Source organism: Nocardioides panacisoli, from assembly GCF_039537325.1.
GTDB lineage: Bacteria > Actinomycetota > Actinomycetes > Propionibacteriales > Nocardioidaceae > Nocardioides > Nocardioides panacisoli.
In genome coordinates, this window is record NZ_BAABAH010000004.1 from 166794 (window position 1) to 222809 (window position 56016).

The window sequence follows — 56016 nt, forward strand, 5'->3', positions numbered from 1 at the left end:
CAGCAGCAGGAGTGTGAGCAGCATCAGACGTTCACCACGACCAGGGTCAGGACGAGCAGCAGCGCGCCGCCGAGCAGGGACAGGGCGTAGGAACGGACGTACCCGGTCTGCAGCCGGCGCAGGCCCTGCGCGGCTCCGCTCACCACGAGGCCGCCGCCGTTGAACCCGCCGTCGACGACGGTGGAGTCCGCGGCGACCAGCCCCGACGTGAGCCGCAGGCTCGGGTTCACCACCAGGTAGTCGTTGATCTCGTTGCCGTAGAGCTCCGCACGGGCGGCCCGGGTGACGAACGAGACGTCGCGCGGCGCCTCCCGCGGGACCTCCTTGCTGCCGACGAAGACCCAGGCCAGGCCCGCGCCGATCGCCACGACCACCACCGCGATCAACGAGATCACGAACGCGGGCAGCGGCGGGTCCTCCTCCGGCACCTGGCCGATGACCGGGGTGAGCCAGTCGACGATCCAGTCGCCCATCAGCATCACGCCGCCGAGCACCGACAGCGCCGCGAGGACGATCAGCGGGATCGTCATCACCGCGGGCGACTCGTGCGGGTGCACGCCCTCGGACCAGCGCTTGCCGGTGAAGAAGGTCATGAACATCATCCGGGTCATGTAGAAGCCGGTGATGCCGGCGCCGAGCAGCGCGCAGATGCCGATGATCGGCCGCTCGGTCAGGGCGACCTCGATGATCTTGTCCTTGGACCAGAACCCGGAGAACAGCGGGAACCCGATGATCGCGAGGTAGCCCATCGCGAACGTCAGGAAGGTGACGGGCAGCAGCTTCTGCAGCGCGCCGTAGTGCCGCATGTCGACGTCGTCGTCCATCGCGTGCATCACCGAGCCGGCGCCGAGGAACATGTTGGCCTTGAAGAACCCGTGGGTCAGCAGGTGGAAGATCGCAAACGCGTAGCCCGGCAGGCCGAGGCCGGCGCCGAGCATCATGTAGCCGATCTGGCTCATCGTGGAGCCGGCGAGGCCCTTCTTGATGTCGTCCTTGGCGCAACCGATGATCGCGCCCCACAGCAGCGTCACCGTCGCGACGATCACCACCACGGTGCGCGCCGTCGGCGCGAGGTCGAAGATGAAGTTGGACCGGACGACGAGGTAGACGCCCGCGGTGACCATGGTCGCGGCGTGGATCAGCGCCGAGACGGGCGTCGGGCCCTCCATCGCGTCCAGGAGCCACGACTGCAGCGGCACCTGCGCGGACTTGGCGCAGGCGCCGACGAGCAGCAGCACGCCCAACCAGTTGAGGGTCGTCTCCGACGCCTGCGGTGCCGCGGCGCTGATCGCGGTGAAGCTCACCGACCCGAACGTGGTGATGAACAGGAAGATCGCCAGCGACATGCCCACGTCGCCGACCCGGTTGACGACGAACGCCTTCTTCGCGGCCGCTGCCGCGCTCGGCTTGTGCTGCCAGAAGCCGATGAGGAGGTAGGACGCCAGGCCGACACCCTCCCAGCCGAGGAACATCGCAACGTAGTTCTCCGCGAGCACCAGCATCAGCATCGCCGCGACGAACAGGTTGAGGTAGGCGAAGAACCGCGGCCGACGGTCGTCGTGCTCCATGTAGCCCACCGAGTAGAGGTGGATGAGCGCGCCCACGCCGGTGATCAGCAGCAGGAACAGCGCGGACAGCGGGTCGTAGAGCAGGTCCATCCCGATGTGCAGGCTGCCCGCGTCGATCCAGTCCCAGAGGTGCTGGGCGACCTGGCGGTCGGCCTCGTCGCGACCCCAGGCGGTCACGAACATGATCACGCTGAGCACGAAGGACCCGGTGATCGTCGCGACGCCGAGCCAGTGCGCGAACGGCTTGGTCAGCCGGTCGCCGAGCAGCAGGAGCAGCGCGGCACCGGCGGCCGGCAGGGCGATCACCAGCCAGAGCAGGTTGAACACGCCGTCGGCGGCGCCGGGTGCGAGCACCGGAGCAGCGAGGGAGAAGGGTTCGGTCATCAGGAGGCCCTCAGAACTTCAGGAGGCTGGCGTCGTCGACCGAGGCCGAGCGGCGGGTCCGGAAGATGGTCATGATGATGGCGAGCCCGACCACGACCTCGGCGGCGGCGACGACCATCACGAAGAAGGCCGCGACCTGACCGTCGAGGTTGCCGTTCTGCTTGGCGAACGCCACGAACGCGAGGTTGCAGGCGTTGAGCATCAGCTCGACACACATGAACACGACGATCGCGTTGCGGCGCGTGAGTACGCCGACCGAGCCGATCGTGAACAGGATCGAGCTGAGGACGATGTAGGGCTCCATCAGTGCACGTCCTCCTCGCTCGTGGCGGTGGCCGCGTCCTTGCCACCCGTCTCCGGCATCTCGCTCACGCGCTGGCCGGTCAGCTCCTCCACGTCGTCGGCGAGCGCCGCCGAGGACCGGATGTCGCCGCGGGCGGCGAGCACCCGCGAGACCGACGCCGAGGCGGGGCTGCCGTCCGGCAGCAGGGCCGGGGTGTCCACGGCGTTGTGCCGCGCGTAGACGCCGGGTGGCGGGAGGGGGCCGAGGTGGGCGCCCTTCTCCCCGAAGTCGCGGACCCGGCGGGCGGCGATGTCGGCCTGGGTCTCCTTGGGCGTGAGCCGCTCGCGGTGGGCGAGCACCATCGCGCCGACGGCGGCGGTGATCAGCAGGGCGCTCGTGGTCTCGAACGCGAACACGTAGCGCGAGAACAGCAGGTCGGCCAGCGCCTGGACGTTGCCGCCCTCGTTCGCCGCGTCGAGACCGGCGGCGCTGCCGAGGGTGAGCTGGGTCAGCCCGACCAACAGGACGACCGCGAAGACGATGCCGGCGCTCCAGGCGAGCAGCCGCTGGCCGCGGATGGTCTCGACGAGCGAGTCGGAGGCGTCGACGCCGACGAGCATCAGCACGAAGAGGAACAGCATCAGGATCGCGCCGGTGTAGACGATGATCTGCACGGCGAACAGGAACGGTGCGTCCAGCACGGCGTACAGCACAGCGAGGCTGATCATCACGACCGCCAGCAGCAGCGCCGCGTGCACCGCCTTCCGGACGAACAGGATGCCGAGCGCGGCGACGACCATGATCGGCGCCAGGACCCAGAACGCGATCATGCCCGGCCCTCCTCGGAGGGCTCCTGCGCCGCGCGCGACGCCGCGGGCCGGTCGCTCGCGTCGACCGACGAGGTCGCGAGGTCGCCGCGGTAGTAGGCCTGCTCGTCACCGAGCAGCTGCGGGTGCGGCGGCTGCTCCATGCCGGGCAGCAGCGGCGCGATCAGGTCGGACTTCTCGTAGATGAGGTCGCGGCGGTTGTCGTCCGCGAGCTCGTACTCGTTGGTCATCGTCAGCGCCCGGGTCGGGCACGCCTCGATGCAGAGCCCGCAGAGGATGCAGCGCAGGTAGTTGATCTGGTAGACGCGGCCGTACCGCTCCCCCGCGCTGTAGCGCTGGGACTGGCCGTTCTCGTCGAGGTCGTCGATGTTCTCCGCGCCCTCGACATAGATCGCATCGGCCGGACACGCCCAGGCGCACAGCTCGCAGCCGACGCACTTCTCCAGGCCGTCGGGCCACCGGTTGAGCTGGTGGCGGCCGTGGAACCGGGGCGCGGTGGGGAACTTCTCCTTCGGGTACTGCTCGGTCACCACCTTGCGGAACATGGTCCGGAACGTGACGCCGAAGCCGGCGACCGGGTCCCAGAACTGCTCCTTGAGCGAGGGTGTGGACTTCTCAGCCATGCGAACTCTCCTGAGCCCCTTGTGAGGTAGCGGTGGTTGAGGAGGTCGCGCTGGCGACCGTCTCGAAACCTGACTCGAAGACCAGCGGCGCCGCGGCGCCGCGGACCGGCCCGCCCGCCGGCATCGGCGGGACGGGGAAACCGCCCGTGCGCGGCGCGGGCTCGGCGTCCGCGTCGGCTTCCTTGCGCTCGGGGATCAGGAACGTCGCGGCGAGCACCACCACGAAGATCCCGACCAGGATCGCCAGCGTCCGCGGCTGCTGGAGGTGGTCCTGGTCGAGCCAGCCGTCGTTGCGGGCGAGGCGCATGAACGCGACCGCGACCGTCCAGACGAGAGCGAGCGGGATCAGCCGCTTCCAGCCGAACGCCATGAACTGGTCGTAGCGCAGCCGGGGCAGCGTCCCGCGCAGCCAGATGAAGCCGAAGATGAAGAACAGGACCTTGCCGAAGAACCAGAGCACCGGCCAGTAGCCGCTGTTGGCGCCCTCCCAGAACTGGTCGATCCAGAACGGCGCGTGCCAGCCACCCAGGAAGAGCGTGGTGGCGAGGGCGGAGACCGTGGCCATGTTGATGTACTCGGCGAGGAAGAACAGGGCGAACTTCAGCGAGGAGTACTCGGTGTGGAAGCCGCCCACGAGCTCGCCCTCGGCCTCGGGCAGGTCGAACGGCGCGCGGTTGGTCTCACCCACCATCGCGATCGTGTAGATGACGAAGGACGGCAGCAGGATCAGGCCGTACCAGAGCTTGTCCTGGGCCGCGACGATCTCGCTGGTCGACAGCGAGCCCGCGTAGAGGAACACCGAGACCAGCGCGAGGCCCATCGCGACCTCGTAGGAGATCATCTGGGCGCTCGAGCGCAGCCCGCCGAGCAGGGAGTACGTCGACCCGCTCGACCAGCCGGCCAGCACGATGCCGTAGATGCCGATCGAGGCGATCGCCATCACGAACAGCACCGCCACCGGCATGTCGGTCAGCTGCAGCGGCGTCCGGTGCCCGAAGAAGCCGACCTCGGGGCCGAACGGGATCACGCTGAACGTCACGAAGGCCGGCACCGCGGCGATGACCGGCGCGAGGATGAAGACCACCTTGTCGGCTCCGGTCGGGAGCAGGTCCTCCTTGAGGGCCAGCTTCACCCCGTCGGCCAGCGACTGGAGGAGACCGAACGGGCCGTGCACGTTGGGGCCGATCCGGTGCTGCATCCGGGCCACGACCCGGCGCTCCCACCAGATGTTGAACAGCGTCAGCAGCACCAGGACAAGGAAGATCAGCAGCGTCTTGATGCCGACGATCCACCACGGGTCGTGGCCGAACGCACTGAGACCGGTGTTCATGCCTCACCTCCGGTGATCGTCACGGTCGAGCCCGGCGAGGCCAGGTCGACGAGGACGCCGTTGCCGAACGAGTTGCCCGGGACCCACACCACGCCGTCGACCATGTCCTCGACGACGGCTGCCGGCAGGGTCACCGAGCCGCGGTCGCCCGTGAGCGTCACGGTCGGACCGTGCTGGTCGTACGTCGCCCGGCCCACCAGCGCGACCGGCGGCCGCGCCGTGGACCGGAAGTACTTGTCCCCGTCCTGCATCCGGCCGTTGTCGACCGACTGCTTCCAGGTGGAGAGCCGGATCTCGTGACGGTCGCTAGCGCGACCTCCTCGATCACCGGCCTCCGTTGGTCGAGGAGGTTGCGCAGCAACCGTCACGAGACCGGCGCGCTGACCGTCCCAGGGGCCGAGGCTCTCCATCTCCGCGCGGGCCTCGGCGACGGTGCGGAACCCGAGTGGGGTGCCCATCTCCTCGGCGATGCCGGCGAGCGAGCGGAGGTCGGGCAGCGAGGCGGGGTTGGCGAGCGCCTGCGGGAACGGCCGGGGGCGGCCCTCCCAGGTCACGAACATGCCGGCCTTGTCGGTGACGGGGGCGACCGGGAACACGACGTCGGCCGCGCGGGTCACCTCGGTCTCGCGCAGGTCGAGCGCGACCACGAAGCCCGCGGCCGCGATCGCCGCGCGGGTGGCGGCGGGGTCGGCCGTGTCGGCCGGGTCGACGCCCGCGACGAGCAGGCCGCCGAGCTCGCCGGCCGCGAGTGCGGCGACGATCGCGTCGCCGTCGCGGCCCTCGGCCTCGGGCAGGTGGCCGACGCCCCACGCCGTGGCGACGTCGACGCGCGCGCCCGCGTCGGCGACCGGCCGGCCGCCGGGCAGCAGGTTGGGCAGACAGCCGGTCTCGACCGCACCGCGGTCGCCCGCCCGGCGCGGCACCCACGCGAGCCGGGCCCCGGACTTCGCGGCGAGCTCCGCAGCCGCGCTCAGCGCGCCGGGCACGGTCGCCAGCCGCTCGCCGACGAGGACGACGGTGGTGCTGTCGACGCCGTAGTCGGCGTGGCCGAGCAGCGACCGGATCGCGTCCGGCTCGTCGCCGGGAGCGGTCGGGACCAGACGACCGCCGAGCTTGCGCAGCCCTCGGGTCGTGAAGGGTGCGATCGCGACGACCTGGGTCCCGCCGGCCCGGACCGACTTGTGCAGCCGCAGCCACAGGGCACCGGCCTCGTCCTCGGGCTCGAGCCCGACGAGCACGACCTTGGCGGCGGTCTCGAGGTCGGCGTAGGTCACGCCGCCGTTGCCCGGAGCGGTGAGGACGACGGTGCTCGCGAGGAACGCGGCCTCCTCGGCCGAGTGCGGGCGGGCGCGGAAGTCGACGTCGTTGGTACCGAGGGCGACCCGCGCGAACTTCGCGTATGCGTAGGCGTCCTCGGCGATCAGCCGGCCGCCAGCCAGCACGCCGACGCCGCCGGCCTGCTTGGCCGCGGCGAGGCCGCGGGCGGCGACGGCGAACGCCTCCGGCCAGGACGCGGGACGCAGGCTGCCGTCCTCGTCGCGGACGCGGGGGTACTCGAGGCGGTCGTCACCGTGGGCGTAGGCGAAGCCGTAGCGGTCCTTGTCGGTGATCCACTCCTCGTTGACCTCGGGGTCGTTGCCGGCGAGCCGGCGCATGACCTTGCCGCGCCGGTGGTCGACCCGGATCGCCGAGCCGCACGCGTCGTGCTCGGCGACGCCCGGAGCGGAGACGAGATCGAAGGGGCGGGACCGGAAGCGGTACTCCTCCGAGGTCAGCGCGCCGACCGGGCAGATCTGGATGACGTTGCCCGAGAAGTAGGACAGGAACGGAGCGTCCTCGGCGATGCCGATCTGCTGGTCCGCGCCGCGCTCCACGAGCGCGATGAACGGGTCACCGGCGATCTCCTCGGCGAACCGGGTGCAGCGCTGGCAGACGATGCACCGCTCGCGGTCGAGCAGCACGTTGGGCGAGAGGTTGATCGGCTTCGGGAAGGTCCGCTTCACGCCCATCGCACCGGGCGTCGGGTTGTCGTCCCCGGAGAACCGCGACTCGCCGCGACCGTTGGACATCGCCTGGTTCTGCAGCGGGCACTCGCCGCCCTTGTCGCAGATCGGACAGTCCAGGGGGTGGTTGACGAGCAGGAACTCCATGATGCCCTGCTGCGCCTTGTCGGCGACGGGGCTGGTGACCTGGGTGTTGACGACCATGCCCTCGGCGACCGGGAGCGTGCAGGAGGCCTGCGGCTTGGGGAAGCCGCGGCCGTTGCCGGCGTCGGGTACGTCGACCAGGCACTGCCGGCACGCGCCGACCGGCGCGAGCAGCGGGTGGTCGCAGAAGCGCGGGATCTGCACGCCGACCTGCTCGGCCGCGCGGATCACCAGGGTGTCCTTGGGCACCGCGACCTGGATGCCGTCGATGGTGACGTTGACCAGGTCCTCCTGGACGGCGGCCTTCTCCGGGGTGGTGGTCACACCGTCACCTCCGATCCGGCCCAGGCCGTCGACCGCGCGGGATCGAACGGGCACCCGCCCTGGGTCAGGTGCGCGAGGTACTCGTCGCGGAAGTAGTTGATCGAGCTGGAGATCGGGCTCGTCGCACCGTCGCCGAGCGCGCAGAACGAGCGGCCGAGGATGTTGTCGCACTGGTCCAGCAGCAGGTCGAGGTCACCCTCGCTGCCCTGGCCCTGCTCGAGCCGGGTCAGCGTCTGCACCAGCCACCAGGTGCCCTCGCGGCACGGGGTGCACTTGCCGCAGGACTCGTGCTTGTAGAACTCGGTCCACCGCAGCACCGCGCGCACCACGCACACGGTCTCGTCGAAGATCTGCAGGGCCCGGGTGCCCAGCATCGACCCCGCAGCTCCGACCGACTCGAAGTCGAGCGGCACGTCGAGGTGCTCGGCGGTGAGCAGCGGGGTGCTCGAGCCGCCCGGCGTCCAGAACTTGAGGTCGTGGCCCGCGCGGACGCCGCCGGCGAGGTCGAGCAGCTCCCGCAGCGTGATGCCGAGCGGCGCCTCGTACTGGCCCGGCTTCTCCACGTGGCCGGACAGCGAGAAGATCCCGAAGCCCTTGGACTTCTCGGTGCCCATCGACGCGAACCACTCCGCGCCGTTGGCGACGAGGCTCGGGACGCTGGCGATCGACTCGACGTTGTTGATCACGGTCGGGCTGGCGTAGAGGCCCGCGACGGCCGGGAACGGCGGGCGCAGCCGCGGCTGCCCGCGCCGGCCCTCGAGCCCCTCGAGCAGAGCGGTCTCCTCACCGCAGATGTAGGCGCCGGCACCGGCGTGGACGACCACGTCGAGGTCGAAGCCCGAGCCGTGGATGTCCTTGCCGAGGTGGCCGGCCGCGTATGCCTCCTCGACGGCCGCCTGGACCCGGCGGACGACGTGCAGCACCTCGCCGCGGATGTAGATGAACGCCTTGTTGGCGCGGATCGCGTAGGAGCTGATGATCACGCCCTCGACGAGCACGTGCGGGTTGCCCATCATCAGCGGGATGTCCTTGCAGGTCCCGGGCTCGGACTCGTCGGCGTTGACCACGAGGTACTTCGGCTTGGGGTTGTCCTGCGGGATGAAGGACCACTTCATGCCGGTCGGGAAGCCCGCACCGCCGCGACCGCGCAGGCCGGAGTCCTTCACCGCGGCGATCACGTCGTCGGGGCTCATCGAGAAGGCCTTGTCGAGCGCGGCGTACCCGCCCTTGCCCTCGTACGCCGAGCGCGTCCACGACCGGTCCACGTCCCACATGTCGGTGAGGACCGGGGTCAATGTGCCTGTCACTGGGCCTCCTTCTTCTCGGCGCCGGACTCGCCGGACCCGGAGGTCTCCTCGACGGTCTCGGACCCGGCCTGCTGGGTGTCGGCGGTGGCGACCGCCTCCCCCTTGCTGGTGCCGGCGGTGACGGCGGCCGGCGACCCCGCTCCCTCGGGAGCGGTCCAGCCGCGCTCGCGCGCGATCTCCAGGCCGACGAGCGACGCCGAGCCCGCCCCGGGGCCCTCGTCGACGCGGCCGTCGGGGTAGCCGGCGAGCACCCGCTCGGCCTCCCGCCAGGTGCAGAGCCGCGGACCGCGGGTGGAGCTGACCTCCTGGCCGGTGCGGAGCGCCTCGACCATCTGGACCGCACCGTCGGGGGTCTGGTTGTCCATGAACTCCCAGTTGACCATCACGACCGGCGCGTAGTCGCAGGCCGCGTTGCACTCGACGTGCTCGAGGCTGACGGAGTGCTGGTCGCCCTCGCGCTTCTCGGCGACCTCGTCGTTGCCGACGCCGAGGTGGTCCTTGAGCTTCGCGAAGATCGCGTCGCCCCCCATCACCGCGCACAGCGTGTTGGTGCAGACGCCGACGTGGAAGTCGCCGACCGCATGCCGCTTGTACATCGTGTAGAACGTCGCGACGCCGTTCACGTCCGCCGGGCTGAGCTCGAGGATCTCGGCGCAGGCCTCGATGCCCTCCGGTGTCACCCGGCCCTCGACGGACTGCACCAGGTGCAGCATCGGCAGCAGGCCGGAGCGCTTCTCGGGGTAGCGGCCCGCGATGTCGCGGAGCTCGCCGAGGGTCTTGTCGTCGAGAGTCACCTGTCGACGCCTCCCATCACCGGGTCGATGCTGGCGATCGCGACGATCACGTCGGCGATCATGCTGCCCTCGCTCATCACGCCCATGGCCTGCAGGTTGTTGAACGACGGGTCGCGGAAGTGCGCGCGGAACGGACGGGTGCCACCGTCGGAGACGACGTGCGCGCCGAGCTCGCCGCGGGGCGACTCGATGGGCACGTAGGCCTGGCCGGCGGGGACGCGGAAGCCCTCGGTCACCAGCTTGAAGTGGTGGATCAGGGCCTCCATCGACTCGCCCATGATGTGGCGGATGTGGTCGAGGCTGTTGCCCATGCCGTCGCTGCCGATGGAGAGCTGGCTGGGCCACGCGACCTTCTTGTCGGCGACCATCACCGGCTCGCCCTCGAGCCGCGCGAGGCGGTCGGCGGCCTGCTCGACGATCTTGAGCGACTCCCACATCTCGTTGAGGCGGACGCGGAACCGGCCGTAGGAGTCCGCGGTGTCCCAGGTCTGCACGTCGAAGTCGTAGGTCTCGTAGCCGCAGTAGGGCTGGGTCTTGCGCAGGTCCCACGGGTAGCCGGTGCTGCGCAGGACCGGGCCGGTGAGGCCGAGCGCCAGGCAGCCCTCGAGGTCGAGCACGCCGACGTCCTCGAGCCGGGCCTTGAAGATCGGGTTGGCGTTGCACAGGGCGGCGTACTCGGGCAGCCGCTTCTTCATCAGCGCGACGAAGCCGCGGATCTCGTCGAGCGCGCCGGGCGGGAGGTCCTGGGCGACGCCGCCGGGCCGGATGAACGCGTGGTTCATGCGCAGGCCGGTGATCAGCTCGAACAGGTCGAGCACCAGCTCCCGCTCGCGGAAGCCGATCGTCATCACGGTCAGCGCGCCGATCTCCATGCCGCCGGTGGCGATGCAGACCAGGTGGGAGGAGATCCGGTTGAGCTCGGAGAGCAGGACCCGCATCACGCTGGCCTTCTCCGGGATCTGGTCCTCGATGTCGAGCAGCCGCTCGACGCCGAGGCAGTAGGTGAGCTCGTTGTGGAACGGCGAGAGGTAGTCCATGCGGGTGCAGAACGTCACGCCCTGGACCCAGGAGCGGTACTCCATGTTCTTCTCGATGCCGGTGTGCAGGTAGCCGATCCCGCACCGGGCCTCGGTGACCGTCTCGCCCTCGAGCTCGAGGATCAGCCGGAGCACGCCGTGCGTCGATGGGTGCTGCGGGCCCATGTTGACGACGATCCGCTCGTGCGCGTCGGCGCCGCCGAGCCCCTGGGCGACCTCGTCCCAGTCCTGGCCGGTCACGGTGAAGACCCGGCCGTCGCCGGTCTCGGAGGTGCCGGCGAAGACGTCCTCGGTGGTGCTCATGAGTAGCTCCTCCGCTGGTCGGGCGGCGGGATGGTGCCGCCCTTGTACTCGACGGGGATCCCGCCGAGCGGGTAGTCCTTGCGCTGCGGGTGGCCCGGCCAGTCGTCCGGCATCAGGATGCGGGTCAGCGCGGGGTGGCCCTCGAAGACCAGGCCGAACATGTCGAAGGTCTCCCGCTCGTGCCAGTCGTTGGCCGGGTAGACGGGGACGATCGAGGGCAGCCGCGGGTCGGCGTCGGGCACGCTGACCTCGACCCGGATCCGGCGGTTGTAGGTCATCGAGGCGAAGTGGTAGACCGCGTGCAGCTCGCGGCCGCTGTCGTCGGGGTAGTGGACGCCGCTCACGCCGGAGCACAGCTCGAACCGGAGCTTCGGGTCGTCGCGCAGCAGCTTCGCCACCTGGACCAGGTTGTCCCGGCTGACGTGGAAGGTGATCTCCCCGCGGTGGACGACGACCTGCTCGATCAGGGGGTCGAGGCTGTCGGCGACCTCGTCGAACCAGCCGCCGTAGGGCCGCTGGGTGGCCACGGGGAACACGACCGGGGCGACCAGGCCGCCGTACCCGCTGGTGTCGCCGGTGCCCGTGACGCCGAACATGCCGTGGCGCTCCCCGACCTGGCGGACCTCGTGGAGGTCGGCCGGCGGGTGCGAGATGTTCTCGGGCGACTGGTCGACCGCGGGCTGCTGGACGGCGGCGGCCGGGCCCTCGGCCTTCTCGTCGGCCTTCTCGTCGGTCATCGCATGAGACCCTTCGCGTCGCTGGTGGGCAGCGCCACCAGGCCCTCCGCCTCGAGCTCGCGGATCTGCGCCTCCCGGTTGGCGCCGAGCGGGGTGTGCTGGACCTTGTCGTGCAGCTTGAGGATCGCGTCGATGAGCATCTCCGGGCGCGGCGGGCAGCCGGGGAGGTACATGTCGACGGGGACGACGTGGTCGACGCCCTGCACGATCGCGTAGTTGTTGAACATGCCGCCGCTGCTGGCGCACACTCCCATGGCGAGCACCCACTTGGGCTCGGCCATCTGGTCGTAGATCTGGCGCAGCACCGGCGCCATCTTCTGGCTGACCCGGCCGGCGACGATCATCAGGTCGGCCTGCCGCGGGCTGGCGCGGAAGACCTCCATCCCGTAGCGGGCGAGGTCGTACTTCGGTCCGCCGCTGGTCATCATCTCGATGGCGCAGCACGCGAGGCCGAAGGTGGCGGGCCAGAAGCTCGCCTTGCGCATGTAGCCGGCGACCCCCTCGACCGTGGTGAGGAGTACGCCGCTCGGCAGCTTCTCTTCCAGACCCATTCTCGTTGTCCCTCCGGGTCAGTCCCAGTCGAGCCCGCCGCGGCGCCACACGTAGACGTAGGCGACGAACACGGTGGCGATGAAGAGCACCATCTCGACCAGCCCGAAGGCGCCCATGGAGTCGAAGTAGACCGCCCAGGGGTAGAGGAAGATGATCTCGATGTCGAAGACGATGAAGAGCATCGCGGTGATGTAGTACTTCACCGGGAAGCGGCCGCCGATCGCGTGCGGCGTCGGCTCGATGCCGCACTCGTAGGAGTCGAGCTTCGCGCGGTTGTAGCGCTTCGGCCCGACCAGGGAGCTCATCGCGACCGAGCCGACCGCGAACAGCGTGGCCAGCGCGACGAGGACGAGCACCGGCGTGTAGAGCTCCATCGCAGTCCTCCCTGAGGCGTCCCGGGCGCCCCGATCGTGCCTTTGTGAACAGAATCACTAGTGGCGCCGCACACATACTGCCACCGGAGCAGGGACCCCCGGCAAGGGGGTGGGCAACTTCGGCAGCGACGGGAGGGGTGCGGCGGGCTCAGCGGAGCGCGTCGAGCACCGGCACGAACTTCGCCCGCGCCTCGGCGAGCTCGTCGGCCGGGTCCGAGCCGGCGACGATGCCGCACCCGGCGAACAGCCGCACGGTGGCACCGTCGACCTCGGCCGAGCGGAGCGCGATGCCCCACTCGCCGTCGCCGGTCGCGTCCATCCAGCCGACCGGGCCGGCGTAGCGGCCGCGGTCCATGCCCTCGATCTCCGCGATGAGCACCACGGCCTCGGCGGTCGGGGTGCCGCCGACCGCGGCGGAGGGGTGCAGCGCGGCGGCGAGCTCGAGGGAGGAGACGGCCGCGGCGTCGTGCACGACGCCCGCGACGTCGGTCGCCAGGTGCATCACGTTGGGGAGGTGGAGGACGAACGGCGACTCGGGCACGTTCATCGACGAGCAGTGCGGGGCGAGCGCGTCCGCCACCGACCGCACGGCGTACTCGTGCTCCTCGAGGTCCTTCGACGACCGCGCGAGCGTCGCGGCGAGCGCGAGGTCGTGCTGGTCGTCGCCGGTGCGGCGGATGGTTCCGGCGAGCACCCGGGACGTGACCAGGCCGCGCTCGCGGCGTACGAGCATCTCCGGCGTGGCGCCGAACAGGCCGTCCACGTGGAAGGTCCAGCAGGAGGGGTAGGACGACGCGAGCCGGCGCAGCGGCCAGCGCACGTCGAGCGGCTCGCCCGTGGTGGCGACCAGGTCGCGGGCCAGGACGACCTTCTCGAGGTCGCCCGCGGAGATCCGGGCCACCGCGTCGCCGACGACGGCGGCCCACTCGTCGGGGCTCAGCGCGCCCTCGGCGACGACCAGGTCGACGGGCTCGGGCGGCGGGTCGGCCGCGAGCAGGCGGTGCTCGGTGTGGTCGAGCCCGCCGGAGGTGATGGTGGTGACCCAGGCGCGGTCCTCGCGGCGGCCCACGACGACCTCGGGGACGACCAGGACCGAGTCGCCCGGGTCGTCGGCGAACGCGAAGCTGCCGAAGCAGACCAGGCCGGTGCCGGGGAGCCGGACCTTGTCGCGCACGACGGCGTGGCCGACCATCTCGGTCCACCGCGCGTCGGCCTCGGCGAACCGGCCGGCGCCGGCCGTGCGGACCTCGGCGGCGCGGCCCCACCCGACGATGCCGTCGCCGTGCCGGAGCCAGGCGACCGGGTCGGCAGCGGGCAGCAGGTCGACGAGCGCTTCGACGGTGGAGGCGGCGACCTCGGTCGTCCGGGCCACGAGGGGTGCCGCTGCGCCCGCGGGATCGCTGGAGGGCGCACCGGTGGTCACCCGAACGAGCCTACCCACCGCCGTCTGGCACTCGGACCCGGCCTCCGCGCCGCCCGGGACCCCCGGCATCATGGCGCAATGCCCATCAAGCGCTCGTCCGTCGTCGGGACCATCAGCGGCGTCGTCGTCCTCGGCGGCGTCGTCGCGTTCACGGTCGGCCTCCCGCACCTGACCGGCGACGAGGCGGCCGCGACGTCGACCAGCGCGGACCGGCCGGCCGTCGCCGACGTGCTGCCGGAGTCGCTGCTGGGCAACCGGCTGGTGCGCATCGCCAAGGTGAACCAGTCCGTCGGCGACGAGATCGAGAAGTACGGCGCGAGCACGCTCAGCCACGTGTTCGGGGCCGACACGGCCGTCGCGCGGTACGTCAGCCCGGACGGCCAGGTGCAGTTCAGCATCACCGTCTCCGACGCGGGTGGCGGCCTCTTCCTGCAGAACGGCCCGCCGAGCCCCCGGCAGATCACCGAGTCGCAGGGCTTCGTGGTCCGGACCCGGCAGGTGGACGGGGTGCCGTGCTCGGAGCTGTTCGCGGCGCAGCCGGCCGCCGACGGCGGCAAGGCCCCCGACCCGACCAAGGGCGCGCCGGTGCAGGTCCAGTGCCAGACCGAGGTCGACGGCCGGGCGTTCAACGGCTACGGCGTCGGCGGGATCTCCGCCGAGCAGACCGTGCAGGCGCTCGACGAGTCGATCGCGCTCGACAGGTCCTGAGCCCTAGGACCAGTAGACGACGACCGCGTCGCCGACGCGGACCTGCCCGTAGAGCCACCTGACCGCAGCGAGGTCGCGGACGTTCACGCACCCGTGCGACGCGCCGTTGTAGCCGACGGTCGCGAAGTCGGAGGAGTAGTGCACGGCCTGGCCGCCGGAGAAGAACATCGCATAGGGCATCGAGCTGCCGTAGAGGTGCGAGACGTGGTCGGCGTCCTTGAAGTAGACGTGGAACTCGCCCTCGCGGGTCGGGGTGTACGTCGCGCCGAACCGCACGTCGACCGTCTTCAGCACCTTGCCGTCGACGACCCAGCGCAGCGTCCGGCTGGTCTTGTCGACGCAGAGCACCCGGCCGGTCCGGCAGCGCGGGTCGAGCGCGCCGGGCGTGTTGGTCGAGACCGTGCCGGCGAGCTCCTCCGCGGTCGGCTGCGTGGTCATCTGGTGCAGCCGGTCGAGGGTGCGCTGGTCGACCTCGCCGGTGACCGGGAAGCCGCGCTTGCCCTGGAAGCCGCGCACGGCCGCCTCGGTCACGTCGCCGTAGTAGCCGGTCACCCCCGCGTCGAACCAGTCGATCTGCGCGAGCCGGGCCTGCAGGTCGCGCACCTCGTCGCCCTGGTCGCCCGGTGAGAGCAGGGCCGGACCGGGCTCCAGCGCGTGGTCGGCACCGTGGTCGGCCCGGTGGTCGGCACGGTGGTCGGCCCGGTGCTCGGCCGTCGAGCCGGACCGGTCCCCGGCCGACTGGGTCGAGTCGGGCTCGACGGGACGTGCGCCCGCCGGAGCGGGGTGGACGAGGCCGAGGCCGAGCGCCGCGGTGGCGGCGACGACCGCGAGGCGCGACAGCTTCATGGCGGGCTCCCTTCGGTACTCATGGTGACGCTCGCCGCCGCGGTTTGGTTGCAGCCGGGGCCGGTCGGGCGGCGGGTGTCGCGCGGCATAGGGTGCGGGTCGTGGCCCGCGCAGCGCTCGACAAGAAGCCGGCCGACGTACGTCGCATGTTCGACGCCGTCGCCCGGCGCTACGACGTGACCAACGACGTGCTGTCCTTCGGGCAGGACCGGCGCTGGCGCAAGGTCGTGCTCGACGCGGTCGACCCGTCGTACGGCGACACGGTGCTCGACCTCGCCGCCGGCACCGGCACCTCGAGCCAGCCGTTCGCGGACGCGGGCGCGACCGTCGTGCCCTGCGACTTCTCGCTCGGGATGCTCCAGGTCGGGAAGCAGCAGCTGCCGGACCTGCCGTTCACCGCCGGCGACGGCACCCGGCTGCCGTTCCGGGACGGGACGTTCGACGCGGTGACGATCTCCTTCGGCCTGCGCAACATCGTCGACCCGCTGCCCGGTCTCGCGGAGATGCGCCGGGTGACCAAGCCCGGCGGCCGGCTCGTCGTCTGCGAGTTCAGCCATCCCACGTGGTCGCCGTGGCGGACCGTCTACGTCGAGTACCTCATGCGCGCCCTGCCGGCCGTCGCCCGCGCGGTGTCGTCCTCACCGGACGCCTACGTCTACCTCGCCGAGTCGATCCGTGCCTGGCCGGACCAGGCCGGGCTGGCCGCGATGATCGCCGACGCCGGCTGGCGGCAGCCGGAGTGGCTGAACCTGTCCGGCGGCATCGTCGCGCTGCACCGCGCGACCGCCTGACCTCCTGCGCCTGCCGCGCGGGTCAGAGGTCGGCGCCGTCGGGGAGCCGGGTGTAGTCCAGGCCGGCCTCGCCGAGGAAGCGGCCGAAGTGGGCGTCGACGACGCCGAGCCCGGCGTCGCTGTAGATCCGGTCGTGGATCGCGAGGGTGCGCGGCGCACCGACCTCGCGGGCGAAGTCGATGCCCTCGGAGGCCTTCATCCACGGCGCGCACACCGGCGCGAGGAGGATGTCGACGGGCACCTCGGGCCCGGTGAGCGCGTCGCCGGGGTGGAAGACCGCGGTCGCGGCGTCGCCGTCGCGGAACGCCAGCAGGTAGCCGCTGTTGGTGATCCGCGGCAGCTCCGGGTGGATGACCGCGTGCAGCTCGCCGACCGCGCGGACGTCGATCGAGCCGCCGATCGTCCAGGACTCCTCCGGGCTGACCACGGTCACCCGCTCGGCGACGTCGGGGGCCTCCTCGCGGAGCCGGGCCGCGACGCCCTCGATGGTGAAGACCGGTGCGTCCGTACGGCGCAGCCGCTCGGGGTCGACGTGGTCCGGGTGCTCGTGCGTGACGAGGACGGCGTCGGCGCCGTCGGCGGCGTCCTCCTGGGTGAACACGCCGGGATCGAGGACGAGGGTCGTGCCGGCGTGCTCGATGCGAACGCAGGAGTGTCCGAGCTTCGTGAGTCGCATGGTGCCCACGGTAGCCACGAACCACGCGGCGGAATCCCCGCGTCCGCCCCGTCGTTGTGGTCATCGTGCTCGCCATCACCGGAGCGACCGGCGCCATCGGCGGCCGGGTCGCACGCCAGCTCGCCCACCTCGACCCGGTGCTCGTGGTCCGCGACGCGTCCCGCGCCCCGGACCTCGGCTGCGAGGTACGGGCGGCCTCGTACGGCGACCGCGCGGCCGCGGACGCCGCGCTGGCCGGGGCGAAGACCCTGCTGCTGGTCTCGGCGGCCGAGTCGGCCACCCGCCGCGAGGAGCACCGCACGATGATCGAGGCCGCCGCCGACGCGGGCGTGCGGCACCTCGTCTACACCTCGTTCGCAGGCGCGGCCCCGGACGCGACCTTCACCCTCGGCCGCGACCACTGGGACGCCGAGCAGGCGATCCGCGCGGCCGCCGAGCGGACCGGCCTGGGCTACACGCTGCTGCGGGACAGCTTCTACGCCGACGTGCTGCCGGAGTTCGCCGACCCGATGGGCGTGATCCGTGGCCCGGCAGGGACCGGCAGGGTCGCGGCCGTCGCCCGGGCCGACGTCGCCGACGCGGCGGTCGCCGTACTCACTGCGCCGGAGGCGCACGCCGCTGCGACCTACCTGCTCACCGGGCCGGAGGCGCTGACGCTCGAGGAGGCCGCGGCCCGGGCCGGCGCGGTCCTGGGGCGGTCCCTGCGCTACGAGGAGGAGACAGTGGAGGAGGCCTACGCGTCGCGGCGCGCGGCCTACCCGGGCGCCGCCGACTGGCAGCTCGACGCCTGGGTGAGCACCTACACGGCCATCGCCGAGGGCTCGGTCGCCGACGTCACGACCGACGTCGAGCGCCTCACCGGCCACCCCGCCCGCACCCTCGAGCAGGCTCTCGGCGCCCTCAGCCGGTGACGTGGTGCACGAAGCACCAGCGCCAGTCCTCGCCCGGCTCGACCGAGCGCATCACGACGTGACCGCTCTCCCGGAAGTGGGCGGTGGCGTGCCGCAGGGGTGAGGAGTCGCAGCAGCCGACGTGCCCGCAGGACAGGCACATCCGCAGCGCCACCCAGCGGACGTCGGCCTCGACGCAGGCCGGGCAGACGAGCTCCTCGGGCGGGTCGATGAGCGGGGTCGACGCGAGGTGCTCGCAGCCCGCGGCGACCCGTCGCGCGACAGCCGGCCGCAGCTCCGCGACCCGCGACTCGGCGGCCTCGAGCATCGACTCCTCGACGTCCAGCCGGGCGAGCACCTCGCGGACGACCTCCGACGGGACATGCCCTGCCGACCGGATCTCCAGCACCCGCCGGCGCTCGGCGTCGATCATCTCGCCGCGCAGCCGCGAGTAGAGGTCGCTCGGCGCCTCGTCGTCGGAGGTCGTGCCGAGGCGCTCCCACGCGGCGAAGGTCCGCTGCTCGACGCGCTGCATGATCATCGACTTCACGTCGTAGGGATCGTCGTACTCGAGCTGGTCCAGCCGCTTGAAGCCCGCCTTCGCGGCCTGCTGGAGCACGGTCGCGCGGGCGAGGGCGTCGTCGACCGGGTCGGGTGCGGGCACGCCGAGCCGGCGCGCGACCCAGCCCAGCGTGAGGCCCTGGCCGAGCAGCGTGCCGGCGACCACGGTGAACGCGACCATCAGCAGCACCTCGCGGTGCGTGACGCCTTCGGGGATCACGAACGCGGCCGCCAGCGTGACCACGCCGCGCATGCCCGCCCAGGCCAGGAGGAACGAGTAGCGCCAGTCCGGGAGCATGCCGGTGTCGGGGTCGGGCGTGGGGCGGATGAGGAGGTAGCGGGCGAGGAAGACCCACACGATCCGCAGCAGGATCACCGTCACGAGGGTCGCGAGGCAGACCGCGACGATCGTCCCGCCGCCGAGGGTGCTGCCGCGCACGTCGTCGATCAACCACTGCGCCTGCAGGCCGATCAGCAGGAACACGGTGTTCTCGAGGACGAACGCGATCGTCCGCCAGTTCATCTGCTCGGCGATCCGGGCCTGCGCGGTCTGCAGGATCGGCGCCTTGTGGCCGAGCAGGACACCGCAGACGACGACGGCGATCACGCCCGAGGCGTTGATCTCCTCCGCCGCGATGTAGGCCACGAACGGGATCGCCAGGGAGACGCCGGTGTCGAGCAGCGGGTCGGTCAGGTGCCGGCGGATCTTCGCGATCACGAAGAAGACGACGAAGCCGACCGCGACGCCGCCGCCTGCGGCGACGACGAAGTCGCGGCCCACGTCGACGGCCTGGATGCCGACGGCCGCGGCGCCGATCGCCGTACGCAGTGCGACCAGGGCGGTCGCGTCGTTCAGCAGCGACTCGCCCTCGAGGATCGTCACGACACGGCGCGGCATCCCGACCCGGCGGCCGATCGCCGTCGCGGCGATCGCGTCGGGCGGCGCGACCACGGCACCGATCGCGAACGCCGCCGGCCAGCCGACCGACGGGACCAACCAGTGCACGACGACGGCGACGCCGACGGTCGTGACGACGACGAGCCAGACCGAGAGCAGCAGGATCGGGCGCCGGTTGGCGTTGAAGTCGATCAGCGAGGTCTGCAGGGACGCGGCGTAGAGCAGCGGCGGCAGGAAGCCGAGCAGCACGATCTCCGGCTCGAGGTGCACGTCCGGCACCCAGGCGACGTACGACGCGGCCCACCCGACGACGATCAGCAGGATCGGCGCCGGGAACCCGACCCGGCCGGCCAGCGCCGTGACGGTGAGGACCGTGACCGCGATGGCGACGAGCAGCATCGCGATGTCCATGCCGGGATTCTCCCCGAGCGCACCGAATCAGACGAGCGCGCGCATCCGAGCGTCGAGATCGCGGCGGTCCGTGCGGGACACGACCGCCTCCACGACCTCGATGCCCCCGTTCGGGTTGGCGAGCGCCTGCTCGAGCTCCGGCCGGGAGGTGACGCGCAGGTGCGGGGTCCGGGTCGCCGCGCAGAGCGCGGCGAGGTCGACCCCGTGCGGGGTGCCGAAGAGCCGCTCGTAGGACGCGGCGTAGTCCGGTGCGCCCTGCTCGAGCATCGAGAAGATCGCGCCGCCGTCGTCGTTGACGACGACGATCGTCAGGTCGGGACGGGGCTCGTCGGGACCGAGGACCAGCGAGGACTGGTCGTGCAGGAAGGTCACGTCCCCCATCAGCGCCAGCACCCGCGAGGACCGCGGCCGGCCCAGGGCCGTGCCGATCGAGGTGCTGATGGTCCCGTCGATGCCGGCCAGGCCGCGGTTCGCCACGATCTTGCGGCGCTCCCCGACGGTGGTCGGCCGGTGCATGACGTCGAGGTCCCGGACCGGGCTCGACGCCCCCACCACGAGCAGCCCCTCCGGCGGGAGCGCCGCGGCGACCGCACCCGCGACGGCGTACGGCGTCAGCCGCTCCTCCCCCGCCAGCAGCCGGTCGACCGCGCGCCCGAGCTCGCGGTCGGCGTACTTCCAGCGCTCGAGCCAGTCCGTCCCGTCCGGCTGGGGGTCAGGGACGCCGTCGAGCACGGTCGCTCCCGGCGGCCGGACCGGCCATGCGCCGGCGCCGGGCACGACCAGCACCTCCACGTCCGGGTTCTCCAGCAGCCGGGTGACCGGCCGCGACAGGGTCGGGCGGCCGAGGACGACCACGCGCTCGATCTCCGCGCCCAGTGGCCCGTTGAGCAGCAGCCGGTAGGTGCGGATCGCGTTCTCCCCCGTCCGCGCGCCGCTCGACGGCTCGGCGAGCAGCGGCCAGCCGGAGCGCTCCGCGAGCACCCGCGACGGCGGGCCGGCGTCGTCGCCCGCGACGACGACCGTGCGGGGACCTGGGCGAATCATCACGGTATGCGGGCGAGTGGGCGCTTCCCCCGGTGAGCTCCGCACGGGAAGCGGCGACTCACCTGCATACCGTGATGATTCGGCCGCGACCCCCACCAACGGCACGTCCAGCTGGACGTTCACGTGCAGCGGCGCAACGCCGTCCCACGGCAGGGCGTCGAGGTCGCCCGGGGCGGCGACGTCGTACGTCGTGACGAGCCGGCCGAAGATGCCGACCTGGTCGGTCGTCTGGTTGGCACCGGTCTCGCGGAGCCGGGCGGGGCGGTCGGCGGTGACCACGACCACCGGGACGGCGCTGTGGGCGGCCTCCAGGACGGCGGGGTGCAGGTTGGCGACGGCCGTGCCGGACGTGCAGACGACGGCGGCGCGCGCGCCGACCTTCGTCAGGCCGAGGGCGAGGAAGCCCGCCGAGCGCTCGTCGATCCGGGTGTGCAGCCGCACCCGACCGGCGTTGGCGGCGGCCCAGGCGGCCATCGCCAACGGCGCGTTGCGGGAGCCGGGGGCGACGACGATCTCCTCGACGCCCGCCGCGAGCAGCCGTTCGACGACGACGGCTCCGAGCTCGACCCCACTCACGGTCGCAGGCTCTCACGCACGGCGCGTACGGCGTCCAGCCGGTCCTGCCAGTGCGCGACCCGCTCCCGCGGCGCGGCCAGCCGCGCGACCGCCGCGACGTCGACGGTCGGCCGCACGACCGGCAGCGACCCGTCGTCGGGAAGCAACGACCGGCCCACGACGTCGTCGGTCAGCAGCGCGACGGTCGCCAGCCCGCAGGCGTAGGGCAGCTCGGGCAGCGCGGCCGCCAGCGCCACCCCGGCCGCGATGCCGACCGACGTCTCGAGCGCGGACGACACAACGACCGGCAGCCCGATGTCCTCGGCGATCCGCAGGCACGCCCGCACCCCGCCGAGGGGCTGCACCTTCAGCACGGCGATGTCGGCGGCCTCCAGGTCGCGCACCCGGTAGGGGTCCGCGGCGCGGCGGATCGACTCGTCGGCCGCGATCGGGACGCCGACCCGGCGCCGGACCGCCGCGAGGTCCTCGACGGCCGCGCAGGGCTGCTCGACGTACTCCAGCCCGCCGGCGGCGCGGTCCAGCCGCCCGATCGCGGCGACGGCCTCGTCGACCGGCCACGCGCCGTTCGCGTCGACCCGCACCCGGCCATCCGGCCCGAGGGCGTCGCGCACGGCCTCCAGCCGCGCCTCGTCCTCGCCGGCGGCCTGACCGGGCTCGGCGACCTTGACCTTCGCCGTCCGGCAGCCCGAGACCGCGACGATCTCGTGCGCCTGCGCGGGGCCGACCGCCGGGACCGTCACGTTCACCGGCACCCGGTCCCGCAGCGGCTCCGGCCAGCCCCCGGCGGCGGCCTCCTCGGCGCACCGCAGCCACGGCTCGGCGACCTCGGGCTCGTACTCCAGGAACGGGCTCCACTCCCCCCACCCCGCGGCGCCCTCGACCAGCGCCGCCTCGCGGACGGTGATCCCGCGGAAGCGGGTCCGCATCGGGATGGACACGACTGTGATCATGCGAGCCCCCGCAGCGCCTGGCGGTCCGGCTTGCCGTTCGGCAGCAGCGGGATCTCCGCCAGCACGACCAGCTGTCGCGGCGCCCAGGCCCGAGGACGCTCGGCCGCCACCCAGTCGCGCAGCTCGGCGAGCGAAACCGACGGCTCGACGTGCTCGAAGTGAGGGTTCGACGTGCTCGAACCCACGGTTCGACCGGGGACGACGAAGGCGACGACCCGGTGGCCCCACTCCTCGTCGGGTACGCCGAGCACCTCGGCCTCCGCGACGGCGGGGTGCTCGCGCAGCCGGGCGGCGACGGCGGGTGCGGGGACGTTGAGCCCGCCGGTCACGACGACGTCGTCGACCCGCCCGAGGACGACCAGCCGGCCGTCCTCGTCGAGCCGGCCGGCGTCCGAGGTCAGGTACCACCCGTCCACCAGCACCTCCGCGGTCAGCGCGGGGTCGTCGTCGTACCTCTCGAACAGGGTCGGGCCGGCCAGCCTGATCCGGCCCGAGGTCCCCAGCGCGACGGCGACGCCGTCCAGCGGGAGGCCGTCGTAGACGCAGCCGCCCGCGGTCTCCGCGGCGCCGTACGTCGCCACCACCCGGACGCCCGCCGCCTCGGCGCGCTCGCGGACGCGCGGGTCGATCGGACCCCCACCGAGCAGGACGGTCCGCGCGCGCCGCAGGGTCTCCAGCCCGGCGGGGTCGGCGCCCATCCGCGCGAGCTGGGTCGGCACCAGCGACGTGAACCAGCCCTCGCCCGCGGGCCAGCCGTCGGCGTCGACCAGCACCGGCTCGTGACCGGCGACCAGCGAGCGCACGAGCACCTGCACGCCGGCGACGTACGACGCCGGCAGTGCGAGCGCCCAGGGCCCCGTTCCGCCGAGCCGGGCCGCCGACGCGGCGACCGAGGCGAGCACGGCCGCGCGGGTGAGGACGACCCGCTTCGGAGCGCCGGTCGAGCCCGACGTCCGCACGACCAGGCGGACGTCCTCGGGCCCCGCCAGCCACCGCCGGACCTGCTCGACCACCTCGGCCGGGTCCTCCGCCGGGCTCCACGAATCCACCCGTCGACCCTAGTGCTCGGCAGGAGCGGAAAACCCGTCGCCACTGTCGGCGGTCTCGGCCAAGATTGTCCGCGATGAGCACGACCCTCTCGGGAGAGAGTCGCGGCTTCCTGCGCCGCCTGATCCCGCCCACGCCGCTGTCGCGCAGCCTCGCGACGCAGTCGATGCTGTTCTCGACCGGTGAGGGCGCGTTCAACACCGGCAGCGCGGTCTTCCTGACCCAGGTCGTCGGCATGACCGCCGCCCGCGTCGGGCTCGCCCTGACCATCGTCGGCATCGCGGAGTTCCTCTTCGCCTACCCCGCCGGCCGGATCGTGGACCGGCTCGGCCCGAAGCGGATGTGGTCGAGCAGCACGGTGGGCCGGGCGGCGTGCTTCTGCGTCCTGCCGTTCGTCGACGGCTTCGGCCAGTACGTCGCCGTCGGCATCGCGTTCGCCGCGTTCGGCTCGATCGGCGGCGCCAGCCACGGCGCCTACGTCCTCGACGTGCTGCCGGCCGACCAGCGGGTCGAGGTGCGCGCCTACATGTACTCCTGGCTCAACCTCGGCTTCACCGCCGGCGCGGCGATCGGCGGCATCGCGCTGGCCACCGGCAGCCTGACCGTGCTGCGCTGGACGCCGTTCTTCGCCGCCGGGCTGATGCTGGCCAACTCCTTCTGGGTCACCCGGCTGCCCGACGCGCCGCACGACCTCGCGGTCGCCAGCGGCGCGCGGCGGGCGCGGCCGACCGGGCCCGGCCCGGTCGCCAACCGCGGCTGGTTGCTCGTCACCTTCTTCACCGGCGTGATGTGGACCAACCAGGTGCTGCTCAACGTCGTCATCCCGCTCTGGCTGGTCGAGGCGACCGACGCCCCGCACGTGCTGCTGGCGTGGCTGTTCGGCACCAACACCGTGCTCTGCATCTTCCTGCCGGCCTACACCTCCCGCGGCGTGCACGACCTCAAGGACGCGATGCGCTACGTCCGCTACTCGACCGTCTTCTTCGTCGGGTCGTGCCTGATCACGATGGTCACGCACTCGACCGTCGGCCTGATCACGATCCTGCTGGTCTGGCTCGGCCACGTGACGGTCACCGGTGCGGAGCTGGCGATCAGCGGCGCCACCTGGGCCTTCGAGGCCGAGCTGATGGACCCCGACCGCCGCGGCGAGTACCAGGGCGTCGGCGAGGTCAGCCGCGCGCTCGGCTCGCAGTGGGCGCCGTGGCTGTTCACCGCGCTCGCCCTGAACGTCGAGGGCGGGTTGGGGTGGCTCGTGATCGCCGCCATCATCGCGGCCGCGACCCTCGGCATGGGGCCGTCGGTCCGGCTCGCCGAGCGGTTCCGCGACGAGCACTTCCCGCAGCTGCTCGCCGAGCGCGTCACACCCGAGCCGCCCGTCGGGCAGGAGGTGTCCCGCGCGCCGGGCGCACCCGTCTCGCCGGCACCCGTGGTCGAGGCCGCCGACGCGGCCTCCGACGCGTAACCTTGTCTTGATGTCGAGATACCTGCTCCGGCTGCTGGGCCCGACCCCGTTGGTCCGCCGCCTGTCCGAGCAGTCGGTGCTGTCGGCGTTCGGCGACGGGGTCTTCCTCACCGGCAGCGCGGTGTTCTTCACCCAGATCGTCGGGCTGACCGCCGCGCAGGTCGGCCTCGGCCTGACCATCTCCGGCGTGGTGACGTTCCTGGTCGCCGTACCCCTCGGGAAGCTGAGCGACCGCTTCGGCGCCAAGCGGGTCTGGGCGCTCACCTCGCTCCTCGAGGCGCTGACCTACCTGCTCTGGCCGCTGGCCGGCGGGATGGCGGCCTACATCGCCGTCGCCATCGGGCTCGAGGTCGTCTCGACCACCAGCCGTTCGGCCCGCAACGCCTACCGGTTCGACGTCTTCCCCCGCGAGCAGCGGGTCTCGTCCAACGCCTACTTCCGCGCCGCCCGCAACGTCGGCTACACCCTCGGCGCACTGCTCGCCGGCATCGCACTGGCGACCAACAGCAACGCCGTCATCCGTGCGGTCCCGCTGGTGACGGCCGGCCTGCTGCTGCTCAACGCGGCCCTGGTCGCCCGGCTGCCGAGGGCCGCGCACCAGGGGGACACCGAGGCGCCGCTGGAGGCCGCGGTCGAGGCCGCCGGCGACGGCGGCAGCGCCCTGCGCAACCGCGGCTACGTCGCGGCGTCGGTCCTCGGCGGCGTGCTCGCCACCCACCAGGTGCTGCTCAACGTGGTGATCCCGCTCTGGCTGGTCGAGGAGACCGACGCCCCGCGGGTCCTGCTGGCCTGGCTGTTCGGCACCAACACCCTGATGGCGGTCTTCCTCCAGGTCGCCGCGGCCCGCGGCATCACCACCGTCTCCGACTCGCTGCGCGCCCAGCGCCGCGGCGCGTTCTTCTTCGTGCTGTCCTGCGGGATCGTGCTCGTCACGCACGACACCGTCGGGTGGGTCACGATCGCGCTGGTCTGGCTCGGTCACGTCACGGTCACCGGCGCCGAGCTCTACAACTCCGCGGGCGAGTGGGGATTGCAGGCGGAGCTCTCCGACCCGGCCCGCCGCGGCGAGTACCAGGGCGTGTCGCAGCTCGGCTACACCCTGGGCTCGGTGTGGGCGCCGGCGGCGTACACCTTCCTGGCGATGGAGGTCGGCACCCTGGGCTGGGTGACCATCGCCGCGATCGTCGTGGCCGCCGCGGTCGGCCTGCACCCCGCCGCCCGGGCGGCAGAGCGGCACCTGGAGCGAGCCGGCATCCGGCAGCCTGCTTGAATCACCGGTCGTGGCAACTCCGTCCCAGTGGCTCGCCGGCGCACGTCCGCGGACCCTCCCCGCCGCGGTCTCCCCGGTCCTCGCCGGCACCGGCGTCGCGGCCTACGACGACGCCGCCGTCTGGTGGAAGGCGCTGCTGGCGCTCGTCGTGAGCCTGGCGCTGCAGGTCGCGGTCAACTACGCGAACGACTACTCCGACGGCATCCGCGGGACCGACGCCGAGCGGGTCGGGCCGCTGCGGCTGGTCGGCTCCGGCGTCGCGACGCCGGCCGCGGTCAAGCGGGCGGCGTTCCTGGCCTTCGGGGTCGCCGGAATCGCCGGGCTCGTGCTCGCCGCGACGACGGCGTGGTGGCTGGTCGCGGTCGGCCTGGTCAGCGTGCTCGCGGCCTGGTTCTACACGGGCGGGTCCAAGCCGTACGGCTACCTCGGCCTCGGCGAGGTGATGGTCTTCGTCTTCTTCGGCCTGGTCGCCGTGCTGGGCACGACCTACGTGCAGACGGAAGCCTGGTCGGGCGCGGCGCTCGCCGCGGCCGTCGGGATCGGCGCCCTGGCCTGCGCGATCCTCGTGGCGAACAACCTGCGCGACATCCCGACCGACCGGGTCGCCGGGAAGATGACGCTGGCGGTCCGGCTCGGGGACCGCGGCACCCGGACCTGGTACGCCGCCCTGGTGCTCGTCGCCGTGGTCGCCCTCGTCGTTCTGGCCGCCCTGACCACGTGGTGGGCGCTGCTCGGGCTGGTCTTCGCCCTGCCGGCGGTCCCGGCGCTGCGCACCGTGCTCGGCGGCGCGACCGGCCCCGGCCTGATCCCGGTCCTCCAGGGCACCGGGCTCGCCGAGCTGGCCTGGGCGCTCGGCGCCGCGGCGGGACTGCTGATCGCAGCCTGACGACCGGTCCGGAGAGCGGCCGGTCCGCGGCTCACGTCGACCCGCGGCCTGCCGATAGGTGGCGCAACAAGGGGCCGCGCAACACCTGACGCCCGGCCCGGCGGGTACGGGGCACCCGCTGACCACCCACGGGAGCGAGGACCGCATGACCGCCGCCAGCGCCGCCTCACCGGTGGGGGACGCCGACATCCCCCGCCTGCCCCGGCAGACCGGTCAGGTCGTCACCGCGGTGTTCCAGGCCGTCGCGGCCGACCCCGAGGTGGCGGTGCTCGTCGCCGAGGTCGGCGACGCCGACGAGGCCGTGATCCGGTGGAGCAACCCGCGGGCCTCCGAGCTGCTCGGCCGCGCCCGCTCCGACCTCGACGGCGAGCTCCTGGCCGACTTCCTCACCTGGCCGATGGGCGTCTCGGCGGCCGCCGTGTTCCGTCGCGAGCGACTGACGACGACGTCGGTCACCCTGCGCACCGCCGTCGGCGAGACGGTCGCGTGCCGTGCCCACGCGGTCCCGGCGCCGGGCGGGCGGCTGTGGACCCTGCAGGTGCACCCGGCCCACTCCGAGCGCGAGATCGCGCTCCGCGCGTCCGCCGCCGCCCACGAGCACCGGTTCCGGATGCTGGCCGAACGGTCCCCGGTTCCGACCATGATGTCGGAGCAGGGCATGCGGCTCGGGCACGTCAACGACGCCCTGTGCTCGCTCCTCGGCGTCACCGCGGACAAGCTGGTCGGCACCGGCTGGATGTCCTACGCCCACCTCGACGACCTCGAGGCGATCTCCGAGACGGTCGTCGCCGTGCTCGCGGGCCAGGAGCGGGAGATGCAGGCCCGGTTCCTGGACAGCCACCGTCGGGTCCACTACACCGACATGCGCTTCACGCCGCTGCACACGCCCGGCGTCGGCGACGGTTTCGTCGCGACCCTGGAGGACATCACCGAGCGACGGGCGTTCGAGGAGCAGCTCAACTTCCAGGCCACCCACGACGCCCTGACCGGCCTGCCCCGCCGCACGAGGCTGTGGGAGCACATCACCGCGGTGATGGCGGACACCGACGCCGGCCTGGCCTGCATGTTCCTCGACCTCGACAACTTCAAGCTCGTCAACGACAGCCTCGGCCACAAGGCCGGTGACGCGCTCCTGGTCGAGGTCGCCCACCGCCTCACCGGCTCGGTGCGCCCGGGCGACCTGGTCGCCCGCTTCGGAGGGGACGAGTTCGTCGTCGCGTGCGGAACGGGTTCGCTGGACGCGGCGCTCGAGGTGGCCGACCGGATCCTGCGCGTCCTCAACGAGGCCGTCGTGCTGGGCGGGGTGGAGATCCACCCGAGGGCTTCGATCGGCGTGGTGCTCCGGGGTCCGGAGCACCAGTCCGCCGACGACCTGATCCGCGACTGCGACATCGCGATGTACCAGGCGAAGGCCCGCGGCAAGGGCCGGATCATGGTCCTCGACGCCGGGGCGCGCAGCGCCGTCTACGACACCCTCACCCTGGTCGCTGACCTGCGGCAGGCCATCGAGGACGACCACATCACGCTCTGCTACCAGCCGATCGTGGCCTACCGGGGTGCGGACGCGAGCCCGGAGCTGGCGTCGGTCGAGGCCCTGGCGCGCTGGCGGCACCCTGAGCGCGGCACCGTGCCGGCGGACGTCTTCGTCCGGCTGGCCGAGGAGCACGGGCTGGTCCACGACCTCGGCCGGGTGGTGCTGGAGACGGCCTGCGCGGCCCTGGCGGACTGGCAGCGGGAGCTCGGCCCGATCGCCCCGCCGCGCGTGAACGTCAACCTGTCGGTGCTCCAGATGAGCGACCCGCGGCTGGTGCAGACCGTCAAGCGCACGCTGCGCCGGTTCGGGCTCCGGCCGGACCAGCTGTGCCTCGAGATCACCGAGTCCGCCCTGATGAAGGACCCCGACACCGCGGCGATGGTCCTGGGGCAGCTGCGGGACCACGGGGTGCTGGTCGCGATCGACGACTTCGGGACCGGGTACTCCTCCCTCGCCTACCTGCGGCAGCTGCCCGTCAACTACCTCAAGGTCGACCGGTCCTTCGTGGCCGAGCTGCAGGACGGGCACACCGCGGTCGCCAAGGCCGTGATCAGCCTCGCGCACAACCTCGACCTCGGCGTCGTCGCCGAGGGCGTCGAGACCGGGACCCAGCGCCAGATGCTCGAGCGGATGGGCTGCTCGCTGCTGCAGGGCTTCGGAATCAGCCAGCCCCTCGACGAGACCGGCTTCGTCGACTGGTGCCTCTCGGGCTACCCCGCCGCGAACGGAGGCACAGCATGACCGTGATCGAGCTCGACCTGGACGCCGTACTCGACACCCTCGACCAGATGTCGTCACAGCGACCGGTGGCCGCGCAGATCGTCGCGACCAGCAACAACGAGAACTGCGGGGCGAGCCAGCTCGCCGCGATCCTCGGTGCCGACATCACCTTGGCGGCGAAGGTGATGAAGCTGGCCAACTCGGCGTACTTCGGCCTCTCCGGCAGGGTCCGCAGCCTCCAGTTCGCGGTCGCCGTCGTCGGCTTCAACACCGTGCGGTCGGTGGCCACGGTGGCGCTCTCCGGCACCGACGAGGCCCAGACCGTGCCGGACGGCTTCTGGAAGACCTCGGTGCACCTCGCGGCCGCGTGCGGCGCGCTCGGCCCGCAGTTCGACGAGCGGACCGCGGACGCGATGTGCCTCGGCCTGCTCGCCCAGCTCGGCGCCGCCCTGCTCCACCAGGCCGATCCGGAGGGGTACGTCGAGCTGATGTCGCGCACCGACTTCGGGATGAGGCGGTTCGAGGAGGAGGCGCGGCGCTACGGCATCTGCTCGACCCAGCTGACCGCCGAGGCCCTCCACCAGTGGAGCTTCCCCACCGAGATGGTCGACGCCCTGCGCGAGGTCCGGTCGGGCGACCAGGGCGCGCTGCTGCGCACGGCGTACGAGCTCACCGCGCGGTCGCTGTACACGCGGCACCGCCGCACGCCGCTGGAGCGGTTGTCGCAGGGCAAGGTCACCGACGCCCAGGCCTCGGCCAAGCTGGCCGCGATCAAGGACGACGTCGAGACGCTGCGCAGTGCGATGGGCCTCTGAGCAATTCCGCCGCGGTGCGCCTCACGGCTCGGGATCGACCTGGTAGACCGTGGCGTCGTCGTAGGCCGACGTCCACAGGGAGCCGTAGGCGATCAGGGCGCTCCCGCCACTGACCGCCGGGTGCATGGCGTAACGGGCGGTGACGGCACCCGTCGCCGGGTCGATGCGCAGCAGGAAGTCGTCCGGGTTGCGCACCCAGACCGCGGACCCGGTCATCAGCAGGTCTCCCTCCTGTCCGGCCGACGGTCCCTCGAAGAGCGTCGGCGACGCGAGCGTGTCGTCGAACCGGCTCAGTCCTCGGCTGCCGCTGACCCACACCGTCCCGTCGCCGGTCGCCACGTTCGTGGGGCCGTCGACCTGCGCGCTGGCGACGACCTTGCGGGTCCTCGGGTCGACCGCGATCACCTCCTCGTCGACGAGACAGGTGGCGTAGACCGCCTCCTTCGTCGCAGCGAGCTGGAAGCAGCGGTAGGGGAGCCTGGAGGTCCTCGACCGGCCCGTCGCGGTGTCGACGCCCACCAGGCGACTCCCGTCGCCACCCAGCACCCACACCGTTCCACCGACCACGGGAAGCGCGTACTGGTCGAAGAGCTTGTCCACGGGGAGCCTGGCCGTGACGGCCAGCGTCCTGGGGTCGAGCCGTACGACGTCGGTGGTGGAGTCCCCGGCCGAGCACGCCCACAGGGTGTCGCCGTCGCTGCCGATGCCCTGGCAGTAGCTCCCCGGGTCCTTCGCGGTGTCGAGGTCCGCCTCGGCCGTCACCCGACCGGTCGCGGGGTCGATGCGGACCACGCGACCGTCGTCGGTCTTCACGAACACCGCGTGGTCGATGGCCGCGAGGCCGTCGGGGTTCTCGGTCGTGGTCGTGCCGAGCCGCCACGCCGCCGGCTCGATGGTCGCCGGCCGGGACGCGGCGGGGCTGCTGGCCGGTCCGCCGGCGTCGCCGTTGTCCGAACCGGAGCACCCGGCCGCCGCGCTGGCGAGCAGGACCGCGGCGCAACCCGTCCCGACGATCCGTCCGGCACCCATGGGCTCGCTTCCTGCTCAGCCGGCCGCCGCGGGAGCCGCGACGGTCAGTCCTCGTCCTCCTTGGCCTTGGTGGCCTCGAACTTCTCCGAGATGCGCGACGCGCGACCCTCGACCTTGGCCGCGAACGCGTCCCGCGGCTGCTGCAGCAGGACGTAGGAGCCGACGCCGCTGACCAGGAACGCGATCACCACAGCCCACAGCACCGGGACGTCCTGCGTGATGGCGTACCAGACGCCGAACACGATGCAGAACGCGCCGACGAACAGCGCGACCCGCAGCGCGGTGTAGATCCAGAACTCCTTCACGCCTCAAGACTAGGTGTTTCCGATTCTTGACCTGCGGGTGACCGGGAGGGTCCTACTCTGGAGGAGTGCTGAAGTTCCTGCTGGTGGTCGCGATCTTCGCGGCGGTGACCTACTTCGTCACCCGACGGCTGCAGGAACGCGCCGCACCCCCTCCGCCGCGGCGCGCCGCGAGGCCGACGCCGCCGACCCGCCCGGTCGCTCCCGACGACGACGAGGAGTTCCTGCGCGACATCGATCGCAAGCGGCGGCGCAACCCGCCCGACCAGGACGCACCCTGACGACGTAGCGACCCGGTTTGGAACCGGTGCCGGCCGGGGCACGATGCCGCCGACACCATCCAGCTCGGGGAGAGATCCATGCGCCTAGTCCTGGCCGTCGTCCGCGCGGCCCTGCTGCTCCTGCTCGTCGCGACCGCGCTCGAGGCCGCCCCGCCGGCCCAGGCCGCGCCTGCTGCCGACGCCGGCTCACCGGCCGCGCGGCTCGGTTGCCGCATCCCACGCTGCTACGCCGCCATCTCGGTCAACCCGTGGAACGGCAAGTGGGGCGTCAGCTACAACCAGCCCACGCGCCACCGGGCGGTCGCGCGGGCGCAGCAGGCCTGCAGGAACCACTCGCAGCGCTACCGCCCGCACTGCGAGAAGCTGATCTGGACGCGCAACGGGTGCGCCGCGGCGGCGTACCGGGTGCGCAACGGCACGTTGCAGGAGTACGGCGCCGCGTACGCCCGCTACCAGGGCGCCGCCAAGTCCAAGGCCTTGCGCAAGGTCCGTGGGCCGGGACACCGCCACATCTGGACCTGGGTGTGCACCAGCCGTCGCTACGGCCGCGCGGTCGTCGGCACGGCCCCCTGGATCAACCCCTGACGTCGTAGGGGCCGACCACGGCCGGGGGCCGGTCGGCGTAGCTGTGCTGGCTGTTGTTGCCGGCGAAGAAGTTCACGCCGATGAAGTTCCACCACAGCGTCGCGACGCCCAGCAGGGCGAGCAGCGCGGCGTTCCGGCCCTTCCAGCCGGCGGTGGCGCGGGCGTGGAGGTAGCCGGCGTAGACCACCCAGGTGATGAACGCCCACACCTCCTTGGGGTCCCAGTTCCAGTAGCGCGACCAGGCCTGGTGCGCCCAGATCGGGCCGGTGATGAGCACGGCGAAGGTCCACACCGGGAACGCGAAGGCGTGCACGCGGTAGGCGACCCGGTCCAGGCCGTCGAGGGTCGGCACCCGGGCGAGGAAGCCCGTGAGCTCGGCACCCTCGGGCAGTCGCGACTGCGCGCGCATCTTGACCAGGTAGACCGCGGAGGCGATGCCGCCGAGCGTGAACGCGCCGGTCGCGATGATCGCGGCGGTCACGTGGATCATCAGCCAGTAGGAGTTGAGGGCCTCGGTCAGCGGAGCGACCGGCTCGTAGAGCCAGAGCCGCGCGGCCATCAGCACGGTGAGCACGAAGCCGAGCACCAGCGGCGCCATCCAGCTCAGCCGGAGCCGGCGGTAGAGCACCAGGTACATCACGGTCACCAGGCAGCTGCCGGTGAGCGTGAACTCGTACATGTTGCCCCAGGGCACCCGGTTGGGGTCGCCGGCCATGCCCCGGCCGACGAGCGACACTGCGTGCGCCACGGCCGCGATCACGGTCAGCAGGAACCCGAGCCGGCCGAGGAACTCCGCACGCTCGGTCTCCCGGGTCGTCGGTGCCGGCGCGACCTCCGCGAGACCGGCGGAGCCGACGGCGACCCTCTTCTCGGTGCCCTTCGGCTGCCGCAGCGACGCCCACTCCGCCAGGTGCGCCAGCAGTGCCAGGAAGTAGACGATCCCGGCGGCGCCGACGGCCTGGTTGCTCAGCGTCTCCCACGCCGCGTTGCTCATGCGTGCTCCTGACTGTGTTCCGGACTGCTGTCCTGACCTTGCCCCTGCAGCTGCTCCACGATGTCGCGGACGACCTCGTCCACCTCGTGGTTCCCGGACCGGTCGAGGACCGCGACCTCGACCAGCGTCCGGCCCCCAGTGTCCACCCCGTCCTCGTCGTCGACCGGCCGGGCCCTGACCCACACCCGCCTCGGCCGGACGAAGAGCGACCCGCACAGCCCGATCAGCGCCAGGACGACGCCGGCCAGGGCGACGTCCTTGCCGGGGCTCTGGCTGATCTGCACCCGCACCCACGGCTGCACGCCGTCGAAGGTCACGCTGCCCAGCCCGTCGGGGAGCTTGACGGTCTGGCCGGGCTCGATGTCGAGCCGGAACGGCCTGCCGTCGGCCTTCATCACCTGGGTGGCGTTGTCCTTGTCGAGGACGTAGACCGACTGCGCCGAGCCGTCGTCGAGGCCGAGGTCGCCGGTGTAGACGAGCATCGACAGGGCCGGCTTGAGGTCCTCGGGGAAGACCGTGACCGGGTTGCCGTCGATCACCTCGAAGGTCGGGTAGAAGAGGCCTTCCAGCCCGATCTCCCCGGGCTTCGCGGTGCGGGCCTTGATCACCCCGAACGACAGGAAGCTCTGGTCCTGCGGCAGGAACGCCGTGGGCCCGCTCCAGGCGACGTCGCCGTGGCCGTCCCGGATGGTGAGGACGGGTGCGTAGCCGTGGCCGATCAGGAAGACGTCGGTGTCCCCGATCGACAGCGGGTGGTTGACCTTCAGGTCGTAGTGCTGCTCGGCGCCGTCGGTGCCCTGGCGGTAGGCGATCTTCGCGTCGAAGCCGCGCGCCTGTCCGGCCCGGTCGCCGGACTTGAGCCAGTCGACTCCGAAGTCCTGGACCGTGAAGGAGAACGGGTTGAGCTGGTCGGGGGTGAACAGGCCGCCGGGGTCGAAGTCGTCGTACTGCGAGAGCGTGTTGGAGAACGTCCCGCAGTCGGGGCACTGCTTGGACTGCTGGATGATGACGACGCCGCCCTCGAAGCCGTAGAGCGCACCGACGCCGAAGCCCGCGAGCACGATCAGCACCGACAGGTGGAAGAGCAGGTTGCCCGCCTCGCGGAGCCGGCCGCGCTCTCCGGCGACGAACCCGTCGCCCTCGGCGGCGGGACGCAGCCGGTAGCGCTTGGCGAGCACCTCCCGCGCCCGCGCGAGTACGGCGTCCGCGTCCTCGTCGGTCCGGTAGCCGGCACTGTCCGGGAGCCGGGTCAGGTTCCGGGGCGCCGCGGGCGGCAGCGCCCGCATCGCCTTCGCGTAGACGAACAGCCGCGGCACGATGCAGCCGACCAGCGAGAGCACGAGCAGCAGGTAGATCGCGGAGAACCACACCGAGTCGTAGACCGAGAACAGGTCGAGCTTCTCGTAGACGGGCGTCAGGCTCGGGTGGGCGTCCTTCCACCGGCTCACGGCCAGGGAGTCGACGCCGGACTGGGGGATGATCGACCCCGGGACGGCGCCGAGCGCGAGCAGGAGCAGCAGCACCAGCGCGGTGCGCATCGAGGTGAGCTGGCGCCAGGTCCAGCGCAGCATCTCCCGGGCGGTCAGCTCACCGGACCGCCGTTCGGGCGCCTGGGTCATACGGCCACCTGGAAGCCGTTGACGAGGCGCAGCTGGACCCACTGGACCAGGTGCTCCCAGCCGCCGGTCAGCATCAGCACGCCGATGACGACGAGGAGCGCCCCGCCGATGCGCATCACCAGGAGCTGGTGCCGGCGCACCCAGCGCAGCGCGCCGAGGGTGTGCTCGTAGGCGACGGCGGCGACCACGAACGGGATCCCGAGCCCGAGCGCGTAGGCCAGCGCCAGCAGCCCGCCCCGCGCAGCGGTGCCGCCGTCGGCGTAGGTGAGGTTGAGGATCACCCCGAACGTCGGCCCGATGCAGGGCGTCCAGCCGATCGCGAACAGGGCCCCGATCAGCGGCGCCGCGCCGATCCCGACCGCGGGGACCGCGTGGATCCGCCACTCGCGCTGGAACCACGGGACGACGCCCGCGAAGACCAGGCCGAGCACGATCAGCATCGCGCCGAGCACCACCGAGATGGTGTCCTGCCAGCGCTGGAGGGTTCCGGCGAGCCCGCCGAACGCCGTACCGGCGAGCACGAACACCACCGCGAAGCCGGCGACGAACAGCAGCGACCCCGCCATCATCCGGCCGCGCCGGCGGCTCGCCTCGCCCGAGGCGAGGTCGGCGCCGGAGAGCCCGGTCGCGTAGGAGAGGTAGCCGGGCAGCAGCGGGATCACGCACGGGGAGAAGAAGGAGACCAGGCCCGCGACCAGGGCGACCGGTACGGCGAGGAGCAGCGACCCGGCGGCCGCCTGCCCCTGGAACCAGTCGGTCACGCGCCCTCCCCGGCGATGTCGCCGACGAGGTCGGTCAGCGTCGTCTTCGAGGGGACCGGGCCGTTGATGAGGGCCGCGACCCGGCCCTCCCGGTCGAGGACCAGGGTGGCGGGCGTCGAGCGCGGCGCGTAGTGACCGAACCCGAGCAGCGTCTCGCTGCCGGGATCGAAGAGGGACGGGTAGTCGACGCCACGGTCCCGCTCGAACGCCTCCCCGTTGTGGGTCGAGGTCTCGCGGATGTCGATGCCGACGAACGCGACCTGCTCCGGGTCGAGCTCCGACTCCGCGTCCACGAGCATCGGCATCTCCTTGACGCACGGCCCGCAGCCCGACCACCAGACGTTGACCACCACGACCTTGCCCCGCAGGTCGGCCAGGTCGAGCGACGTGCCCTGGATCGTGGTGCCGCTGACGTCCACGGGCGCGCCGCGGTCGCCGGGGTCGACCTGGAGCACCTGGCCGTCGCCGGCGACGTAGGTCAGGTCACCGGTTCCGGAGATGCTCGAGCACGCGGCCAGGAGGAGCCCCGCCGCGGCCAGGAGGAGTGCGCGGATGTTCAGGGCCGCTTCCCCTCGGGCTTGACCTCTTCGGGTGCGTCACCGGCCGAGAACGGTGCGCCGCGGTCCCCGGCGGGGATCAGGTCGATGGCCGGCTCGGCGTAGGACACCTGGGTGATCCGGTCGCCGACGAAGTGGAACGACGTGACCGAGCACAGCGTGCAGTGCCGCTTGCGCGGGTCGTGCAGGAAGGACCGGCCCTCGACGTGCAGCCGGGTGGTCCAGATCGGGAGCTGGTGGGACACGATGACGCCCTCGTGGCCGGCCGCGTCGCGCCGTACGTCGTGCACGGCCGCCATCATCCGCGCCACGATCTGCGCGTAGGGCTCGCCCCACGACGGGCGGAACGGGTTCCAGAGGTGCCGCCACAGCAGCGGGTTGCGCAGCGCGTTGCGGCCCTTGCCGAACTGGTGGCCCTCGAAGACGTTGCTGGACTCGAGCACCCGCTCGTCGATGCCGACCTCGAGGCCGAGCGTCTCGGCGAGCGGGGCTGCGGTCTCGCGCGCGCGCTCGAGCGGCGAGGAGCGGACCACGGTGACGTCGCGCTCGGCGAGGTACTCGCCCACGCGCTGGGCCATCTGCTGGCCGCGGTCGGAGAGGTGGAACCCGTCGCGGCGGCCGTAGAGCACACCCGAGGGGTTGTGCACCTCGCCGTGGCGGACCAGGTGGACGACGGTGTCGGGGGTAGCCATGGATCAGGCCTCCTGGGTGGCGGCTGCGGCACGGGCCGCATCGGGGAGCGCGTCGAGCACGGCCTGGACCGCGCGGTCGTCGTGGGCCGCCGAGACGAACCACGACTCGTAGGCCGACGGCGGCAGGTGCACGCCGCGGTCGAGCATCGCGTGGAAGAACGCGCCGTAGGCGACCGTGTCGGTCGTCGACGCGTCGGCGAAGTCGCGGACCGGGCGATCGGTCAGGAACACCGAGAACATCGACCCGGTGGACTGGATCCGGTGGGCCACGCCGGCCGCGCCGAAGGCGTCGGCGATGCCGGTCCGCAGGGTGTCGGCGACCGAGGCGATGTGTGCGTAGACGCCGTCGTCGGCCAGCCGGAGCGTGGCGAGTCCCGCCGCCGTCGCGAGCGGGTTCCCCGACAGGGTGCCGGCCTGGTAGACCGGCCCCTCCGGCGCCAGGTGGTGCATCACGTCCGCGCGGCCGCCGAACGCCGCGGCGGGCAGCCCGCCGCCCATCACCTTGCCGAAGGTCATGAGGTCCGGCGTCCAGCCCTCGTTCGCACCGTCGGTCCCCCACTGGCCGCTGGCGGACACCCGGAAGCCGGTCATCACCTCGTCGCTGACGAACAGCGCGCCGTGCTCCCGGCAGGTCTCGGACAGGAACTTGTTGAAGCCGGGATCGGGCGGGACGACGCCCATGTTCCCCGGAGCCGCCTCGGTGATCAGGCACGCGATCCGGTCGCCGTGCTCGGCGAACGCGGCCGTGACCGCGTCCCGGTCGTTGTAGGGCAGCACGAGCGTCAGGGCGGTCGAGGACTCCGGCACGCCGGGGGTGCCCGGGATGGAGAAGGTCGTGAGCCCGGAGCCGGCGGAGGCGAGCAGGGCGTCGACGTGTCCGTGGTAGCAGCCGGCGAACTTCACCACGACGTCACGACCGGTGAACCCACGCGCGAGCCGGATGGCGGACATCGTCGCCTCGGTGCCCGACGAGACCAGGCGGAGCCGCTCGACCGGCGTGCGCCGGACGATCTCCTCGACCAGGGCCACCTCGCCCTCGGTCGGGGTGCCGTACGACGTCCCGCGGGCGGCGGCTGCCTGGAGCGCGGCGACGACCTCCGGGTGGGCGTGGCCCAGGAGCATCGGCCCCCAGGAGCAGATCAGGTCGACGTACTCGTTGCCGTCGACGTCGGTCAGCCACGCGCCACGGGCCGAGCCGATGAACCGCGGCGTGCCGCCGACGGCGTTGAACGCCCGCACGGGAGAGTTGACCCCGCCGGGGGTGACGGCCCGGGCCCTCTCGAAGAGGGCCGACGAGAGCTCGCACGACTGCGCGGTCGGGGTGGACGTCACCGCAGCATTGTCGCCGATGGCCTGAAAGACCTCACATCGGCGTACCCCTGCGTGATACGCCTCCGTGGCGGGGATCACCAGCAGGCGCGCCGCTCGCCCGGGTAAACGATCATGTGACACCCGTAACGTCTCTGTGACACCATTCGTTGGGAGCGCGTCAGGCCTTTCCGGGAGATGAGGTCCGACGCACCAGCGGGGCCTGAGGGAGTGTCTCGCGCGAGAATGTTTGGGCCCACCCAGGCCTGGGGAGAGAGAAGAGATGTCAAGGAAGCGACTTGGCCGCCTGCAGCGCGCGGCGACCATCGTTCCGCTTGCCCTGCTGTCGATGGCCTGGACCGCCAGCGTCGCCGGCATCGGCGGGATCGGCTCGCCCATCGCGGCGGCCGACCAGGACACGCCGGCGGTGAACCAGGACATCAGCGTCCCGAAGGACGCGTTCGACGAGCAGGCCAGTGTCTCCGACATCGGCTCGGTCGCCGGTGTCGACGGCAACGGCGCCTCGATCGTCAACGCGGCGTCGACCAACGACATCCCGTCCGCCGCGCTCGCCGCCTACCAGCGCGCCGAGACCGTGATCAACTCCGCCGACAAGTCCTGCCACCTCAGCTGGCAGCTCGTCGCCGCGATCGGCCGGGTCGAGTCCGACCACGGTCGCTCCAACCACAACATCCTCGACGACGACGGCGTCGCTCGCCCGGGCATCTTTGGCAAGCCGCTCGACGGCAAGCAGGGCCGCCCCGAGATCGCCGACACCGACGCCGGGCAGCTCGACCGGAACAAGCAGTGGGACCGCCCGGTCGGCCCGATGGGCTTCATCCCCTCGACCTGGTCGGTCGTGGGCGTGGACGCCGACAACGACTCGCAGCGCAACCCGCAGGACATCGACGACGCGGCCCTCGCGACCGCGGTCTACCTCTGCTCGGGCAACGACGACCTCTCGACGGTGACCGGCCAGCGCGCCGCGGTCTACCGCTACAACCACAGCCAGCGGTACGTCGACCTCGTGCTCGACGTGATGAAGGCCTACGAGAACGGCAACTTCACCGCGATCCCGAACAACACCACCGCGGCCGGTTACCTCGTCCCGAACAACGACGACTACAACTACCCGAACACGCGGATGCCGAGCTCCGACTACAACCAGGGCGGCTCGGGCGACACCACCACCGGCGGCGACGAGACGCCGATCCCCGGTGGCGACGGCACCACCGACCCGGGCACGGGCGGCGGTGACACCGGCGGTGGCGACACCGGCGGCGGCGACACCGGCGGCGGCCCCCTCGGCGGCGGCGACAACCCGCTGGGCAACCTCCCCGACACCGTCGACCACGCCACCCAGCCGGTCACCGACCTGCTCCAGGGCGTGCTCGGCGCGCTGGCCCAGTCCGACGTGAAGGATGCCTGCAAGGCCAAGTACCCGGCCCTCACGCAGATCCTGCAGTACACCAACTGCGTGCTCTCCTACGGCCTCAACCCGTAGGCGGCGAAGAACCTCAGGCAGTCGCCCCGTCCCCTGGGACGGGGCGACTGTCGTTTTCAGGCCTTGAGCAGGCGGGCGGCCTCGACGGCCCAGTAGGTGAGGATCACGTCCGCGCCCGCGCGGCGGATCGAGGTGAGGGTCTCCAGGATCGCGCCCTCGCGGTCGATCCAGCCGTTCGCGGCGGCGGCCTCGACCATGGCGTACTCGCCGGAGATGTTGTAGGCCGCGACGGGGACACCCGTCAGCTCCGGCGCGTCCCGGACCTGCCGGATCACGTCGAGGTAGGCCAGCGCCGGCTTGACCATCACGATGTCGGCGCCCTGCTCGACGTCGAGCACGGCCTCGCGCACGCCCTCGAGCACGTTCGCCGGGTCCTGCTGGTAGGTCCGCCGGTCCCCCTCGAGGCTGGAGTCGACGGCCTCGCGGAACGGGCCGAAGAAGACCGAGGCGTACTTGGCGCCGTACGCCAGGATGCCGGTCTCGGAGTGTCCCGCCGCGTCCAGCGCGGTCCGGACCACGGCCACCTGGCCGTCCATCATCCCGCTGGGGCCGACCAGGTCCACACCGGCCTGTGCCTGCGCGACCGCCATCTCGGCGTACCGCTCGAGGGTCGCGTCGTTGTCGACCGACCCGTCCGCCGCCAGCACGCCGCAGTGCCCGTGGTCGGTGAACTCGTCGAGGCACAGGTCGGCCATCACGACCATCGCGTCGCCGACCTCCGCGACCGCGTCGCCGATCGCCACGTTGAGGATCCCGTCCGGGTCGTTCGCCCCCGATCCCACCGCGTCCTTGGTCTCCGGCACGCCGAACAGCATCACGCCCTTGATCCCCGCGTCCGCGGCCTCCGCGACCGCCTTGCGGAGCGACTCCCGCGTGTGCTGGACGACCCCGGGCATCGAGGAGATCGGCCGCGGCTCCGTCGCGCCCTCCCGCACGAACATCGGCAGCACCAGCTGCTCGGGTCGCAGCCAGGTCTCTCGCACCATCTCCCGCAGCGCAGCCGTACGCCGCAACCGCCGCGGCCGGATCACAGGACGCTCGAGGTGGCTCATGGAGCCATCATCCTCCGGGTTTCGACGCGGCCGTCGCCCGGGCGGGGTCTACTCGGCGCCGACCTTGCGACGACGACCGGAGGGCTTGCGGTCCGACGGCTTGGTGACGGCCTCGCCGGCCTCGACCAGAGCGGCGCGCCGGGCGGCGCCGAAGCTCGCAAGGGCGTCGACGAGCAGCTCGACGTCCGGCTTATCGGCCATCACGTCGACCCGCAGGCCGTGCTCCTCGGCGGTCTTCGCCGTGGCGGGCCCGATGACCGCGATCACCGTCGACGGGTGCGGCTTGCCGGCGATGCCGACCAGGTTCCGCACGGTCGAGGAGGACGTGAACACGACGGCGTCGAACTTGCCGGTCTTGATCGCGTCGCGGGTCGGTGCCGGCGGCGGGGCCGCGCGGACGGTCCGGTAGGCAGTGACGTCGTCGCACTCCCAGCCGAGGTCGATCAGGCCCGCGACGAGGTTCTCGGTGGCGATGTCGGCCCGCGGCAGGAAGACCCGGTTGATCGGGTCGAGCAGCTCGTCGTACTCCGGCCACTCCTCGAGCAGCCCGGCGGCGGACTGCTCGCCCGACGGCACGAGGTCCGCACGCAGGCCCCAGCCGGAGATCGCGGCGGCCGTCTTCTCGCCGACAGCGGCGATCTTGAGGCCGGAGAACGCGCGGGCGTCGAGGCCGTACTCCTCGAACTTCTCCCGGACCGCCTTCACGGCGTTGACCGAGGTGAACGCGATCCACTCGTAGCGGCCCTCGACCAGGCCGCGGACGGCCTTGTCCATCTGCTGCGGGTTGCGGGGCGGCTCGACCGAGATGGTCGGCACCTCCTCCGGCACCGCGCCGTGGTGCCGCAGCCGGGTGGCCAGCGACGCCGACTGCTCCTTCGTGCGCGGCATCAGCACGCGCCAGCCGAACAGCGGCTTGGTCTCGAACCACGACAGCGTCTCGCGGAGGTCGACGACCTTGCCGACGACGGTGACGGCCGGCGGCGCGATCCGCGCGGCGCGGGCGTCGGCGGCGATGCTCTCCAGCGTCGAGGTGACGGTCTGCTGCTCGGTGGTCGTGCCGACCCGGGTCATCGCGACGGGGGTCTGCGGCGAGCGGCCCGCGGCGACCAGCTCCCGTGCGATGTCGCCGATCTGGCCGACGGCGGACAGCAGCACCAGGGTCGGGGTGTCGACGTAGCGGCTCCAGTCGACCTTCTCGCCGCAGGTGACGACGGCGACCTCGCGGTGGTCCTTCGTGGTGAGCGGGATGCCGGCGTAGGCCGGGACGGCGCCGACCGAGGAGACACCGGGGACGACCTCGAAGGGGATGCCGGCCTTGGCGACGGCCTGGGCCTCCTCCGGGCCGGAGGCGTAGATGAAGGGGTCGCCGGCCAGCAACCGGACCACCCTGCCGCCCTTCTTCGCGTGCTTGACGACGACCTTCGCGCGGGCGGCGTGGGTCAGCGGCTGGCCGTCCTCGCCGAAGCCGCCGTCGACGACGAGCAGGTCGCCCTCGGGGTCGACCTCGCCGCGGAGGGCCGTGATCAGGCCGGCGTGCTCGGGCGCCTCGGTGATGAGCACGTCGGCGTCCTCGATCAGGCGGAGCGCCCGGATCGTGAGCAGGTCGGGGTCACCGGGTCCGGTGCCGACGAAGGAGACGCCGCCGATCTTGGTGGTGGGGGCAGCCTGGGCTGTCTTGCGCGTCATGCGTTGTGCACCTCTGCAGATCCTGCGTCGTGAGCGGGCTCTTCGGGGGAATCGTTCGTGGTGGTGTCGAGACTGCCGGCTCCCTCGGCCAGCAGCTCCTCGGCCAGTGCGACACCGAGCGCCGCGGCGGCAGCGGTGTCTCCGAGCGGGGCGGACGCGGAGCGGCGGACCGCCAGGGCGCCGTCGGTCGAGAGGACGACCGCGCGGAGCCAGAGCTCCCAGGGTGCCCTGTCGTCGTCTCCTTCGACAACTTCGGCCAGTGCCCCGATCGGGGCGGTGCAGCCGCCCTCGAGCGTGGCGAGGGCGGCCCGTTCGGCGGAGACGGCCGCATGGGTGCCGGGGTCGTCCAGCTCGGCGAGCAGCTCGGCGAGCGGGTCACCGGTGCGGCACTCGACGCCGAGCGCGCCCTGGCCCGGAGCCGGGAGCATCTGCAGCGGGTCGAGCACCTCGGTGACCTCGTCGAGCCGGCCGAGCCGGGCCAGGCCGGCGCGGGCGAGGACGACGGCGTCGAGCTCCCCGGAGCGGACCTTGCCGACGCGGGTGTCGACGTTGCCGCGGACGGGCACGACCTCCACGCCGAGGCCGAGCGCGAGCAGCTGGGCGGTCCGGCGGGGCGACCCGGTGCCGACGACGCTGCCGACCGGCAGCTCCCCGAGGGTCAGGCCGTCCCGGGCGACGACGACGTCGCGCGGGTCCTCGCGCGGAGGTACGGCGACCAGCGCGATCCCCTCGGCGGGATAGGTCGGGAGGTCCTTGAGCGAGTGGACGGCCACGTCGACGTCGCCCGCGAGCAGCGCGTCGCGCAGCGCGCTGACGAACACGCCCGTGGTGGTCCCGACGAGGGGGGTACCGGCCGCCTGGGTCCGGTCGCCCTCGGTGGTGATCTCGACCAGCTCGGTCGCGACGCCGAGCCGCTCGCGGATCATCGCGGCGACGTGCTCGGACTGGGTGGTGGCCAGGACGCTGCGGCGCGTTCCGATCCGCACCGTGCGGGTGGCTGCGGAGGTGCTCATGGCGTCGCCCCCTCCTCCGGGACGCCCATCGGCCGGGTGACGGCGTCGACGGCCTCCTGGTCGAGGGCGAACAGCTCGCGCAGCGCGGTGGCGTAGGAGACGGCGCCCTCGTTGTTCGCCAGCTCCTTGACCCGGACCGTCGGCTCGTGGAGCAGCTTGTCGGCGACGCGGCGTGCCGTGTGGCGGATCTCGGCGAGCTGGTCGTCGGACAGGTCCGGCCGCCGCGCCTCGAGGCGGGTCATCTCGGCGTCGACGACCTCGGTCGCCATCGTGCGGAGCGCGACGACGGTCGGGGTGACGCTGGACTGGCGGCGGGCGGTCAGGAACGCCGCGACCTCCTCGCCGACGATCCGGCGGACCTCCTGCACCTCGCTGCCGCTGTCGGAGTCGTGCAGGCTACGGGCCAGGTCGGCCAGGCCGACCAGGTTGACGCCGGGCAGGTCGGCGACGGCCGGGTCCACGTCGTGGGGCAGCGCCAGGTCGATCACCGCGAGCGTTCGCTCGGGGGACCGGACGCCGGCGACCAGGTCGCGGCCGATCAGGGTGCCGGCGGAGCCGGTGCAGCTGATCAGGACGTCGGCACGGCCGATCTCGGCAGGCAGCTCGACGAGCGTGGCGGCGCGGGCGTCGTACTGGGCCGCGAGCCGGCGCGCCCGGTCCTCGGAGCGGTTGACGACCACGACCTCGCGGGCACCGAGCCGGCTGACGGTCGCGGTGGCGAGTCCCGCCATCGCACCGGCGCCGACCACGACGACGTACTTCTCCGAGACCGACTCGGCGCGCGCCACCTGGTCGAGGGCGGCGCTGACCAGCGTCGGGGCGACCTGGTCGATGCCGGTCTCGGCCCGTGAGCGCTTGCCGACGCGCAGCGCCTGCTGGAAGAGCACGTTGAGCGCGGACCCGACGGTGCCGAGCTCCTGGCCGCGGCGCAGCGCCTCGCGGGTCTGGCCGAGGATCTGGCCCTCGCCGACCGCCATCGAGTCGAGCCCGGCGGCGACCTGGAAGAGGTGCGCGATCGCGCCGTCGTCGTAGTGGACGTAGAGGTGCGGCAGCATCGTCTCGGCGTCGGACCCCGCCCGCTCGACGAGCAGCCGGGACAGCGCCTCGACGCTGCCGTGGAACCGGTCGACCTCGGTGTAGATCTCGAGCCGGTTGCAGGTCGCGATCACCGTCGCCTCGGTGACGTGCTCGCAGCCCGCCGCCTCGGTGACGAGCTTGTGCACGCCGTCGTCGTCGAGCGCGACCCGCTCGAGCAGGGCGACCGGCGCGGAGTTGTGGGAGATGCCCACCACGAGGACGCTCACAGTGCGGCCTCCTCGACGCCGGGGACGGCTGCCGGGTCGCCGGCGTCGTGCGCCTTGCGCTGCTCGTGGTAGGCGAGGATCTGCAGCTCGATCGACAGGTCGACCTTGCGCACGTCGACGCCGTCCGGCACGGCCAGCACGGCCGGCGCGAAGTTCAAGATGCTGGTGATGCCGGTCGCGACCATCCGGTCGGCGACGTTCTGCGCCGCGACCGCAGGGGTGGCGATCACGCCGATGGCGACGCCGTGCTCGGCGACGATCGCCTCCAGGTCGTCGAACGGGCGTACGGCGACGCCGGCCACCAGCTCGTCGTGCACGTGCGGGTCGGCGTCGAGCAGGGCCACCACGCGGAACCCGCGGCTGCGGAAGCCCGAGTAGTTCGCGAGCGCGTGCCCCAGGTTCCCGATCCCGACGATGACCACGGGCCAGTCCTGGGTCACCCCGATCTCGCGGGCGATCTGGTAGCGCAGGTAGTCGACGTCGTAGCCGACGCCCCGGGTGCCGTAGCTGCCGAGGTAGGAGAGGTCCTTGCGGAGCTTGGCGCTGTTGACGCCCGCTGCGACGGCGAGGTCCTCGCTGGAGCAGGTGCGGATCCCGGACTCGGCGAGGGCGGTCAGAGCACGCAGGTACACGGGTAGGCGGGCGACAGTCGCCTCGGGGATGACCCGGGCCGTCTCGCTCGAACTCCGTGTGGTCACAGCTCCACTTTCCAGCCACACTCACGGCGGGTGCGGCGAGATCAGGGTAGGAGTTTGTGAACGCGAGAACAAAATCCGAGCCCGGGGCTGACCGAGGCACGAGGTCAGTCCCGCGGGGGCGAGGAGGTTGAGGAGGCGGAGGTCACTCCGGAGCGAAGCGACGGAGGGATCGGAGCCGTCTCGAAACCCTCTCAGCCACCGCTGAGAGCAGCCCGGAGACGCTCTGCCGACACCCGCCAGAAGTCGTGCTGCCTGCCGTCGACGAAGGTGACGGGGATCTCGTTGCCGAACCTCTCCTCGAGCCCGGGGTCGCCCGCGATCGACACCTCCTCGTAGGCCTCGCCCGTCTCCGAGCACACCGCCTCGATGACGGCGCGGGCGTCGTCGCAGAGGTGGCAGCCGGGCCGCGAGTAGAGAGTGATGCGGGCGCTCAGAGCAAGTCCCCCCGCTGGCGGCGGCGCTCGGCGCCGCGCAAGCGGCCCTTCTGGACCTTGCCGGTGACCGTGCGCGGGAGCGCGTCGACGACCTCGACCCGGCTCGGGTTCTTGAACCGGGCGAGGTTCAGCTCGCAGGCCGCCTCGACGGCCGTGCGCAGCGCGTCGGCGTCCGCGGCCGGGTCGTCCGCGACGACGTAGGCGACGACGGCCTCGCCCGTCGCGTCGTCCGGTACGCCGATCACGGCCGACTGCCGCACGCCGGGCACCTCGTCGACGACCGCCTCGACCTCGGTCGGGTAGACGTTGAACCCCGAGACGATCACCAGCTCCTTGACCCGGTCGACCAGGTAGAGGTCGCCCGCGTCGTCGAGGAAGCCGACATCGCCGGTCGACCACCAGCCCTCCGCGTCCGGGCCGCCGCTGCCGTCCGGCCAGTAGCCGCTGAACAGGTTGGCGCCGCGGACCTGGATCTCGCCGGGGTCGTCGGCGGTCGCGCCGCCGAGCGGCACGCCGTCGTCGTCGACGAGGCGCAGGTCGATGCCGTCGAGGGCGGCGCCGACCGAGCCGGGCTTCGGGTCGGCCGAGCACAGCGTGCTGGTGACGACCGGCGCGGCCTCGGTCAGCCCGTAGCCCTGGTGCACGGGGATGCCGGTCTGACCGCTGAACGCCTCGATCGTCTCGGCCGACAGCGGCGCGGACCCGGACAGGATCAGCCGGACCGGACCGAGCCGCTCGGTGAGCGCCTCCATGCCCTGCCACTGCGCGAACACCGGCGGCGCGACCGGCACCACGCTGCACGCCTCGTCCTCGATCAGGTCCAGGGTGCCCTCGCGGTCGAACCGCTCCGCGAGCACCAGCTTGGCGCGGTGCCGCAGCACGCCGCCGAGGACCGCGTTGAGACCGTAGACGTGGAACAGCGGCAGCACGCCGAGCACGACGTCGTCGCTGTGCATCATCGGGGGCCGGACGGCGGCGACCTGCTCGATGTTCGCGAGCAGCGCCCGGTGGGACAGCATCGCGGCGCGCGGCCGTGCGGTCGCCCCACCGGTGTAGAGCAGCACGGCGAGCTTCTCCGGGTCGGGCAGCGGCGGGACCGGGCGGACGGCGGCCGACCGCAGGTCGTCGTAGGACTTCTCGCCGGGCGCGGGCTCGACACCGATCACGACCACCCGCGGTGGGGTCAGCGGCGCGCCCTCACCGTCCCAGCCGGCCATCGCGGCGACGGCCTCGCGGACGGAGGCCGCCGTGTCGGCGTCGGCGACCACGAGCCGCGCCCCGGCGTCGACCACCATCCGGGCGAGCTCGGCCGGCGTCGACCCGGGATTGACCGGTACGGCGACCGCCTGCGCGCGGAGCACGCCGAGGTAGGTCGCGACGAACTCGAGCCGGTTGCCGGCCGCGATCATGACCCGGTGCCCGGCGACGATCCCCGAGGCCCCCAGGCCGCTGGCGACCCGGTCGACCTCGACGTCGAGCTCGGCCCACGTCATCCCGCGGCCACCGGCCTCCACGACCGCGAGCCGCTCGGGCTGCTCGGCCGCCGCCGCGGTCACGAGGGCTGCGACGTCGGTCAAGGGCATGGGGGCGATCCTAGGAGACGGACGTCACCGGCACTCCCGTACGGCCGATGCTGCAGGAACGGCCCGGCGCCGGCTGGGCACTACGCTGGCCGCCATGGCCCCGCCCGCGGACCGCAGTCGCCGGATCGACCTCCAGCAGCGCTCGACGCTGGCCGGCGAGGCAGCCGCGGCGGCGACCGAGGTCGAGGCGGCGCTGGCGCAGCCGAGCGACCCGACCGCGGCCGCGTTCTTCGACGTGGACAACACCGTCATGCAGGGCGCGAGCATCTTCCACCTCGCGCGCGGTCTCTACCGGCGCAAGTTCTTCACCACCCGCGACATCGTCGGAGCGGCCTACAAGCAGGCGTACTTCCGGATCGCGGGCGTCGAGGACCCCGCGCACGTCGCCGAGGCCCGGAACTCGGCGCTGGCGTTCATCGCCGGGCACACCGTGACCGAGATCGAGGAGGTGGGCGAGGAGATCTTCGACGAGGCGATGGCGCACCGCATCTGGCCGGGGACGCGCGCCCTCGCCCAGCTGCACCTCGACCAGGGCCAGCGGGTCTGGCTGGTGACCGCAGCGCCCATCGAGATCGCCTCGGTCATCGCGCGCCGCCTCGGGCTCACCGGGGCTCTCGGAACCGTGGCCGAGCACGTCGACGGCGTCTACACCGGGAACCTGGTGGGCGAGATGCTGCACGGACCGGCGAAGGCCGAGGCGGTCAAGGCGCTCGCCCAGCGCGAGGGCCTCGACCTCGCGCGGTGCTCGGCGTACTCCGACTCGGCGAACGACCTGCCCATGCTGAGCCTGGTCGGCGACCCGTGCGCGATCAACCCCGACCCCAAGCTGCGTTCCTACGCCCGCCACCACGGCTGGCGGATCCGGGACTACCGGACCGGCCGCAAGGCCGCGCGGGCCGGCCTGGTGCTCGGCTCGGCCGCCTCCGGCGCGGCCGTCGCCGGGCTCGTCGCCCGCCGCCAGCTGCGGCGCTACCTCCGGGACTGAGGTTCCTTTAATCCCCAATATGTTCCCCTTGCACGCAATCCCCCGTAGGATCGCGGGTCGGGGGAAGGTAAAGGGGGTCATCGGATGGCCGGGGAGAGGGACGACCTCGCGCGCGGGCTCGACGCCCTGCGCGCCCTCGTCGCGTCCCTGCTCCACGACTCGTTCGGCCCCTCGCCGCTGGCGGTCGCGGGGATGCCCGGCGCGGGGATGCCCGGCGCCGCGCGGACCCCGCGCGGATGGCTGCTCAGCGAGGCCGCCGAGGAGAGCTTCGACTCCGGGACCGCCGGGTCGTCCACCGACGCCCGGCTCGCGACCTCCTCGGAGGACTCCCCCGAGGAACGTGAACGCCTCATCGGCCTGGTCGAGCTCGCCCGCAACGGCGACGCCGAGGCGTTCGGGATGCTCTACGACCACTACCAGTCCTCGGTCTACCGGTTCCTCTACTACCGGACCCGCTCGGTCGTCATCGCCGAGGACCTCACCTCCGAGACCTTCTTCCGCGCACTGCGCAACATCGCCTCGTTCCGCTGGCAGGGCAAGGACTTCGGCGCCTGGCTGATGACCATCGCCCGCAACCTCGCCACCGACCACTTCAAGGCCGGGCGCACCCGCCTCGAGATGACCACCGAGGACATGGGCCAGCACGACGACACCACCGAGGGTCCCGAGACCGCGGTCCTGCAGAGCCTCACCAACGAGATCCTGCTCGACGCCCTCACCAAGCTCCCGAACGAGCAGCGCGACTGCCTCGTGATGCGGTTCCTGCAGGGGCTGAGCATCGCCGAGACGGCTGCCGCGCTCGGCCGCAGCGACGGCGCGATCAAGCAGCTCCAGCTGCGCGGCGTGCGCAACCTCGCCAAGCTGATGCCGGAGGGTGTGCGATGACCCACCTCCAGGCCCCGCGCCCCGTAACCTCCCCCGCCCGGACGTCGTTGTCCAGGGCAACAGCGATCTCTCGGGCTGCGCGCCTGCGAGAGCGTGTGCAGAAGCCAGATCTCCCCCTAGAAACGCGAGGGACTACGCCATGACCGGCGGGTTCGCGAGCCGGCGCCGCGCCGACGAGTTCGATGCCCTGCTGTCCGGGTCGGACAGCAGGTCGGTCGAGGACGCCCGCGTGCAGGAGCTGCTCGACCTCGTCGGGGCGATGCGCGCCGTACCGGAGCCGCCTGCGCGGCCCGCGTTCGTCGCCGACCTCCGCTCGCGGCTGGTCGCCGCGGCCGAGGCCCAGCCCGTCCGCAAGGTCGACGAGGCCACCTTCGCGCGGCTCACCCCCACCCAGCGCCGCGGGCGCAGCGAGCGGCGTCTGGCGACCGTCCTCGGCGGGTTCGCCGTGGTCGCAGCCACCGGATCGATGGCGATGGCGTCCCAGTCGGCGCTGCCGGGCGACACGCTCTACCCCGTGAAGCGGGCGATCGAGAACGCGCGCACCAACCTGCAGTCCTCCGACGCCGGCAAGGCGCAGAGCCTGCTCGACAACGCAGCGCGGCGCCTCGACGAGATCAAGGCGCTGAACGAGCGCGGCGACGGCAGCTCCGACGAGATCGCGGCCACGCTGCAGGACTTCACCGACGAGACCAACCAGGCGACGTCGCACGCGCTGGCCGACTACGACCAGTCCGGCGACCAGAACGCCCTGCAGGACGTGCGTAACTTCGCCGACAGCAGCATGGACCAGCTGACGCAGATCGGCGACAGCGTGCCGAAGGACGTCCGGCCGGCCCTGATCACGGCCGCGCAGACCGTGCGCCAGGCCGACGACGCCGCGTCGCAGGCCTGCCCGACCTGCTCCGGCGACCCGATCACCGAGCTGCCCGACTTCGCGACCCGCGCGCTCACCGAGCTGCTGCTCCCGCGTGCGGCCGAGCGGGTCAGCGCCGACACCGACGCCACGGCGCCGGCCGGCGGCGGCAAGGCCCGCCACCACAAGCCGGCCCGTCACCAGACCACGACCGCCGCGGGGACCGACGACCCCACCGCGGAGCCGACGACGCCGACGCTGCCGACGCCGACGGTCCCGCCGGCCGACGACGACCCGATCAAGACCACCCTCGGCGACGTCCTCGGCAGCAACAACAACTCCGGCGGCGGTGACGGCAGCGGCAGCAACGACGGCAACGGCAGCCTCACGGGCAGCCTGGTCGACGGCGTCAACGGCCTGCTCGGCGGCCTGCTGAAGTAGCCGCCGGGCTCTCCCTCGGCGGAACCCCCGGCGGGAGACCCCTCAGCGGAAGACCCCTCAGCGGAAGACGGAGTCCCGTTCGCGGAGCAGGGTGAACAGCGTCTGCTGGATCGTCTCGCGGACCTGGTCGGTGACGTTGAAGACCAGCATCGGGTCGTCGGCGGCGCCCTCGTCGTACTCGTCGGTGCGGATCGGCTCGCCGAACTCGAGGTACCACTTCGACGGGAGCGGCACGAGGCCGAGCGGGCCGAGCCACGGGAACAGCGGCGTGATCGGGATGTACGGCACTCCGAGCAGGCGCGCGAGCGACGGCACGTTGCCGACGAGTGGGTAGATCTCCTCGGCACCGACGACCGACAGCGGGACGATCGGGACACCCGCGCGGATCGCGGCCGACACGAAGCCGCCGCGACCGAAGCGCTGCAGCTTGTAGCGCTCGGAGAAGGGCTTGCCGATGCCCTTGAAGCCCTCCGGCCACACCCCGACCAGCTCGCCGCTGGACATCATCCGCTCGGCGTCCTCGTTGCACGCCAGCGTGGCGCCGCCCTTGCGCGCCACCACACTGACGAACGGGAGCCGGAACACCAGGTCGGCGCCGAGCGGACGGAGGTAGCGCCCGGTGTGGTCGTGGATCGCGACCGTGGACATCACCGTGTCGACAGGGATGGTGCCGGAGTGGTTGGACACGACCAGCGCGCCGCCCTCGGCGGGGATGTTCTCGGCACCGCGGACCTCGATCCGGAACCACTTCTCCGCGAGCGGCCGCAGCGCGGCCAGGAAGAGCCGTTCGGTGATCTCGGGGTCGAAGCCGTACTCGTCGACCTCGTAGTCGCCGGTCAGCCGCCGGCGCAGGAACGCGATGAAGCGGGCGAGCTGCGGCTCCCACTGGTCGCCGAAGACCTCGCGGCTGGCGTGCTGGAGAGCGGCGAGCCAGTCGCCGACCGGGATGCCGCGGGTGGGCTCCCTGTCGCGCACCTCGAGCGCGCCGTCGTGCTCGGTCGCTGCGGGCGTCGGATCCGCGTCGGGCTGCTGCGCCTCGGGCTGCTCCGGAGCCGGCGGCGGTGCGTCCGGCTGCTCCGGCTGCTCGGGCTCAGCGGCGTCGTCGCTGGAATCGGGTCCGGCGTCCGTCGGCTTCGCGGACTTGCCGCGGCCCGGCGCGAGACCGCGGGCGGCGGCCGAGGGCCGCGTTCCGGTGCCGCGGCCGGGGCGGCCCCGGGTGCCGATCGGGATGATCTCGGCGTCACCCATCGGATCCTCCAGCAAGGGTCAGCCGGGGCGCCGACGAGGGCAGCGTCCGGTCGTCGTCCGGTTCGGGAAGGCGCTCGGCGACGGCGGCGAGCACCCGCTCGGCACGCCCGCCGGTGGGGACGAGGGTGCTCGCGAACTCCCCGAACGCCTCGGCGGTCGTGTACTGCGGCTCGAAGCCGAGCTGGCGGCGCATCCGGGTCGTGTCGACCCCGCGACCGAAGGTCAGGAACGCGAGCAGCTCGGGTGACAGGTCGGCGACCCGCGCGGAGCGCAGCGCCGACCCGAGACCGCCGAAGGCGATCCCCGGCAGCGGCACGCCGGGGCGCTGCAGCCGGCGCAGCGCCTGGGAGAGGGCAAGGGTGCCGTCACCCGCGATGTTGAAGGTGCCCTCGACGGGGTGGAGCGCCGCGTGCCGGAGCACCCGGTTGAGATCGGTCTCGTGCAGGAACTGCAGACGCGGGTCGAAGCCGAGGACGGTCGGGATCACCGGGAGCCGGAGGTAGGACGTCAGGGGGCTCACCACGCGCGGCCCGATGACGTTCGCGCAGCGGAGCATGGTCACGGTGACGTCGGGGCGCCGGCGGGCGAACCCACGGACGTAGCCCTCGACCTCGGAGACGTCCTTGGCGTAGCCCGAGCGTGCGGGCCGACGAGGCTCCATGTCCTCGGTGAACATCGCCGGGTCGCGGTTGCTGGCGCCGTAGAGGGTGGTGGTCGACTTCACCACCAGCTGCCGCACGCGCTCGGACTTCTGGCAGGCGGCGAGCAGCTGCATCGTGCCGATCACGTTGAGCTCCTTCATCGTGCCTCGCCCGCCGGCGGTGCCGGGGGTGGCGATGACGCTCATGTGGACGACGGTGTCGATCTCCTCGCGGTCGATGATCTTGGCGATCACCGGGTTGCGGATGTCGGCACGCACGAACGTGACGTCGCCGATGTCACCGCGGGGCGGCACGGCGTCGATGCCCACGACGCGGTCGACATCCGGGTCGGCGGCGAGGGTGCGCGCGAACGTGCGCCCGAGGTCTCGCGAGACCCCGGTGACGAGGATCGTGCGACCGCCTGCCATCCCTGTCTGCGAGCCTTCGATCAGGGGCCGGCGGTTACTTGCCGAGCTTGCGACGCTGGACGCGCGTCTTCTTCAGCAGCTTGCGGTGCTTCTTCTTCGCCATGCGCTTGCGCCGCTTCTTGATGACAGAACCCACGGAAAACCTCTCCACCTCTTCCCCGAACCCTTCGGGGACCGGGCCAGCCTATCCGGGCCGGTGAGGGCGCGGTGAATCAGCGGATGCGGTGGGACGAAGATCGCATCACGGTGCGAGCCGGCGGAGCCTCGGCTAACCGGCGTTGAAGAAGGACTTCCTGAGGTAGTCGTCGACGTCCTGCTCGGTCACCCGGAAGGAGCGGCCGACGCGCACGGCAGGCAGCTCGCCGGAGTGGACCAGCCGGTAGACCGTCATCTTGGAGACGCGCATCATGGTCGCGACTTCGGCGATGGTCAGGAACTTGGGGTCCGGAAGCGACTCGGTGCGCTCGCGGGGCGAGGGAGCCATGGCCAACCACACTTTCCGTGCGCCCGTCATCGCCTTCCCCAGCGATGAATCGCGGACGCTCATGCGTGAGAATAGGGCCAGATGTGATCTGTGGGGAAGGGGTTCACCACTGTAACTTCTGGGATTTCCGGCGTGTCGTCTTGACGAGGACGACATCACCAGACCCGACGGGCGGGGGCCGATTCTTGCAGCGATCCGCTGGTCCCGGAACAACACGCGCGGCGCCGGCGCGCCCGCCACACTATCCACGGCCCGGCCTCGCCCCTCCCCACCGTCCGGCTCCTGCACCGTCGTGCGGGCGAGGGCCGGGCCCTACTCGTCCCGGTGCTTCCGGAGCGCTCAGGGCAGTGGGTCGAGGCCGTGGAGCGGGAAGATCTCGCTGCGGGTGGCGTTGATGGCCCGGTCCAGCCAGTTCGCTGGGTCGTAGCCGTCCTCCCACCGCACGAAGCCGACCGGCCGGTCCTCGCCCATCCGCAGCGGCGCGCGACGGCCGCAGGTCGCGCGGACGTGCTCGCGCCACTCGCCCGGCACCTCGGTTCCCGCGTCGAGCGGACGGCCGCCCACCGCGGCCAGCAGGTGCGTCCAGGCGCGGGGCACCACGCTGCTGACGGCGTACCCGCCGCCGCCCGTCGCGATCCAGCGGCCGTCCGCCACCTCGTGGGCGAGCGCGTGGAGGTCGAGGTAGGTCTCGCGCTGGCCGTCCACGCTGAGCATCAGGTCGGCAAGGGGGTCGTCCGCGTGGGAGTCGCAGCCGTGCTGGGTGACGAGGACGTCGGGCCGAAACTCGCGCAGGAGCGGAGGCACGACCGCGTGGAACGCACGCCGCCAACCCGCGTCGCCGGTCCCCGGTGGCAGTGCGACGTTCACGGCGGACCCCTCGGCGTCCGGACCGCCGTGGTCGGCGGGGAACCCGGTGCCGGGGAAGAGGAACTGACCGGTCTCGTGCAGGGAGATGGTGAGCACCCGCGGGTCGTCGTAGAAGATCCGCTCGACGCCGTCGCCGTGGTGGACGTCCACGTCGACGTACGCGACCCGCTGCGCCCCCTGGTCGAGCAGCCAGCGGATGCCGACGGCGACGTCGTTGTAGATGCAGAACCCGCTGGCGCGGTCCGGCATCGCGTGGTGGAGGCCGCCGGTGATGTTCGCGGCGTGGAGGGCCTCGCCCGTCCAGACCCGGCGGAAGGCCTCGTGGCTGGCACCGACGATGTGGGCGGCGGCGTGGTGCATGCCGCGGAAGACCGGGTTGTCGTCCGTGCCGAGACCGCGGCCCTCCTCCCCGGGGCCGGGCCGTGCGCTCATCCGCCGCACCGCCTCGATGAGGGCGGGCTCGTGCACCGTCGCGAGCAGGTCGTCCGAGGCGACCGGCGCCGGCACGGTGGCCAGGCCACCGGCGCCGACCACGCCGAGCGCGGTGGCCAGGCGCACGGTCAGGTCGACGCGGAGCGGCGCCATCGGGTGCTCGGGGCCGAAGTCGTAGTCGGTGAGGCTCGGGTCGAAGACGAGGGTCGCCGGGCCTGCACAGTCGATCACGGCGCCGACGCTACCGCCGCGTGTGCCACCATGGAGCCGTGCTGCGTACGACGAACCTGTGGTGGCCCGCCTGACCGGCGGCCTCCCGTACCAGCACGTCCCACCACGGCCGCCTGCGGGCGGCCGTCGTCGTACCCGGACCCTGCGTCCGCCCGTGGGCCTCATCCAAGGAGAGCTCCACATGACCACCCTCGCCCCCGCCGCCACCCGGCGGCTGTCGCTGATCACGCCCTCCGGGCGGCTCACCCTCGGCAACCTGCTCGGCGCGCTCGGCCCGATGGCGGCCGGCCAGGACGACGCCGAGTGCTTCTACGGCATCTCCGACCTGCACGCGCTGACGACGCCGCGCTCCCCGGCCGAGCTCCGCGCCGCCGTCACCGAGCAGGCGACGCTGCTCCTCGCCGCCGGCCTCGACCGGAGCACGCTCTTCGTGCAGAGCGACGTGCCGGCGCACGCCGCACTGAGCTACCTCCTCGAGTGCGTCGCCACCACCGGGGAGCTCGGCCGGATGATCCAGTTCAAGGAGAAGTCACGGCGCCAGGGCTCGGTGCGCGCCTCGCTGTTCACCTACCCGGTGCTGATGGCGGCCGACATCCTGCTCTACCGGCCGCAGGAGGTGCCGGTGGGCGACGACCAGCGCCAGCACGTCGAGCTCACCCGCGACCTCGCGCTGCGCTTCAACGCGGCCTACGGAGAGGTGTTCACCGTCCCGGAGATCACGGTGCCGCCGGTCGGCGCGCGGGTGATGGACCTCGCCGACCCGACCCGCAAGATGAGCAAGTCGGGCGCGGACGCGGGCGTGATCGGGCTGCTCGACCCACCGGACGTCGTACGGCGGAAGGTCGCTCGCGCCGTCACCGACGGCGACAGCGGCCCGGACGCCGTCCGCGCTGACCGGGCAGGCAAGCCCGGCGTGACGAACCTGCTCGAGATCCTCGAGGCGTGCGACGGGTCCGCGGACGGTCTGGCGTCCTACGGTGGGCTGAAGGCGGCGGTGACCGACGCCGTGGTCGCGACCCTG

General features: G+C 72.5%; 55 protein-coding genes (2 of these 55 running past the window's edge). 15 read left to right on the forward strand and 40 right to left on the reverse strand.

Translation table 11 applies throughout. The features are described from left to right. The 14 genes from ABD709_RS08260 to ABD709_RS08325 all read right to left on the reverse strand — a co-directional run. Nucleotides 1-24, reverse strand: partial view of an NADH-quinone oxidoreductase subunit M gene (locus ABD709_RS08260; protein ID WP_344774198.1) — the beginning only. It extends 1506 nt beyond the left edge of the window; only the first 24 of its 1530 coding nucleotides appear in the window; it begins with the start codon at nt 22-24; the stop codon falls past the left edge of the window. Beyond that, entirely contained in the window at nt 24-1952 is a 1929-nt protein-coding gene (nuoL, locus tag ABD709_RS08265; RefSeq protein ID WP_344774200.1) for an NADH-quinone oxidoreductase subunit L, read from the reverse strand. Before nuoL ends, ABD709_RS08260 begins: the two co-directional genes overlap by 1 nt. Before the next feature lie 10 nt (nt 1953-1962). Then, a complete protein-coding gene (gene nuoK, locus ABD709_RS08270; protein ID WP_344774202.1) occupies nt 1963-2256 on the reverse strand; it encodes an NADH-quinone oxidoreductase subunit NuoK in 294 nt (97 codons plus the stop codon). Next, nucleotides 2256-3065, reverse strand: a complete 810-nt coding sequence (locus ABD709_RS08275; RefSeq protein WP_344774204.1) for an NADH-quinone oxidoreductase subunit J — start codon at nt 3063-3065, stop codon at nt 2256-2258. The genes nuoK and ABD709_RS08275 overlap by 1 nt, the downstream gene beginning before the upstream one ends. Further along, entirely contained in the window at nt 3062-3685 is a 624-nt protein-coding gene (gene nuoI, locus ABD709_RS08280; RefSeq protein WP_344774206.1) for an NADH-quinone oxidoreductase subunit NuoI, read from the reverse strand. Before nuoI ends, ABD709_RS08275 begins: the two co-directional genes overlap by 4 nt. Further along, on the reverse strand, nt 3678-5015 hold the full coding sequence (gene nuoH / locus ABD709_RS08285; protein ID WP_344774208.1) for an NADH-quinone oxidoreductase subunit NuoH: 1338 nt from the start codon (nt 5013-5015) through the stop codon (nt 3678-3680). The genes nuoI and nuoH overlap by 8 nt, the downstream gene beginning before the upstream one ends. Next, on the reverse strand, nt 5012-7486 hold the full coding sequence (locus tag ABD709_RS08290) for an NADH-quinone oxidoreductase subunit G (protein WP_344774210.1): 2475 nt from the start codon (nt 7484-7486) through the stop codon (nt 5012-5014). Before ABD709_RS08290 ends, nuoH begins: the two co-directional genes overlap by 4 nt. After that, nucleotides 7483-8793 (reverse strand): NADH-quinone oxidoreductase subunit NuoF, encoded by a 1311-nt coding sequence (nuoF, locus tag ABD709_RS08295; protein WP_344774212.1) that lies wholly within the window; start codon nt 8791-8793, stop codon nt 7483-7485. Before nuoF ends, ABD709_RS08290 begins: the two co-directional genes overlap by 4 nt. Beyond that, nucleotides 8790-9587, reverse strand: coding sequence for an NADH-quinone oxidoreductase subunit NuoE (gene nuoE, locus ABD709_RS08300; RefSeq protein WP_344774214.1), 798 nt, complete (start codon nt 9585-9587; stop codon nt 8790-8792). Before nuoE ends, nuoF begins: the two co-directional genes overlap by 4 nt. Continuing rightward, on the reverse strand, nt 9584-10927 hold the full coding sequence (locus ABD709_RS08305) for an NADH-quinone oxidoreductase subunit D (protein ID WP_344774216.1): 1344 nt from the start codon (nt 10925-10927) through the stop codon (nt 9584-9586). The genes nuoE and ABD709_RS08305 overlap by 4 nt, the downstream gene beginning before the upstream one ends. Next, nucleotides 10924-11664 carry an NADH-quinone oxidoreductase subunit C gene (locus ABD709_RS08310; protein ID WP_425575071.1) on the reverse strand — a complete coding sequence of 247 codons (741 nt, stop codon included), beginning with the start codon at nt 11662-11664 and terminating at the stop codon, nt 10924-10926. The genes ABD709_RS08305 and ABD709_RS08310 overlap by 4 nt, the downstream gene beginning before the upstream one ends. Further along, the gene (locus ABD709_RS08315; RefSeq protein ID WP_344774218.1) at nt 11661-12215 is read right to left on the reverse strand and encodes a NuoB/complex I 20 kDa subunit family protein; all 555 of its coding nucleotides are present in this window, start codon (nt 12213-12215) and stop codon (nt 11661-11663) included. Before ABD709_RS08315 ends, ABD709_RS08310 begins: the two co-directional genes overlap by 4 nt. A gap of 18 nt (nt 12216-12233) precedes the next feature. Further along, nucleotides 12234-12590 carry an NADH-quinone oxidoreductase subunit A gene (locus tag ABD709_RS08320; RefSeq protein WP_344774220.1) on the reverse strand — a complete coding sequence of 119 codons (357 nt, stop codon included), beginning with the start codon at nt 12588-12590 and terminating at the stop codon, nt 12234-12236. Nucleotides 12591-12738: 148 nt separating this feature from the next. Beyond that, complete coding sequence (locus ABD709_RS08325; protein WP_425575072.1) at nt 12739-14013, reverse strand: isochorismate synthase; 1275 nt, start codon at nt 14011-14013, stop codon at nt 12739-12741. Between the two features lie 78 nt (nt 14014-14091). On the opposite strand from ABD709_RS08325, the gene ABD709_RS08330 reads away from it, so the two are divergent. Next, nucleotides 14092-14721 (forward strand): hypothetical protein, encoded by a 630-nt coding sequence (locus tag ABD709_RS08330; RefSeq protein ID WP_344774222.1) that lies wholly within the window; start codon nt 14092-14094, stop codon nt 14719-14721. Nucleotides 14722-14724: 3 nt separating this feature from the next. Here ABD709_RS08330 and ABD709_RS08335 read toward each other — a convergent pair whose 3' ends face one another. After that, nucleotides 14725-15567, reverse strand: coding sequence for a L,D-transpeptidase family protein (locus tag ABD709_RS08335; protein WP_344774224.1), 843 nt, complete (start codon nt 15565-15567; stop codon nt 14725-14727). A 101-nt stretch (nt 15568-15668) separates the two neighbouring features. Between ABD709_RS08335 and ABD709_RS08340 the strand changes: the two genes are divergently transcribed. Continuing rightward, nucleotides 15669-16358, forward strand: a complete 690-nt coding sequence (locus ABD709_RS08340) for a demethylmenaquinone methyltransferase (RefSeq protein WP_344774226.1) — start codon at nt 15669-15671, stop codon at nt 16356-16358. A 22-nt stretch (nt 16359-16380) separates the two neighbouring features. Here the strand turns inward: ABD709_RS08340 and ABD709_RS08345 are convergent, their stop codons facing one another. Continuing rightward, nucleotides 16381-17034: an MBL fold metallo-hydrolase gene (locus ABD709_RS08345; protein WP_344774228.1), complete on the reverse strand. Its 654-nt coding sequence runs from the start codon at nt 17032-17034 to the stop codon at nt 16381-16383. Nucleotides 17035-17099: 65 nt separating this feature from the next. Here ABD709_RS08345 and ABD709_RS08350 point away from each other — a divergent pair, with 65 nt between their 5' ends. Beyond that, a complete protein-coding gene (locus ABD709_RS08350) occupies nt 17100-17945 on the forward strand; it encodes an NAD(P)H-binding protein (RefSeq protein WP_344774230.1) in 846 nt (281 codons plus the stop codon). Here the strand turns inward: ABD709_RS08350 and ABD709_RS08355 are convergent. From ABD709_RS08355 to ABD709_RS08370, 4 genes are read right to left on the reverse strand one after another with little or no spacing between them, the layout of a single operon-like run. After that, the gene (locus tag ABD709_RS08355; protein WP_344774232.1) at nt 17935-19794 is read right to left on the reverse strand and encodes a Na+/H+ antiporter; all 1860 of its coding nucleotides are present in this window, start codon (nt 19792-19794) and stop codon (nt 17935-17937) included. The genes ABD709_RS08350 and ABD709_RS08355 overlap by 11 nt on opposite strands. 27 nt (nt 19795-19821) lie before the next feature. Beyond that, nucleotides 19822-21414: a 2-succinyl-5-enolpyruvyl-6-hydroxy-3-cyclohexene-1-carboxylic-acid synthase gene (gene menD, locus ABD709_RS08360; protein ID WP_344774234.1), complete on the reverse strand. Its 1593-nt coding sequence runs from the start codon at nt 21412-21414 to the stop codon at nt 19822-19824. Continuing rightward, nucleotides 21411-22364: an o-succinylbenzoate synthase gene (locus ABD709_RS08365; RefSeq protein ID WP_344774236.1), complete on the reverse strand. Its 954-nt coding sequence runs from the start codon at nt 22362-22364 to the stop codon at nt 21411-21413. The genes menD and ABD709_RS08365 overlap by 4 nt, the downstream gene beginning before the upstream one ends. Beyond that, nucleotides 22361-23413: an AMP-binding protein gene (locus tag ABD709_RS08370; protein WP_344774238.1), complete on the reverse strand. Its 1053-nt coding sequence runs from the start codon at nt 23411-23413 to the stop codon at nt 22361-22363. Before ABD709_RS08370 ends, ABD709_RS08365 begins: the two co-directional genes overlap by 4 nt. Nucleotides 23414-23487: 74 nt before the next feature. Between ABD709_RS08370 and ABD709_RS08375 the strand changes: the two genes are divergently transcribed. The 5 genes from ABD709_RS08375 (at nt 23488) to ABD709_RS08395 (ending at nt 30098) form a co-directional block, all read left to right on the forward strand. Continuing rightward, nucleotides 23488-24873, forward strand: coding sequence for an MFS transporter (locus tag ABD709_RS08375; protein ID WP_344774240.1), 1386 nt, complete (start codon nt 23488-23490; stop codon nt 24871-24873). Nucleotides 24874-24883: 10 nt separating this feature from the next. Continuing rightward, nucleotides 24884-26143, forward strand: a complete 1260-nt coding sequence (locus ABD709_RS08380; protein WP_344774242.1) for an MFS transporter — start codon at nt 24884-24886, stop codon at nt 26141-26143. 10 nt (nt 26144-26153) lie between these two features. After that, on the forward strand, nt 26154-27029 hold the full coding sequence (locus ABD709_RS08385; protein ID WP_344774244.1) for a 1,4-dihydroxy-2-naphthoate polyprenyltransferase: 876 nt from the start codon (nt 26154-26156) through the stop codon (nt 27027-27029). Between the two features lie 145 nt (nt 27030-27174). After that, entirely contained in the window at nt 27175-29304 is a 2130-nt protein-coding gene (locus ABD709_RS08390; protein ID WP_344774246.1) for a putative bifunctional diguanylate cyclase/phosphodiesterase, read from the forward strand. Continuing rightward, nucleotides 29301-30098, forward strand: coding sequence for an HDOD domain-containing protein (locus ABD709_RS08395; RefSeq protein ID WP_344774248.1), 798 nt, complete (start codon nt 29301-29303; stop codon nt 30096-30098). Before ABD709_RS08390 ends, ABD709_RS08395 begins: the two co-directional genes overlap by 4 nt. A 21-nt stretch (nt 30099-30119) precedes the next feature. Here the strand turns inward: ABD709_RS08395 and ABD709_RS08400 are convergent, their stop codons facing one another. Continuing rightward, nucleotides 30120-31127: an NHL repeat-containing protein gene (locus tag ABD709_RS08400; protein WP_344774250.1), complete on the reverse strand. Its 1008-nt coding sequence runs from the start codon at nt 31125-31127 to the stop codon at nt 30120-30122. A gap of 44 nt (nt 31128-31171) precedes the next feature. Beyond that, nucleotides 31172-31432, reverse strand: a complete 261-nt coding sequence (locus ABD709_RS08405) for a DUF4229 domain-containing protein (protein WP_344774252.1) — start codon at nt 31430-31432, stop codon at nt 31172-31174. Between the two features lie 65 nt (nt 31433-31497). On the opposite strand from ABD709_RS08405, the gene ABD709_RS08410 reads away from it, so the two are divergent. Further along, nucleotides 31498-31710 (forward strand): hypothetical protein, encoded by a 213-nt coding sequence (locus tag ABD709_RS08410; protein ID WP_344774254.1) that lies wholly within the window; start codon nt 31498-31500, stop codon nt 31708-31710. Between the two features lie 78 nt (nt 31711-31788). Next, on the forward strand, nt 31789-32295 hold the full coding sequence (locus tag ABD709_RS08415; RefSeq protein ID WP_344774256.1) for a DUF4189 domain-containing protein: 507 nt from the start codon (nt 31789-31791) through the stop codon (nt 32293-32295). On the opposite strand, the gene ccsB is transcribed toward ABD709_RS08415, so the two are convergent. From ccsB to hemL, 6 genes are all read right to left on the reverse strand, one after another. Next, nucleotides 32285-33289, reverse strand: a complete 1005-nt coding sequence (gene ccsB / locus ABD709_RS08420) for a c-type cytochrome biogenesis protein CcsB (protein ID WP_344774258.1) — start codon at nt 33287-33289, stop codon at nt 32285-32287. The genes ABD709_RS08415 and ccsB overlap by 11 nt on opposite strands. Beyond that, nucleotides 33286-34908: a cytochrome c biogenesis protein ResB gene (gene resB / locus ABD709_RS08425; protein ID WP_344774260.1), complete on the reverse strand. Its 1623-nt coding sequence runs from the start codon at nt 34906-34908 to the stop codon at nt 33286-33288. The genes ccsB and resB overlap by 4 nt, the downstream gene beginning before the upstream one ends. Next, nucleotides 34905-35669, reverse strand: coding sequence for a cytochrome c biogenesis CcdA family protein (locus ABD709_RS08430; protein WP_344774262.1), 765 nt, complete (start codon nt 35667-35669; stop codon nt 34905-34907). The genes resB and ABD709_RS08430 overlap by 4 nt, the downstream gene beginning before the upstream one ends. Next, nucleotides 35666-36124 carry a TlpA disulfide reductase family protein gene (locus tag ABD709_RS08435; RefSeq protein ID WP_344774264.1) on the reverse strand — a complete coding sequence of 153 codons (459 nt, stop codon included), beginning with the start codon at nt 36122-36124 and terminating at the stop codon, nt 35666-35668. Before ABD709_RS08435 ends, ABD709_RS08430 begins: the two co-directional genes overlap by 4 nt. Nucleotides 36125-36225: 101 nt before the next feature. Beyond that, the gene (locus ABD709_RS08440) at nt 36226-36918 is read right to left on the reverse strand and encodes a histidine phosphatase family protein (protein WP_344774266.1); all 693 of its coding nucleotides are present in this window, start codon (nt 36916-36918) and stop codon (nt 36226-36228) included. Nucleotides 36919-36921: 3 nt separating this feature from the next. Next, a complete protein-coding gene (gene hemL / locus ABD709_RS08445) occupies nt 36922-38250 on the reverse strand; it encodes a glutamate-1-semialdehyde 2,1-aminomutase (RefSeq protein WP_344774268.1) in 1329 nt (442 codons plus the stop codon). A gap of 325 nt (nt 38251-38575) precedes the next feature. Between hemL and ABD709_RS08450 the strand changes: the two genes are divergently transcribed. Beyond that, entirely contained in the window at nt 38576-39730 is a 1155-nt protein-coding gene (locus ABD709_RS08450; protein ID WP_344774270.1) for a lytic transglycosylase domain-containing protein, read from the forward strand. A 56-nt stretch (nt 39731-39786) separates the two neighbouring features. Here ABD709_RS08450 and hemB read toward each other — a convergent pair whose 3' ends face one another. The 7 genes from hemB to ABD709_RS08485 form a co-directional block, all read right to left on the reverse strand. Continuing rightward, nucleotides 39787-40782 carry a porphobilinogen synthase gene (gene hemB, locus ABD709_RS08455; protein WP_344774272.1) on the reverse strand — a complete coding sequence of 332 codons (996 nt, stop codon included), beginning with the start codon at nt 40780-40782 and terminating at the stop codon, nt 39787-39789. Nucleotides 40783-40830: 48 nt separating this feature from the next. Continuing rightward, nucleotides 40831-42468 (reverse strand): bifunctional uroporphyrinogen-III C-methyltransferase/uroporphyrinogen-III synthase, encoded by a 1638-nt coding sequence (locus tag ABD709_RS08460; RefSeq protein WP_344774274.1) that lies wholly within the window; start codon nt 42466-42468, stop codon nt 40831-40833. After that, entirely contained in the window at nt 42465-43481 is a 1017-nt protein-coding gene (hemC, locus tag ABD709_RS08465) for a hydroxymethylbilane synthase (protein WP_344774276.1), read from the reverse strand. Before hemC ends, ABD709_RS08460 begins: the two co-directional genes overlap by 4 nt. After that, the gene (locus ABD709_RS08470; RefSeq protein WP_344774278.1) at nt 43478-44785 is read right to left on the reverse strand and encodes a glutamyl-tRNA reductase; all 1308 of its coding nucleotides are present in this window, start codon (nt 44783-44785) and stop codon (nt 43478-43480) included. Before ABD709_RS08470 ends, hemC begins: the two co-directional genes overlap by 4 nt. Next, nucleotides 44782-45483 carry a redox-sensing transcriptional repressor Rex gene (locus ABD709_RS08475; RefSeq protein WP_344774280.1) on the reverse strand — a complete coding sequence of 234 codons (702 nt, stop codon included), beginning with the start codon at nt 45481-45483 and terminating at the stop codon, nt 44782-44784. The genes ABD709_RS08470 and ABD709_RS08475 overlap by 4 nt, the downstream gene beginning before the upstream one ends. Nucleotides 45484-45674: 191 nt before the next feature. Beyond that, nucleotides 45675-45917, reverse strand: coding sequence for a glutaredoxin family protein (locus tag ABD709_RS08480; RefSeq protein WP_344774471.1), 243 nt, complete (start codon nt 45915-45917; stop codon nt 45675-45677). Continuing rightward, complete coding sequence (locus ABD709_RS08485) at nt 45914-47500, reverse strand: class I adenylate-forming enzyme family protein (RefSeq protein ID WP_344774283.1); 1587 nt, start codon at nt 47498-47500, stop codon at nt 45914-45916. The genes ABD709_RS08480 and ABD709_RS08485 overlap by 4 nt, the downstream gene beginning before the upstream one ends. Nucleotides 47501-47594: 94 nt before the next feature. Between ABD709_RS08485 and ABD709_RS08490 the strand changes: the two genes are divergently transcribed. The 3 genes from ABD709_RS08490 to ABD709_RS08500 all read left to right on the forward strand — a co-directional run bounded on the left by ABD709_RS08490 (nt 47595) and on the right by ABD709_RS08500 (nt 50664). After that, entirely contained in the window at nt 47595-48485 is an 891-nt protein-coding gene (locus ABD709_RS08490; protein ID WP_344774285.1) for an HAD family hydrolase, read from the forward strand. A gap of 84 nt (nt 48486-48569) precedes the next feature. After that, on the forward strand, nt 48570-49370 hold the full coding sequence (locus ABD709_RS08495; RefSeq protein WP_344774287.1) for a sigma-70 family RNA polymerase sigma factor: 801 nt from the start codon (nt 48570-48572) through the stop codon (nt 49368-49370). A gap of 139 nt (nt 49371-49509) precedes the next feature. Continuing rightward, on the forward strand, nt 49510-50664 hold the full coding sequence (locus ABD709_RS08500) for a DUF5667 domain-containing protein (RefSeq protein ID WP_344774289.1): 1155 nt from the start codon (nt 49510-49512) through the stop codon (nt 50662-50664). A gap of 57 nt (nt 50665-50721) precedes the next feature. Here the strand turns inward: ABD709_RS08500 and ABD709_RS08505 are convergent, their stop codons facing one another. From ABD709_RS08505 to ABD709_RS08525, 5 genes are all read right to left on the reverse strand, one after another. Further along, nucleotides 50722-51912, reverse strand: a complete 1191-nt coding sequence (locus ABD709_RS08505) for a lysophospholipid acyltransferase family protein (RefSeq protein WP_344774291.1) — start codon at nt 51910-51912, stop codon at nt 50722-50724. Continuing rightward, nucleotides 51905-52981, reverse strand: coding sequence for an NAD-dependent epimerase/dehydratase family protein (locus tag ABD709_RS08510; RefSeq protein WP_344774293.1), 1077 nt, complete (start codon nt 52979-52981; stop codon nt 51905-51907). Before ABD709_RS08510 ends, ABD709_RS08505 begins: the two co-directional genes overlap by 8 nt. A 34-nt stretch (nt 52982-53015) precedes the next feature. Beyond that, nucleotides 53016-53117 (reverse strand): 30S ribosomal protein bS22, encoded by a 102-nt coding sequence (locus ABD709_RS08515; RefSeq protein WP_008356322.1) that lies wholly within the window; start codon nt 53115-53117, stop codon nt 53016-53018. Nucleotides 53118-53249: 132 nt separating this feature from the next. After that, entirely contained in the window at nt 53250-53465 is a 216-nt protein-coding gene (locus tag ABD709_RS08520; protein WP_344774295.1) for a helix-turn-helix domain-containing protein, read from the reverse strand. Between the two features lie 339 nt (nt 53466-53804). After that, a complete protein-coding gene (locus ABD709_RS08525; RefSeq protein ID WP_344774297.1) occupies nt 53805-54995 on the reverse strand; it encodes an acetoin utilization protein AcuC in 1191 nt (396 codons plus the stop codon). A gap of 181 nt (nt 54996-55176) precedes the next feature. Between ABD709_RS08525 and trpS the strand changes: the two genes are divergently transcribed. Continuing rightward, nucleotides 55177-56016, forward strand: partial view of a tryptophan--tRNA ligase gene (gene trpS, locus ABD709_RS08530; protein WP_344774299.1) — the 5' portion only. Its footprint extends 147 nt past the window's final position; the window shows 840 of its 987 coding nt (coding positions 1-840); its start codon is at nt 55177-55179; its stop codon lies beyond the right edge, outside the window.

Bases quoted from the DNA above. Each gene is read 5' to 3' on its own strand.
- ABD709_RS08520 (WP_344774295.1), bottom strand. From the start codon at position 53,465: ATGGCTCCCTCGCCCCGCGAGCGCACCGAGTCGCTTCCGGACCCCAAG.
- hemC (WP_344774276.1), bottom strand. From the start codon at position 43,481: ATGAGCACCTCCGCAGCCACCCGCACGGTGCGGATCGGAACGCGCCGC.
- ABD709_RS08460 (WP_344774274.1), bottom strand. From the start codon at position 42,468: ATGACGCGCAAGACAGCCCAGGCTGCCCCCACCACCAAGATCGGCGGC.
- ABD709_RS08450 (WP_344774270.1), top strand. From the start codon at position 38,576: ATGGCCTGGACCGCCAGCGTCGCCGGCATCGGCGGGATCGGCTCGCCC.
- ABD709_RS08310 (WP_425575071.1), bottom strand. From the start codon at position 11,664: ATGACCGACGAGAAGGCCGACGAGAAGGCCGAGGGCCCGGCCGCCGCC.
- ABD709_RS08380 (WP_344774242.1), top strand. From the start codon at position 24,884: ATGTCGAGATACCTGCTCCGGCTGCTGGGCCCGACCCCGTTGGTCCGC.
- ABD709_RS08510 (WP_344774293.1), bottom strand. From the start codon at position 52,981: ATGGCAGGCGGTCGCACGATCCTCGTCACCGGGGTCTCGCGAGACCTC.
- nuoI (WP_344774206.1), bottom strand. From the start codon at position 3,685: ATGGCTGAGAAGTCCACACCCTCGCTCAAGGAGCAGTTCTGGGACCCG.
- ABD709_RS08365 (WP_344774236.1), bottom strand. From the start codon at position 22,364: ATGATCACAGTCGTGTCCATCCCGATGCGGACCCGCTTCCGCGGGATC.
- nuoK (WP_344774202.1), bottom strand. From the start codon at position 2,256: ATGGAGCCCTACATCGTCCTCAGCTCGATCCTGTTCACGATCGGCTCG.
- ABD709_RS08415 (WP_344774256.1), top strand. From the start codon at position 31,789: ATGCGCCTAGTCCTGGCCGTCGTCCGCGCGGCCCTGCTGCTCCTGCTC.
- ABD709_RS08400 (WP_344774250.1), bottom strand. From the start codon at position 31,127: ATGGGTGCCGGACGGATCGTCGGGACGGGTTGCGCCGCGGTCCTGCTC.
- ABD709_RS08275 (WP_344774204.1), bottom strand. From the start codon at position 3,065: ATGATCGCGTTCTGGGTCCTGGCGCCGATCATGGTCGTCGCCGCGCTC.
- ABD709_RS08345 (WP_344774228.1), bottom strand. From the start codon at position 17,034: ATGCGACTCACGAAGCTCGGACACTCCTGCGTTCGCATCGAGCACGCC.
- ABD709_RS08395 (WP_344774248.1), top strand. From the start codon at position 29,301: ATGACCGTGATCGAGCTCGACCTGGACGCCGTACTCGACACCCTCGAC.
- ABD709_RS08305 (WP_344774216.1), bottom strand. From the start codon at position 10,927: ATGAGCACCACCGAGGACGTCTTCGCCGGCACCTCCGAGACCGGCGAC.
- nuoH (WP_344774208.1), bottom strand. From the start codon at position 5,015: ATGAACACCGGTCTCAGTGCGTTCGGCCACGACCCGTGGTGGATCGTC.
- ABD709_RS08330 (WP_344774222.1), top strand. From the start codon at position 14,092: ATGCCCATCAAGCGCTCGTCCGTCGTCGGGACCATCAGCGGCGTCGTC.
- ABD709_RS08375 (WP_344774240.1), top strand. From the start codon at position 23,488: ATGAGCACGACCCTCTCGGGAGAGAGTCGCGGCTTCCTGCGCCGCCTG.
- nuoL (WP_344774200.1), bottom strand. From the start codon at position 1,952: ATGACCGAACCCTTCTCCCTCGCTGCTCCGGTGCTCGCACCCGGCGCC.
- ABD709_RS08490 (WP_344774285.1), top strand. From the start codon at position 47,595: ATGGCCCCGCCCGCGGACCGCAGTCGCCGGATCGACCTCCAGCAGCGC.
- ABD709_RS08500 (WP_344774289.1), top strand. From the start codon at position 49,510: ATGACCGGCGGGTTCGCGAGCCGGCGCCGCGCCGACGAGTTCGATGCC.
- ABD709_RS08390 (WP_344774246.1), top strand. From the start codon at position 27,175: ATGACCGCCGCCAGCGCCGCCTCACCGGTGGGGGACGCCGACATCCCC.
- ABD709_RS08315 (WP_344774218.1), bottom strand. From the start codon at position 12,215: ATGGGTCTGGAAGAGAAGCTGCCGAGCGGCGTACTCCTCACCACGGTC.
- ABD709_RS08440 (WP_344774266.1), bottom strand. From the start codon at position 36,918: ATGGCTACCCCCGACACCGTCGTCCACCTGGTCCGCCACGGCGAGGTG.
- ABD709_RS08355 (WP_344774232.1), bottom strand. From the start codon at position 19,794: ATGGACATCGCGATGCTGCTCGTCGCCATCGCGGTCACGGTCCTCACC.
- ABD709_RS08320 (WP_344774220.1), bottom strand. From the start codon at position 12,590: ATGGAGCTCTACACGCCGGTGCTCGTCCTCGTCGCGCTGGCCACGCTG.
- hemB (WP_344774272.1), bottom strand. From the start codon at position 40,782: ATGAGCCACCTCGAGCGTCCTGTGATCCGGCCGCGGCGGTTGCGGCGT.
- ccsB (WP_344774258.1), bottom strand. From the start codon at position 33,289: ATGAGCAACGCGGCGTGGGAGACGCTGAGCAACCAGGCCGTCGGCGCC.
- resB (WP_344774260.1), bottom strand. From the start codon at position 34,908: ATGACCCAGGCGCCCGAACGGCGGTCCGGTGAGCTGACCGCCCGGGAG.
- ABD709_RS08505 (WP_344774291.1), bottom strand. From the start codon at position 51,912: ATGGGTGACGCCGAGATCATCCCGATCGGCACCCGGGGCCGCCCCGGC.
- ABD709_RS08485 (WP_344774283.1), bottom strand. From the start codon at position 47,500: ATGCCCTTGACCGACGTCGCAGCCCTCGTGACCGCGGCGGCGGCCGAG.
- ABD709_RS08335 (WP_344774224.1), bottom strand. From the start codon at position 15,567: ATGAAGCTGTCGCGCCTCGCGGTCGTCGCCGCCACCGCGGCGCTCGGC.
- ABD709_RS08495 (WP_344774287.1), top strand. From the start codon at position 48,570: ATGGCCGGGGAGAGGGACGACCTCGCGCGCGGGCTCGACGCCCTGCGC.